The organism is Terrabacter carboxydivorans, from assembly GCF_039532035.1.
Lineage (GTDB): Bacteria > Actinomycetota > Actinomycetes > Actinomycetales > Dermatophilaceae > Terrabacter > Terrabacter carboxydivorans.
In genome coordinates this window covers 1-46,514 of the sequence record NZ_BAAARE010000027.1, presented here as the reverse complement: position 1 = coordinate 46,514, position 46,514 = coordinate 1, and the positions used below count along the sequence as shown (strand labels likewise).

Below are 46,514 nucleotides of genomic sequence, written 5' to 3'. Positions count from 1 at the left end.
AGCCGTAGCCAAGCGAACTTCCATCGAGATCTCCCTGCCAGCCATGCAGCCCACCATGGACCGAGACCCGGCGAGTGTCAGGGATGTCCCTTCACAGGACTGACAGGGATGTCCCTTCAAAAGACACAGCGTTCGCGCCGGCGCGGACACCTCGAACCGGTGGGCGGGGAAGGGTCAGGAGCGGGGCGTCAGGATGCGGCGGGCGACCCGGCCCACCACGAGCCAGGCGACCGCGCCCAGGCCCCAGTTGGTGATGGCGTTCTTGACGACGGCGCCGTCGCCCGTGAACTGCTTGACGCCCGCCGTCCGGCTGAAGACGCCGAGGTCGGCCCAGTCGGCGGCCTTGAGCACCGCCTCGACGAGCGCGTTGTGCGTGTTGGCCTCGAGCACGACGAGGACGGCGCCGAGCAGCAGTGCCAGGGCCGCGAGCAGGCAGGCGAACCACACGATCTCCCCGAGCAGCGTGCGCACCCGCCTGATCCCTCCGGCCGTCAGGCTCACGGCCCTGCGTGCGCCGGCGCGGACGTCGAGGGAACGGCGTGCCGTCGACCCCGACTCGGCCTTGGCGGACGCCCGGTCCAAGGGCTCGACCGCGGGTGACGTCGGAGCGGAAGCGGGGGAGGCCGCCCGGGCCGGCGCGGCCGCAGAGGTATCGGCTGCCGGCTCGGACGCGGGGTGAACCGCGCGCCCGTCCGCGGGGGCGGCCGTGGGTTCGGGCGTCGGCCCCGGGGTGGGCGCCTCCGAGGGCTCGGGCGTCGGGGTGGTGGTCGGGCTGGCCGGGCTCGTCATCGAGGGTTCTCCTTGCGGCAGTTCGTGGATCCGGCGTGGTCAACGAGCGACCGGGCCCGGAGGACACGCCCGCGCCGTCCCGGGCTCGCGCAGTGCACGCCGGATGCGTGGTCCGGTCGTGCTGGGCCGCCCCATAGACTGGCGCGCATGTCATCCCTGTCCCGCGACGACGTAGCCCACCTGGCCGGCCTCGCCCGCATCGAGCTCTCCGACGTCGAGCTCGACCGCATGGTGGGTGAGCTCGGCGTCATCCTCGAGTCCGTGGCCAAGGTGCAGCAGGCGCCGACCGAGGGTGTCGCGCCGATGTCCCACCCGATGCCGCTGACCAACGTGACCCGCCCCGACGTGGTGCGCCCGAGCCTCGGCGCCGAGGCCGTGCTCGCGGGTGCGCCCGAGGCCGAGCAGCAGCGCTTCTCGGTGCCGCGCATCCTGGACGAGGACTGAGCCCACCCACGCCACCGTACTGCTCGCGTATGCCGTGTCGCCGAGCACCCGGCATACGCCCCCGCCCGCGACGGGCACCCACGAGACCTCCTGTCGCCGCTACGAACCGAAGGCACCGACGTGACCGACCTCCCCACCGACCTGACGAGGGCCACCGCCGCCGACCTGGCCGACGCCCTCGCGAGCAGGACCATCAGCTCCGTCGAGGTGACGCAGGCGCACCTCGACCGCATCGCGGCCGTGGACGGGCAGGTGCACTCCTACCTCCACGTCGACGGTGACGGAGCGCTCGCCCACGCACGCGCGGTCGACGAGCGCCGGAGCGCCGGTGAGAGCCTCGGGGCGCTCGCCGGCGTGCCGATCGCCGTCAAGGACGTCATGACGACCAAGGGCGTGCCGACGACGTGCGGCAGCCGCATCCTCGAGGGCTGGGTCCCGCCGTACGACGCGACCGTCGTGACGAAGCTGCGCGAGGCGGGCTTGCCGATCCTCGGCAAGACCAACATGGACGAGTTCGCGATGGGCTCCTCCACCGAGCACTCGGCCTACGGCCCCTCGCACAACCCGTGGGACCTGGACCGCATCCCCGGCGGCTCGGGCGGTGGCTCGAGCTCGGTGCTCGCCTCCTTCCAGGCCCCACTCGCGACCGGCACCGACACGGGCGGCTCGATCCGACAGCCGGCCGCCGTCACGGCCACCGTCGGCACCAAGCCGACCTACGGCGGCGTCTCGCGCTACGGCCTCGTCGCGCTCGCCAGCTCGCTCGACCAGGCGGGCCCCTGCGGCCGCACCGTGCTCGACACCGCGCTGCTGCACGCCGTCATGGGCGGTCACGACCCGATGGACTCCACGTCCATCGACGCCCCCGTCCCGGCGGTCGTCGAGGCGGCCCGCGCCGCCGACGTGCGCGGCATGCGGATCGGCGTCGTCAAGGAGCTCGGCGGCGAGGGCTACCAGCCCGGCGTCCGGGCGCGCTTCGACGAGTCGGTCGCCCTGCTCGAGGAGCTCGGGGCCGAGGTCGTCGAGGTCAGCTGCCCGAACTTCGAGTACGCCCTCGCGGCCTACTACCTCATCCTCCCGAGCGAGGCGTCGAGCAACCTCGCCAAGTTCGACGCCATGCGCTACGGCCTGCGGGTGCTGCCCGAGGGCGTCGACGCCCCGAGCGCCGAGCAGGTCATGGCGGCCACGCGTGACGCCGGCTTCGGCGACGAGGTCAAGCGCCGCATCATCCTCGGGACGTACGCCCTCAGCTCCGGCTACTACGACGCGTACTACGGCTCGGCCCAGAAGGTCCGCGCGCTCATCGCCCAGGACTTCGACGCGGCATACGCACGCGTCGACGTACTCGTCAGCCCGACGGCGCCGACCACGGCGTTCAAGCTCGGCGACAAGCTCGAGGACCCGATGGCGATGTACCTCAACGACATCGCCACCATCCCGGCCAACCTCGCGGGGGTCCCGGGCATGTCGATCCCGTCCGGCCTCGCCGACGAGGACGGCCTGCCGGCCGGCATCCAGATCCTCGCGCCCGCGATGAAGGACGAGCGGCTCTACTCGGTGGGCGCCGCCCTCGAGAAGGCCCTCGTCGACCGTTGGGGCGGTCCGATCCTCGACCGCGCACCCTCGCTGGGTGGCGCCGCTGCTGCGAAGGGAGCCTGAGATGAGCACGGCCACCGCCGACGCCGTCATGGACTACGACGAGGCCATGGGCAAGTTCGACCCCGTGATGGGCCTCGAGGTCCACGTCGAGCTGCACACGGCGACGAAGATGTTCTGCGGCTGCCCGACCGAGTTCGGCGCCGAGCCCAACTCGCAGGTCTGCCCGGTGTGCCTCGGCCTGCCCGGCGCGCTGCCGGTCGTCAACGAGAAGGCCGTCGAGTCGGCCATCCGCATCGGCCTGGCCCTCAACTGCGAGATCGCCGAGTGGTGCCGCTTCGCCCGGAAGAACTACTTCTACCCGGACATGCCGAAGAACTTCCAGACGTCGCAGTACGACGAGCCGATCGCCTTCGAGGGCTACCTCGACGTCGAGCTCGAGGACGGCAGCACCTACCGCGTCGAGATCGAGCGCGCGCACATGGAGGAGGACACCGGCAAGTCGCTGCACATCGGCGGCGCGACCGGCCGCATCCACGGCGCCGACCACTCGCTGGTCGACTACAACCGCGCCGGCATCCCGCTCATCGAGATCGTCACCAAGCCGATGGTCGGCGCGGGGGAGCGCGCACCCGAGGTGGCCAAGGCCTACGTCTCGGCGCTGCGCGACCTGCTGCGCGCCCTCGACGTCAGCGACGTCAAGATGGAGCAGGGCTCCATGCGCTGCGACGCCAACGTGTCGCTGCGCCCGCGCGTCGGAGCCCCGCTGGACGAGGCCCAGCTCGCCGTCCCGCTCGGCACCCGCACCGAGACGAAGAACGTCAACTCCCTGCGCTCCGTCGAGCGGGCCGTGCGATACGAGATCTCCCGCCACGCGGCGATCCTCGACGGCGGCGGCTCGATCCTGCAGGAGACGCGTCACTGGCACGAGGACACCGGCATCACGACCTCGGGCCGGGTCAAGTCCGACGCCGAGGACTACCGCTACTTCCCCGAGCCCGACCTCGTCCCCGTCGCGCCGACGCGCGAGACGGTCGAGGCGCTGCGCGGCACGCTGCCCGAGAACCCTGCTGCTCGTCGCAAGCGGCTCCAGTCCGACTGGGGCTACAGCGATCTCGAGATGCGTGACGTCGTCAACGCCGGCGCGGTCGAGCTCATCGAGGAGACCGTGGCCGCCGGCGCCAGCGCCGGTGCGGCGAAGAAGTGGTGGCTCGGTGAGCCGTCGCGTCGCGCCAACGCCGAGGGCCAGGCCATCGTCACGTATGCCGCGGGGCTGGGCCTGACGCCGGCGCACATCGCCGAGCTCGACGGGCTCGTCGCCTCGGGGCGGCTCAACGACTCGATGGCGCGCCAGGTGCTCGACGGCGTGCTCGCCGGCGAGGGCACGCCGACGGCCGTGGCCGACGCCCGCGGCCTCGAGCTGGTCCAGGACGACGGCGCCCTCGAAGCGGCCGTCGACAAGGTCATCGCCGCCAACCCCGCTGTGGCGGACAAGATCCGTGACGGCAAGGTCCAGGCCGCGGGTGCGCTCATCGGCCAGGTCATGAAGGAGATGAAGGGCCAGGCCGACGCCGGCAAGGCCCGCGAGCTCATCCTCGCCAAGCTCCAGTAACCCCGCTCCGCCCGTCGAGGGGCCACGTCCGGCCGTCTCGCAACCGTCGAGAGGCCACATTCGGCCGCCTCGCAACCGTCGAGAGGCCACGTCCGGTCACCGGACGTGGCCTCTCGACGAGTGACGGACGGCCATTCGTGGCCTCTCGACGGTGGAGGGTGGGGGAGCGGAGGTCAGCGCTTGCCGCCGCCGAGCAGACCACCGAGCAGGCCGCCGAGGACGTCGCCGGCGCCACCGCCGCTGCCACCGGACGAGCCGGCGCCGCCGAGGACCTGGCCGAGGATGTCCTGCAACGGGTTGGAACCGCCCGAGGCCGCGCCCGTCGAGGTCGCGCTCCCCGGTGCCTGCACCGGCCCGCTGTCGGCGCCCACGCCTCCGGGGAAGAGCGCTCCGCCGTCGGCCGAACCCGTTCCCGACCCGGCGCCCGAGCCTGCACCAGACCCTGCGTCCGCACCGGCCCCACCCGAGCCGCCACCGAGCATGCCCCCGAGGCCGCCCTGGCCCATCTTGTTCGCGAGCCAGGACATGACGATCGGCGCGAGAAGCGGCAGCAGCTTCTGCACGAGACCGCCGGAGCTGCCACCGAGGCCACCGAGCTGGTTGACCACCTGGTCGGTGCTGCCGCCGAAGATGTTGCCGACGATGGCGCGCCCGTCCTGCTCGTCCACGTCGCCGAGGTCGTTGACCTGGCCCTGGTGGTCCGAGAGCGCCGCGAGCAGCGAGTCCGCCCCGGCCGGGTCGGAGGCGTTGGCGTGCAGGCCGCCGAGGAGGGCGGGCAGCGCGTGCTCCGTCGCCTGCCGGACCTCGTCGCTCCCGACGCCGAGCTGGCCCGCCAGCTGGTCGATCGGTACCTGGTCGAGGATCTCGTCGTACGAACCCATCGGTGCCCCTCCTGCTCGTGGGCGGCGTCGGTGCCGTCCCTGCTCGTCAGGCTAGTCAGGTGGGGACGGGTTCAGGGAGGACGGCGGCCCCGAGGCGGCCCCGAGGCGGCCCCGAAGCAGCGCTGGGGCCGCGCCCGGTCAGCCGACGCCGACCGCCGAGAGCGGCAGCGAGATGAGCCGGTCGGCGCGGTCGTTGTTGCTCGTCGTGATCCACACCCGGTTGCCGACGAAGTGGATGTCGCGGATGCGGCCGTAGGTGCCCTTGAGGTGTCGGCTCGGCGTTCCCGCTGTGCCGTCGGCGTTGACGGGCACGCGCCACACCGACTGGCCACGCAGGGCCGCCAGGTAGACGGCGCCGTCCGGACCCACGGCGATGCCGCTCGGCGACATCTCGGACGTCGGCCACTGCGCCACGGGGTCGACGTAGTCGGGGTTGCCCGCGCGACCCTCGACCTCGGGCCAGCCGTAGTTCTTGCCGGGCTCGATGAGGTTGAGCTCGTCGTAGGTGTTCTGGCCGAACTCACTGGCCCACAGACGCTTCCGACTGTCCCACGCGAGACCCTGGACGTTGCGGTGCCCCAGCGACCAGATGGGGGATCCGCCGAACGGGTTGCCGGGGGCTGGGTCGCCGTCGGGGGTGATGCGCAGGATCTTGCCGCCGAGCGAGCCGAGGTTCTGCGACAACGAGGTGTCGCCGGCCTCGCCCGTGCCCACGTAGAGGTAGCCGTCCGGCCCGAAGGCGATGCGACCGCCGTTGTGGTAGCGGCCGCGGGGGATGCCGGAGAAGATGACGACCGGCGTCCCGATCGTCCCGTCTCGCCACGGCACGGCGGCGACGCGGTTGTCGCTGTCGGTCGAGTAGTAGGCGTAGAAGACGGGGTCCGCGTCGAAGTCCGGGGGGACGGCCAGGCCGAGGAGGCCTCCCTCGCCGCCCTCCGTCCGGTTGACGGGGATCTCGCCGGCGACCGACGGCTTGCCGCCGGAGCCGGGCGCGGGCACATGGTGGATCCGGCCGGTGTTGCGCTCGCTGACGAGGGCGCTGCCGTCCGGGAGCACGGCGACCGACCAGGCGATGTCGATGCCCGACAGGAGCGTCACGGGTCCGCTGGGGGCGGCGGTGGGCTTGGCGCGGCCGGTGGTGGCCGGTGCGGAGCTGCCCGTGGGTGCGGGAGTCGTGCTGCTGCTCGTCAGGGGTGCCGCGGTCTGCGTCGGCGGGGTCGCGCTGCCGGAGCCCGTCCGCGTGCCGTCGGCGGAGCCGGGGGTGGTGCCGGACCCCGCGCTGGTGGCGCTCCCGGGCGGCGGCGCGGTGGGGCCGCCCGTCGAGCACGCCGCCAGGACGAGAGCGATGGTGACGCAGCCCGCGAGGGCGCGACCGATCGATCGGAAGGTGTGCGGCATACCTCATTGTGTCCCACCTGGGCGCCCTGACCGCTGTCGGCGCCGCTCGGGATCACCCGCCGCGTCGCGCGAGCGTCTCCTCCAGGTCCGCCTGCACCTCCGGGTCGACGACCCGGGCGTCCACGACGCGCCGGGCGGCCGCGAGGTCCCCGGTGAAGGCGCGGAAGAGCAGGAGCAGGTCGATGTCGTGCGAGGGTCGCTCGACACGGACCCGGGCCCCGGTGCGCAGCACCCCCGCCGTGACCACCGAGAGATAGGCCCCGGTCCTGCCCTCCTCGGTGAAGCGTCGCACCCACCGAGGCTCGCCCATGTGCGTGGCGAAGGTGCTGCACGGGATCCGGGGCACCTCCACCCGGAGCACGACGTCGTCGACCCTCCACACCTCGCCGACGAGCGCGTGCGTCGTGTCGATGCCCACGGTCGTGAGGTTCTCGCCGAACCAGCCGGCACGCAGGGGACGGCCGACCTGCTGCTCCCAGAAGTCGAGGTCCTCCCGTGGGTAGGCGTAGACCGCCTGGAGCCTGCCCCCGTGGTGGCGGGGGTTGCCGATCTCGTCCCCCACGACGCCGCTGCCGAGGCCGCCGTGCTTGGGCCCCGGGTCGCGCACCTCGACCGTGTCGACGGCGTGCTTGTCGATGGCGGTCGGGCGGCCGCCCCCGCGGGGCGCCGTGCGTCGGCCGGACGCGAGGGCGAGGACGTGGGGCTCGATGGTCACCCGGCGGAGCCTAGCCGCCGGCGGTCCGGTCCCCGGGCGTCGCCCGGGCTTCGTTAGCGTGTCGACATGACTGCCGATCCGCTCGTCGTGTCCGTGCCCGACCCGGAGTACGCCGAGGCGCTCGCCGACCTGCAGGGTGTCGACCCCCTCGTGTGGGACATGGAGTCGCCGCACCCGCGTGGCGACGAGATCCGCCTCGCGGTGCTGCCCTACATGACCAAGCTGCGTCTGGCCGACGTGACGCCCGGCCTCGACGCGCTCGAGGTGGTCCAGCTGCAGAGCGCCGGCTTCGAGCACTTCGTCGACGACCTCCCTGCGGGAGTGACGCTGTGCAACGCGGCCGGTGTGCACGACGGGTCGACGGCTGAGCTCGCCCTCACCCTCACCCTCGCCTCGATCCGCGAGATCCCCGGTTTCGTTGCCTCCCAAGCGCGTTCGACTTGGGAGCCGCTGAGGCTGCGCTCGGCCCTCGCCGACCGCCGGGTGCTCGTCGTGGGCTACGGACAGATCGGGCGGGCGATCGCCCGTCGCTTCGCGCCGTTCGAGGTCACCCTCACGGCGGTGGCGTCGCGGGCCCGGGTCGGTGACGACCTCGTGCCTCACGTGCACGGCATCGACGAGCTGCCCGAGCTCCTGCCCGAGCACGACGTCGTCGTCGTCATCGTGCCGCTGTCCGACGCGACGCGAGGGCTCTTCGACGCGCAGATGCTCGGTCGTATGCCGGACGGCGCGCTGCTCGTCAACGTGGCCAGGGGAGCGGTGGTCGACACCGACGCCCTCGTCGCCGAGTGCGCCTCGGGCCGCCTGCTCGCAGCGGTGGACGTGACCGACCCGGAGCCGCTCCCGACGGACCACCCGCTCTGGACGACGCCTGGGGTTCTCGTCACGCCGCACGTCGGGGGCGCGACCGAGGCGATGCGTCCCCGGGCCATCGCCCTCGTGCGTCGGCAGGTGCAGAACCTGCTGTCCGGCGCGGGCGTCGACAACGCGGTGGCCGGACCCTTGTCTGCCCCGCAGACATAGTGGACACTGTCAACATGACCGAGACCATCGTCGCGATCGGCACCCGCAAGGGCCTGTGGATCGCTCGCAGCAGCGACCGGCAGGACTGGACCCTGGAGGGCCCGCACTTCCTGATGAGCGAGGTCGCCTCGGTGGCGGTCGACACCCGGGACGGGCGCTCCAACGTCCTGGCCGGGGTCAAGTCGTGGCACTGGGGCCCGACCGTCCAGGTCTCGTCCGACGGCGGGCGCACGTGGACCGAGAGTGCCGAGCGTGCCCTCTCGTTCCCCAGCGACACCGACACCGCCCTCGAGCGGGTGTGGCAGCTGACGCCGGACCCCAACGACGCCGACGTCGTGTGGGCGGGGGTCGAGCCGCACGCGCTCTTCCGCAGCACCGACCGCGGCGAGCGCTACGAGCTCGTGCGGGGTCTGTGGGACCACCCGCACCGCCCCAGCTGGGAGCCGGGTTTCGGCGGGGGAGCCGTGCACACCATCGTCCCCGAGCCGGGCCACCCCGAGCACCTGCTCGTGGCCATGAGCGCGGGTGGCGTCTACCGCTCCGAGGACGGTGGCCAGACCTGGGCAGCGAGCAACCCGGGCATCCGCGCCTACTTCATGCCGGACGACGAGTACCCCGACCACGGCCAGTGCGTGCACAAGGTCGCCCGCGGCCAGGCCGACGGTGCGCTCTACGCCCAGAACCACAAGGGCGTCTACCGCTCCGACGACAACGGCCGCACGTGGGACTCCATCGCCGACGGCCTGCCCACCGACTTCGGCTTCACCATCCTCGCCCACCCCCGTCGTCCCGGTGTCGTGTGGAACATCCCGGTGCAGGACGACGGCGAGCGCATCCCGCCGGGCGCCCAGCTGCAGGTGCAGCGCTCCGACGACGGCGGTGCGCACTGGCGCATGCAGGCCGTCGGGCTGCCGTCCGACAGCTACACGTGCGTGCTGCGCGACGCCGCGTCGCTCGACGACGCCGACCCGGTCGGGCTCTACCTCGGCACCCGCAACGGTGACGTCTTCGCGTCCGTCGACGAGGGGGAGTCCTTCACCCGCATCGCCACCCAGCTGCCCGACGTCCTCGTCGTGCGCGCGGCCCAGCTCGCCTGACACGCAAGGGATCTCGTATGCCGTCTGCTCCCGTCCGCGTGATCCTCCCGGGCATGCTCCGCGACCTCGTCGGCGGGGTGGCGGAGATCGAGGTCGAGTCCCCGTCCGGCTCCCAGACCGTTGCCGAGCTGCTCGACCGGGCGTTCTCGGAGCACCGTGTGCTCGACGGCAAGGTGCGCGACGAGCGCGGCCAGATCCGTCGCCACGTCAAGGTGTTCGTCAACGGTGAGGACGCGACCCGGGGTGAGGGCGTCTCGGCGCCGGTGCCGGCGGGGGCGCGGGTCCACATCATCAACGCCGTCTCGGGCGGCTGACGGAGACGGGGCTCCTCGGATCCCGCTGTCGGCCCGTCCAGGTGGGCGCCGGGTCGTACGCCGCGGGTCTCAGGTGTCCACGCCGAGCAGGATCGGCAGCACGGTGCGCTCGAGCTCGCCGACGGCCAGCGAGCGCGGCTCGACGAGGCGCTGGGTCATCGACCCCTGGGCCAGCGCGATGGCGGCCCGCACGAAGAGCTCGGTGGGGATCGGCATGGTGAGGCCCTGGCGCGCGACGGTCTCGTCGACGACCGTGACGAGCTCGTCGCGCACGCGGCGCTGCTGGGCGGCCCACGCGCGACGGGCCTCGGGGTCGCGGATCGCGTGCAGGGTGAACTCCGTCGTCAGCACGAGCCAGCGCTCCTTGCTGCGGCTGTCGTCGGCGAGCGCCGCGAACACGTCGCGCAGGACCTCGTCGGCCCCCGCGTGCTCGCGCTTGCCGGCTCGGCGGATCCGGTCGACGAGCGCCTCGGAATGGCGCCGGGACAGCTCGACGACGAGGTCGTCCTTGGAGCTGAAGTTGGAGTAGAAGGCGCCCCGGGTGAAGCCGGCGCGGTCGCAGATGTCCTCGACGGTGGCCCCGTGGAAGCCGCGCTCGGCGAAGACCGAGCTCGCAGCCTCGAGCACGCGGTCGCGCGTGGCCTGGCGTCGGGCGCTGATTCGGGGCTCGGCCGTCGTGGTCATGTGTACAAGGATACGTAGTCGAATTGGATACGACAACGTATCGGATGCATACTCGTATCGTGACTGAAACCGAGGTGACCCACCTGCAGGGCTGGAACCAGCGGACCGTCGTCGTCGACGACGTCAGCGTCGCCGGCACCCACGAGCCCTTCGTCGAGCACGTCTCGTTCACGGCTCCGCCCGGAGCGGTCACCGTCGTCCCCACGGACCCCGGCATCCCGCAGGTCGCCCTCGCCCTCGCGATCGGCGGTCGCGTGGAGCTCCTGCGTGGTCGCGTCCGCGTCGGCGCCGGGGCGGACCTGGCCGACCTCCAGCTGCGCACGCGACTCGTCGACGTCGCCGACGTCACGGCGCCGGAGGACACCATCGCGGTCAAGGCGGTCGTCCAGGAGGAGCTCGCGCTCGCGGAGAAGCCGGCCGGCCGCGCCGCGGTGGCGAGCTTCCTCGCAGCCCACGACCTGTCGGACCGTGCGGCGCACCCCTGGGAGCAGCTCCCCGCGGGAGTGCGCACGAGCCTGCTGCTCGAGCTCGGCGCCCTCCACCCCATGGTGCGCGTCCTCGTCCTCGCCGGTCCGGAGCGGCACGGTGGGGACCACACCGTGTGGTTCGAGACCTGCCGGCGGCTCGCGCAGACGGGTCTCGCCGTCATCGTCCTGACCACGGCGGCGACCGCCGCGTCCCTCCCCGCCGACCTCGACAGCGCCGACGACACGGCCGACAGCGCGGCATACGACACGGCATACGACACGGCATACGAAACCGCTGACGACACGGCGTCCGACACGGCACACGAAGCCGACGTCGAGGCGGACCCCGCTGCCGACGCCGACGCACCGAACCTCCCGAAGGAGCCCTCGGCATGAACCCCGTCCGACTCGCGGTCGCCGAGCTGCGCCGCCTCACCTCCTCCCGCCTCGCCCGGCTGGCCCTCGCGGCCCTCGTGCTGATCCCGACCCTCTACGGCGGGCTCTACCTCTATGCCAACCACGACCCGTACGGCGCCTTCCCGCAGGTGCCGGCCGCGGTCGTCAGCGACGACACCGGGACGACGCTCAGCACGGGGGAGAAGCTGCAGGTCGGTGCCGGCGTCGCCGACCACCTCGTCGAGTCGAAGTCCTTCGACTGGCACCGCGTCTCGCACGCCGAGGCGCTGCGTGGCGTCGACGACGGCACGTACGCGTTCGCGGTCATCATGCCGAAGACGTTCTCGGCCGACCTCGCCTCGACGGCCGAGATGAAGCCTCGCCAGGCCACCGTCGTGCTCGAGACCAACGACGCCAACAACTACATGACCTCGATGATCGGCAGCCAGGTCATCAAGCAGGTCAGCGCGTCCGTGGCGAGCGAGGTGAGCCAGACAGCGGCGAGCAAGCTGCTGCTGGGGTTCAGCCAGGTGCACGACCAGCTCGTCAAGGCCGTCGACGGGTCGGAGAAGCTGCGGGCCGGAGCCGCCAAGGCGGACTCCGGCGCCCACCAGCTCTCGTCCGGGGCGACCAGTCTCGCGAGCGGCCTGCACGACCTGACCTCGGGGGCCAGGCGCCTCGCCACCGGCATCGGCCAGGCGGCCTCCGGCGCCGACAGCCTCGAGGCCGGAGCGGGTCAGCTCGCCTCGGGTCTGGGCACGCTGCAGTCGCGGACCGCGAGCCTGCCGTCCCAGACCGACAAGCTGGCCGACGGCGCCGAGCAGGTCGCGGCGGGCAACCGCACGATCGCCGGCTACGGCACCAAGGCCGCGACGGCCTCGAGCGACCTCAAGCGCCGCGTCGCCGCCGACCGCGCGAGCTTCCTCGACAGCCTGCGCGCCCAGGGACTGACCGACGCGCAGCTGTCCCTCGTCAGCGCGCGACTGGACACGATCGACGGCTACGTCAACCGTGCCGACTCCACGATCCAGTCGGCCTCGAGCGACCTGACGCGCCTGTCCCAGGGAGCAGACCAGGTGGCCACCGGCGCCCGCGCGCTCGCGAACGCGACGCCGGCGCTCACCGACGGCATCGCCTCCGCCCACTCCGGTGCGGTGCGGCTGCGCGACGGGGCGAGCACGCTCTCGAGCGGCCTCGACACCCTCAGGACCGGCGCCGACCAGCTGGCCACCGGCGCGGACAAGGCCGCCACCGGGGCCGACTCGCTGGCCTCGGGCGCGACGTCCCTCGCGTCGGGGCTCGACGCGCTGAGCAAGGGCGCCATCGACCTCCACGCCGGGCTCGTCAAGGGCCGGGACTCCATCCCCGACCCGAACGACGCCCAGCGCAAGGCGATGGCGCAGACGATCGGCAACCCCGTCGGGGTGTCGACCGGATCGCTCTCCTCGGCCGGCTCCTACGGTGCCGGACTGGCGCCGCTCTTCATGAGCCTGGCGCTCTGGATCGGCGCCTACGTGCTCTTCCTCTTCGTCCGCCCGCTGTCACCACGGGCGCTCGCGACGAGCCAGCGCTCCATCCGCACCGCCCTGGGCGGATGGCTCGCTCCGACGCTCGTCGGGCTCGTCCAGGTGGCCTCGCTCGTGCTCGTCGTCGGCCGCGGGGTCGACATCAAGATCGCCCACCCCGTGCTGGCGTTCCTCTTCCTCTGCTTCACCTCGATGACGTTCGTGGCGATCCTGCACGCCCTGGCCGCACGCTTCGGCGCCGTCGGGAAGTTCCTCGGTCTCGTCTTCATGGTCGTGCAGCTCGTCAGCGCGGGCGGCACCTTCCCGTGGCAGACGCTGCCCGCGCCCCTGCAGGCCGTGCACCACGTCGTACCGATGAGCCATGCGGTCGACGGTCTGCGCCGCCTGCTCTACGGCGCCGACCTCGGGCCGGTGCTGGGCTCGCTCGGGGTGCTCACGGCATACCTCGTCGCGGCGCTCGCCGTCTCGACGATCGCGGCCCGGCGGTCGAGGATGTGGACCCCCAAGCGGATCAAGCCCGCCCTCGAGCTGTGACCCGGCAGGCCCCGGGCTGACAAGCCGGGCCCGCAGGGGCATGCTCGGAAGCATGAGCAGCGCCTCGAGAGAGAAGACCCTCATCCTCATGCGGCACGCCAAGGCCGAGGAGGGCGCCGGCAAGCCCGACCACGACCGCGAGCTCGCCTCGCGCGGCCGTCGGGACGCCAAGGCCGCGGGCACCTGGCTCCATGCCGAGGGGCTCGTGCCCGACCTCGTCATCTGCTCGACGGCGCAGCGCACGCGCCAGACGTGGGAGGAGGCGTGCCGGGGTGGTGCCCACACCGAGTTCGTCGAGTTCCGGCGCAGCGTCTACCTCGGCGGCTCCGAGCAGACGCTCGAGACGGTGCGCGAGGACGCCGGTGACACCACGACCGTGCTCGTCGTCGGCCACAACCCGACGATGGCCCAGCTGACGAGCCTGCTCACCGATGGTGAGGGCTCGCGCGAGGCGCACGAGGCCCTGGGCCAGGGCTTCGTCACGAGCGGCCTGGCCGTCCTGCGCTATGCGGGGGAGTGGGCCGACCTCGACCTCGGCTCGTGCGAGCTGACCCGTTTCCACGTCAGCCGCGGTCACGGGGACTGACCCCGGCTGGTGTCGCCTGACGTAGACACGGCGACCGACCGCGTCCGAGCGCCCTCACACCGATCAGGCAGTGAGATGCGGTGTCCAGCCAGCGGACACGGTCCTATGCTGCAGCCATGACGCAGACGCCTGACATCAAGCCCCGCAGCCGCGACGTCACCGACGGTCTCGAAAAGACCGCCGCGCGGGGGATGCTCCGGGCCGTCGGCCTCGGCGACGACGACTTCGCCAAGCCGCAGATCGGCGTCGCGAGCTCGTGGAACGAGATCACGCCGTGCAACCTGTCCCTAGACCGGCTCGCCAAGGCCGTCAAGGACGGCGTGCACGCCGGGGGCGGCTACCCGCTCGAGTTCGGCACCATCTCGGTCTCCGACGGCATCTCGATGGGGCACGAGGGCATGCACTTCAGCCTCGTCTCGCGCGAGATCATCGCCGACTCCGTCGAGACCGTCATGAACGCCGAGCGCCTCGACGGCTCAGTGCTCCTCGCCGGCTGCGACAAGTCGCTGCCGGGCATGCTCATGGCCGCCGCGCGCCTCGACCTCGCGTCCGTCTTCCTGTATGCCGGCACCATCCTCCCCGGCGTCGCCAAGCTCTCCGACGGCACCGAGAAGGAGGTCACGATCATCGACGCCTTCGAGGCCGTCGGTGCGTGCAACGCCGGACTCATGTCCCGTGAGGACGTCGACGCCATCGAGCGCGCCATCTGCCCGGGTGAGGGTGCCTGCGGCGGCTTCTACACCGCCAACACGATGGCCGCCGTCGCCGAGGCGATCGGCATGTCGATCCCCGGCTCGGCCGCGCCGCCCGCGACCGACCGCCGTCGCGACATGTACGCCCGCAAGTCGGGCGAGGCCGTCGTCGAGCTGCTGCGACGCGGCATCACGGCGCGCGACATCATGACCAAGCCGGCCTTCGAGAACGCCATCGCCGTCGTCATGGCCTTCGGCGGCTCGACCAACGCCGTGCTGCACCTGCTGGCCATCGCGCACGAGGCGGACGTCGACCTCACCATCGAGGACTTCCGGCGCATCGGCGCCAAGGTGCCGCACCTGGCCGACGTCAAGCCGTTCGGCAGCTTCGTCATGAAGGACATCGACCACATCGGCGGCATCCCCGTCGTCATGAAGACGCTCCTCGAGGCCGGCCTGCTCGACGGCGACTGCCTCACCGTGACCGGCAAGACGATGGCCGAGAACCTCGAGGAGATCAACCCGCCCCACATCGACGGCCGGGTCATCCGCGAGATGAGCCAGCCCATCCACAAGACCGGCGGCCTGACGATCCTCACCGGCTCGCTCGCCCCGGAGGGCGCCGTCGTGAAGTCGGCCGGGTTCGACGAGTCCGTCTTCGAGGGCACCGCGCGCGTCTTCGACGGCGAGCGCGCCGCGATGGACGCCGTCGAGGCCGGTTCGCTGAAGAAGAACGACGTCGTCGTCATCCGCTACGAGGGCCCCAAGGGCGGCCCCGGCATGCGCGAGATGCTCGCCGTGACCGGCGCCATCAAGGGCGCCGGCCTCGGCAAGGACGTCCTGCTGCTCACCGACGGGCGCTTCTCCGGCGGCACGACGGGCCTCTGCGTCGGGCACGTGGCCCCCGAGGCCGTCGACGAGGGACCCATCGCCTTCGTCCGCGACGGCGACACGATCCGCCTCGACGTCGCCAGCGGCACGCTCGACGTGCTCGTCGACGAGGCCGAGATGGACCGCCGCCGTCAGGAGGGCGTCACGCACCCCGAGCCGAAGTACACCCGCGGCGTGCTCGCGAAGTACCGCAAGCTCGTCGGGAGCGCGAGCGGCGGCGCCGTCTGCGGCTGACCCGCACGGCGCGCCAGTGCCTTCGAGGTGATGTCGGCACCAGCACGGGTGCTGACATCACCTCGACCAGCGATGACGTATGCCGTCAGGTGCCGGCGTCGCGGTAGGCGCGCGGCGTCAGGCCGGTCGCCTCGCGGAAGCGCCGGATGAGGTGCCGCTCGTCGGTGAACCCGGTGGCGGCGGCGATGTCGCGCACGCTGAGCCCGGTGTGCACGAGCAGGTCGGTCGCGGCGGAGAGCCGACGGGCCGCCCGGTGCGCGTACGGGCCGGTGCCCGTCTCGGCCCGGAACCGCCGCCGCCAGGTCTCGTAGGGCAGCCCGACCTCGGCCGCCACCGAGGACAGGTCGAGGGTCTGGGTCAGGTCGCCCTCGAGCAGCTCGACCGACCGTGCGAGCCAGCCTGACTCGGCGCCGGGACCGCGTCGGAGGCGCGGGTGGTCGACGAGGTCGCGAGCCTGGAGCAGGGCTGCGAGCAGGTCGAGCGCCTCGGCGTCCCGCGCGTCGACGGTCGCAGGCCGCGCACGGTCGAAGGCGGCGAAGCGGGCGGCCCACCGGCGCGCCGGCAGCCCGTGCACGAGCGGGCGGTCGGGGGAGAGGGCGCCGGTGCGGCCGGCGCACTCGAAGACCACCCCGTCGAACACGACGAAGTGCTCGTCCCAGCCGCCGGGGTCGGCGCCGTACCAGTGCGGGTGGCCCGGGTGGACGACGACGAGCGTGCCTGCGCCGATGGGCTCGTCGTGGCGGGCGTCGCGGTACCGGCCCGTGCCGGCGGTGACGAACGTCAGGCCCCACGTCGGGTGACGCCTCGTCGTGCCCGGCGGCAGTCCGCTGCCCGCAGTGATGCGGCCTGCGACGAGCACCTCTCCGAGGCGACCCGCCAGGGGTCGCCGCGGCCCGGCCCCACGCATCGACTCGGTCTCTGTCATGCCTGCCATCGAACCAGAACGTACCCCCGTCGCCACGAGGTCCGGGGTGCCGGCTCGGCAGGTCTGGTGTGCTTCAGCCGCCCGACGACCGCTCCGGCCGTTGGTGATCCGCGAAGGAAGGTCCCTCTCATGCCCACCGACACGCTGCCCGATCTCACCACGGCATACCCCACCCGTGGCGAGGACGTCGCCGCCTACCGCACGAACGGGCACGTGCGCCTGACCCAGGTGGCCACCCGCGAGGAGGCGACCGCCTACCGCGAACCCGTCGCCGCGGCCGTCGAGCGTCTCAGCACCGAGACGCGCCCCCTGGCCGAGCGCGACAGCTACGGCATGGCGTTCCTGCAGGTGATGAACCTGTGGCGGCACGACGAGGACGTCGCGCGCTTCGTCATGGCGTCCCGCTTCGCCGGCGTCGCGGCACGGCTGCTCGGAACGCCCCGGGTCCGGCTCTACCACGACCAGGCGCTCTTCAAGGAGCCCGGCGGCGGCTGCACGCCCTGGCACCAGGACGCGATGTACTGGCCCCTCGACGGCTCGCGGTGCCTGACGATGTGGATGCCGCTCGTCGACATCACGCCCGACCACGGCGGTCTCGCGTTCGCGAGCGGGAGCCACGTCGACGGGCCACTCAGCGACATCGGCATCTCCGACGCGTCCGAGGAGCACTTCGACCGAGTGGTCGCCGAGCGCGGTCTGGCCGTCGACGAGCCGGTCGCGATGCGGGCCGGCGACGCGTCCTTCCATTCGGGCTGGACGGTGCACAAGGCCTTGGGCAACACCTCGGCGCAGATGCGCGAGGTGATGACGGTGATCTGGTTCGCCGACGGCCTGTCCGTGCTCGAGCCGGCCAACCGGGCGCAGGTGGGCGACCTGGCTTCGTGGCTGCCGGGCCTCGCGCCCGGCGAGCTCGCGGCGTCCGACGCGAACCCCGTCCTGCCCCGCTGACCGCGGGGTACGCGGCTGGTCGAGCTAGGTGCTCGGGCCCGACGCCGCGGCCTCGGACCGGGCCTTGAGGCCCGCGGCCTCCATCGCGAGGTAACGCTCGGTGAGGGTGCGGTAGCCCCGGCCGAGGACCGCGCCGGCCCAGCCCGACTGCGTGATGGAGAGCGTGGCACGGCAGGTGTCGGGCCCGGTGGCCTCGACGGCGTGCACCCCCGTCGTCACGGTGCCGGGCCCGCGCGCCTCCCAGGTGAACTCGCGTCCCTCGGTGAGGTCCGTGACGGTCCACACGGTCGTCGGGATGCGGGGCTGGTCGACGCGGGCCCGCGCCCCCACCCGGAGGTCGTCGTCGAGCAGGCGCACGGAGCGCACCGAGGCGGTCCACTCGGACCAGCGCTCCACGTCACGCATCACCGACCACACGAGAGAGACGGGGGCGTCGATGTCGATGCTCGTGCGCTGCTCCACGGCGTCTCCTCAGGCTGGTGCGGCCCCGGGCTGCGGTGCCACGGCGGCGGCCCAGTGGCGCCACACCGACGTGACCTGCATCCCGACCTTCTCATAGAGACCGAGGGCTCCGGTGCGGGAGTCGGTCGAGAGCTCGGAGCGCTCGCCACCGTGGGCGCGTGCGACCTCGAACGCGTCGACGAGCAGCGCTCGGGCAAGCCCCCGGCCACGCTCGTCCCGCCGCACCGCGAGCTTGTCGACGTAGCCGCACCTGCTGGACACGACGACGAAGGCCATGCCGACGACCACGCCGGCGGCATCCGCCATGAGCCGCAGCTGCCAGGGCTCGTAGCCCGGGCGGCGGGAGACGGTGGCCGTCCACTCCTCGAAGGACGAGCGCTCCCGCTCGGACCACTCGAGGAACGCGTCCTCGTTGACGGTCCAGGCCGCGCGCAGGTCGGCCTCGTCGCGCGGCTCGCGGATGCTGTAGCCCTCGGGGAGCGGCTGCGGCGCGATCGTCGTGCCCGCCGGCATCTCGAGCACCCAGGACGTCCAGAGGGTGCGGTAGCCGAGGTCGGAGAAGAGCCGCTCGCCGGGGGAGTCGCCGGGCACGGGCTGGCCGACGAGCGTGCCGCCGTCACGCGCACCGACGGCACGCGTCCAGTGCGACAGGGCGGTGCCGAGGCCGCGGCCCCTGTGGTCGGGTGCCACCGCGCCGTCGGCCCAGCGGCCCTTGAAGACCTCGGCGTAGGCCACGAGCCGGTCTCCGTCGAGGACGCCGACCGACTGGGTGGCGAGGTCGAAGGCCGGACGTTGCCAGTCGCCGACGATGTCGGCCTCCTCGATGAGGACCTCGCCCACGTCGTGCAGCTCGCAGGAGGCCATGAGGGCCGTGACCGCAGCCGCGTCCCTGCGGGTCAGCGGACGGGTCGTGAGGTGGGCCGCGGTCGTCGGCAGCAGGAGGGGCACGGCGCTCGTCATGACGGTCAGTGTCCCGAGAGGTCCCGCGGGCGACAACCGACTTTCGGGGACGAGCACCCACGGGGACCGTCGTGCGCAGGTGACAGTGGGTGAGATCACGAGGTCACATGCTGAGACGGGCGAGACGGCCGATTGACACCGTTGGGGCCGCGTAGGACGGTTGTCACGTGGCCCGACTCCTCGTACTTCCCTAGCGCGCCGACCAGCCCGAACGGTCAGCGCGCCCCCTTCCGTCCCCCCGCGGGACAGAAGGGTTTTTTTGTGGCTGGAGTCAGCCCGAACCGGCAACACCACGCAGTGCTCGAGACAAGGAAGAGATCGTGAGCGACACGACGAAGCAGGCGCCCTCGCCCGCCGACGTGGCCTCCCTGGCCCGTCCCCGACCCGCGGCGGAGGCCAAGGCCGTCCCGACGGCCGGCGTCGTCACGCCGGTACTCGAGGTCACCGGGGCGCAGGCGCTCGTCCTCTCCCTCGAGGCCATCGGCTGCGACACCGTGTTCGGCATCCCGGGCGGTGCGATCCTCCCGGCCTACGACCCCATGCTCGACTCGAAGAAGGTCCGCCACATCCTCGTGCGCCACGAGCAGGGTGCCGGTCACGCCGCCGAGGGCTACGCGTCGGCGACGGGCAAGGTCGGCGTCTGCATGGCCACCTCGGGCCCGGGCGCGACCAACCTCGTGACCCCGCTCGCCGACGCCCACATGGACTCCGTCCCGGTCGTGGCGATCACCGGCCAGGTGGCGAGCGCCGCGATCGGCACCGACGCCTTCCAGGAGGCGGACATCCGCGGCATCACGATGCCGATCACCAAGCACAACTACCTCGTGACCGACCCGGCGAAGATCCCGCAGGCCATCGCCGAGGCCTTCCACGTCGCGAGCACCGGGCGCCCCGGTCCCGTCCTCGTCGACATCAGCAAGGATGCCCTCCAGGCCACGACGACGTTCAGCTGGCCGCCGCAGATCGACCTGCCCGGCTACCGTCCCGTCCTGCGCCCGCACGGCAAGCAGATCCGCGAAGCCTCGCGGCTCATGGCGCTCGCCAAGCAGCCGATCCTCTACGTCGGCGGCGGCGTCGTCAGGGCGCACGCCAGCGAGGCGCTGCGCCGTCTCGTCGAGCTGACCGGCATCCCCGTCGTCACGACCCTCATGGCGCGCGGCACCGTGCCCGACAGCGAGCCGCTCAACCTCGGGATGCCGGGCATGCACGGCACGGTCGCCGCCGTCACCGGCCTGCAGAAGTCCGACCTCATCATCGCGCTCGGTGCGCGCTTCGACGACCGGGTGACGGGTCAGCTGTCGACGTTCGCCCCCCACGCCAAGGTGATCCACGCCGACATCGACCCGGCCGAGATCTCCAAGAACCGCATCGCGGACGTGCCGATCGTCGGTGACGTCGGTGAGGTCATCAAGGACCTCATCGAGCAGGTCACGCTCGACCGGGCCACCGCCGAGAGCGACGGCGACGCGTGGGACTACATCGCCTGGCGCGAGCGCGTCGCCGACTGGAAGCAGACCTTCCCGCTCGGCTGGACCGACAGCGAGGACGGCACCCTGTCGCCGCAGTACGTCATCGAGCGCATCGGTGCCCTCACGGGGCCCGAGGCCACCTACGTCGCGGGCGTGGGGCAGCACCAGATGTGGGCCGCGCAGTTCGTGCAGTACGAGCGCCCCAACGCGTGGATCAACTCCGGCGGCCTCGGCACGATGGGCTTCTCGGTCCCGGCAGCCATGGGCGCCAAGGTCGCCGAGCCGGAGCGCACCGTGTGGGCCATCGACGGTGACGGCTGCTTCCAGATGACCAACCAGGAGCTCGCGACCTGCGTCATCAACAACATCCCCATCAAGGTCGCCATCATCAACAACAGCTCGCTCGGCATGGTGCGCCAGTGGCAGACGCTCTTCTACAACGAGCGCTACTCCAACACCAACCTCCAGCCGCTCGAGCAGCGGGTGCCGGACTTCGTCAAGCTCGCCGACGCCTACGGCTGCCTCGGCCTGCGCGCCGAGACGCCGGAGGAGGTCGACGCCGTCATCAAGCAGGCGCTCGAGACCAACGACCGCCCGGTCATCATCGACTTCATCGTGCACCGTGACGCGATGGTGTGGCCGATGGTGCCGGCCGGCGTCAGCAACGACATGATCCAGGCCGCACGCCACGAGGCGCCGGTCTGGGAGCGGGAGGACTGAGCATGAGCAAGCACACCCTGTCGGTCCTCGTCGAGGACAAGCCCGGCGTCCTGACCCGCGTCGCGGCGCTCTTCTCCCGGCGAGGCTTCAACATCAACTCCCTCGCCGTGGGCCCGACCGAGCTGCCCGACATCTCGCGCATCACCGTCGTCGTCGAGGTCGAGGGCGCGGCCCTCGAGCAGGTGACGAAGCAGCTCAACAAGCTCATCGAGGTGCTCAAGGTCGTCGAGCTCGACGCGCACGCCTCGGTGCAGCGCGAGATCCTGCTCGTCAAGGTCCGCGCGGACGCCGCGACCCGCAGCCAGGTCATCGACACCATCCAGCTCTTCAAGGCCAAGGTCGTCGACGTCACCACCGACGCCATCGTCATCGAGGCGACCGGCACCACCGACAAGCTCCGTGCCCTGCTCGACGTGCTCGAGCCCTTCGGGATCAAGGAGCTCGTCCAGTCCGGGATGGTCGCCGTCGGGCGCGGTCCGCGCTCGATCACCGACCGCAGCCTCCGCAGCGCCTGACCCACACCGACCCACCCCGACCCACCTCGGGGCGTATGCCGTCCGGCCCGGCCACACGGCATACGACCCCGGGTGCCACACCCGCACAGACCACCGCACACCGCAACCGAAGGAGAAGGCCACCATGGCCGAGATGTTCTACGACGACGACGCCGACCTGTCGATCATCCAGGGCAAGAAGGTCGCCGTCATCGGCTACGGCAGCCAGGGCCACGCCCACGCGCTCAACCTGCGCGACTCCGGCGTCGACGTCCGCGTCGGCCTGGCCGAGGGCAGCAAGAGCAAGGCGAAGGCCGAGGCCGAGGGCCTGTCGGTGGCGTCGGTCGCCGACGCGGTCAAGGAGGCCGACCTCGTCGTCATCCTGACGCCCGACCAGGTGCAGCGGACCGTCTACGCGAACGACATCCAGCCGAACCTCAAGGACGGCGCCGCGCTGCTCTTCGGGCACGGCTTCAACATCCGCTTCGGCTACATCAAGCCGGAGGCCGACGCCGACGTCCTCATGGTCGCCCCGAAGGGCCCGGGCCACATCGTGCGCCGCGAGTTCGTCGACGGCCGTGGGGTGCCCGTGCTCCTCGCCGTCGAGCAGGACGCGTCCGGCACGGCGTGGGACCTCGCCAAGGCCTACGGCAAGGCGATCGGCGGCCTGCGCGCCGGCGGCATCAGGACCACCTTCACCGAGGAGACCGAGACCGACCTCTTCGGTGAGCAGGCCGTGCTCTGCGGTGGCGCGAGCCAGCTCGTCATGTACGGCTTCGAGACCCTCGTCGAGGCCGGCTACCAGCCCGAGGTCGCCTACTTCGAGTGCCTGCACGAGCTCAAGCTCATCGTCGACCTCATGATCGAGGGCGGCATCGCCAAGCAGCGCTGGTCGGTCTCCGACACGGCGGAGTACGGCGACTACGTCTCCGGGCCGCGCGTCATCGACCCGCACGTCAAGGAGAACATGAAGGCCGTCCTCGGCGACATCCAGAACGGCACCTTCGCCAAGCGCTTCATCGACGACCAGGACGCCGGGGCGCCGGAGTTCAAGTCCTTGCGCGAGAAGGGTGCCCAGCACCCGATCGAGGCGACCGGCCGCGAGCTGCGCAAGCTCATGGCGTGGGTCAAGCAGACCGACTCCGACTACGTCGAGGGCAGCGCCGCACGCTGACCTCCGCTGTCGGAGCCTGAGAGTGCCGGGGCCGGTCGCCCGTTCGTGGGGCGACCGGCCCTCGGCCTGCACCCGATCAGACCAGGTGGTCCGCGACGTGCACGAACCTGTAGCCGTCCCGACGCAGCCGGGGGAGCGCGAGGGCCATCCCGGCAGCGGTCCCGTGCCCCGGGTGGTTGAGGTGGGCGATGACGATCGAGCCGGGCCGCACGGTGCGCAGGGCGGCCTGCACCTGCCGCGGGGTGAAGGTGGCGCCGGCGTCGCCGTTGACGTCGAAGCCCACGGGCACCATGCCGAGGTCGTGCACGATGCTGACCGCGACGTCGTCGTAGTGGGCGGTGCCGGGACGCATGAGCGTGATGCGCCGGCCCAGCCGTCTGCCGAGGTCGAGCGCGTTGCCCATGACCTCGTCGTAGACCTCTCCCGGGCCACGCGTGCCGGCGATCCGGTAGGCCGCCCTCCCGTCCACCGAGAGCGGGACGTGTCGGGTGCCGTGGTTGGCGATGTCGAAGAGCGGGTCCGAGGACAGGTCGGCGAAGGCGCCCGGGTTCGCCCGGACCCAGCGCCGGTTGAGGAAGAGGGTGGCCGGGACCTGCTCGGCGCGCAACAGGTCCACGAGCGCGGCGTCGTAGCCGTCGCCTCCGGGCCCGCCGCAGGCGTCGAAGGTCAGCGCGGCGACGGGCCCCGCGGCGCGGACCATCGTGGTCACCCCGGGGATGTCCGTGCCCCACCGTGTCGGCCGGGCTCCGTCGTAGCGCGCCCGGATCGCTCGGCGTGACAGGGGTGCTCGTCGGTCCGGTGGGTTGGTGGCAACCGCTCCCGTCCCCACCGGCCGGGCGTGCGAGGTGACGGTTCCGTCGGGCCGTCCCGCCGTCTGCGCCGGCACCGACACCGAGCTCGTCCCGTCGGCGGAGCACCCGCCGAGCAGCGACCCCAGGCCGGCACCCAGCGCGCCGGCGAGCACCGTCCTGCGCGCGACCGTCATCCCGTCCCCCTCCGCGGGCGCGGTCCCCGCTCACCTCGAGGGTAGGAGCGGCGTCTGGGAGATGTCCGGGGGTTGGCTGCGATCCAGCGGGTCAGGGACCTCGACCCCTAGACTCGCCGACGGCACGCCGACGCGGTGTCTGCGAGGGTCCCCGCCCAGCGGGGGTCCGCCCCCCCCGAAGGGACTCCCTGTGAGCAAGCCTGTCGTCCTCATCGCCGAGGAGCTGTCACCCGCCACCATCGAGGCGCTGGGGCCCGACTTCGAGGTGCGGTCGGTGGACGGCGCCGACCGCGACGTGCTGCTCCCGGCCCTCGCCGACGTCGACGCCGTCCTCATCCGGTCGGCCACGAGGATGGATGCCGAGGCGATCGGGGCCGCCGGGCGGCTGCGGGTCATCGCCCGCGCGGGCGTGGGCCTCGACAACGTCGACATCGACGCCGCCACCGCGGCCGGCATCATGGTCGTCAACGCCCCGACGTCCAACATCACCTCGGCCGCAGAGCTCGCCATCGGGCTGCTCCTCGCGACCGCCCGCAACATCGCTCCGGCGAACCAGGCCCTCAAGGCCGGCGCATGGAAGCGCAGCAGCTACTCCGGCGTCGAGCTGCTCGACAAGACGGTCGGCATCGTCGGACTCGGCCGCATCGGTGCGCTCGTCGCCGAGCGGCTCAAGGCCTTCGGCATGCGGATCCTCGCCTACGACCCCTACGCCTCACCGGCCAAGGCGGGGCAGCTCGGGGCCCAGCTCGTCGACCTCGACGAGCTGCTCGCGCAGTCCGACTTCATCACCATCCACCTGCCGAGGACACCGGAGACGGTTGGCCTCATCGGGGAGGAGGCACTGGCCAAGGTCAAGCCGTCGGTGCGCATCGTCAACGCCGCCCGCGGAGGCATCCTCGACGAGGCGGCCCTGGCCCGAGCCATCACCGAGGGACGCGTCGCCGGCGCGGGCCTCGACGTCTTCGCCACCGAGCCGACGACCGAGTCGCCGCTCTTCGAGCACGAGTCCGTCGTCGTGACACCACACCTGGGAGCCTCGACCGAGGAGGCCCAGGAGAAGGCGGGCGTCGCCGTCGCGAGGTCCGTGCGCCTCGCCCTGGGTGGGGAGCTCGTCCCCGATGCCGTCAACGTCTCGACCGGCGCCATCGCCGAGGAGGTGCGCCCGGGCATCGCCCTCGTCGAGAAGCTGGGCCGCATCTTCACCGCCGTCGCCGGCACGGTGCCGGCCCAGCTCGACGTCGACGTGCGTGGTGAGATCACGGCGCACGACGTCAGCGTCTGGAAGCTCGTCGCCCTCAAGGGCCTGTTCACCGACGTCGTCGAGGACACCGTCACCTACGTCAACGCCCCCGCCCTCGCCGAGCAGCGCGGCTGCGCCGTCCGGCTCGTCACCGACCCGGACTCGGGTGACTTCCGCAACGTCACGACGCTGCGTGGCACGCTCGCCGACGGCACCGTCGTGTCGGTCTCCGGCACGCTCACCGGGCCGAAGATGGTCGAGAAGCTCGTCGGCGTGGGCGGCCACGACCTCGAGGTCCCCATCTCGGACCACATGCTCGTCTTCGAGTACTCCGACCGGCCGGGCGTCATCGGCGCGGTGGGCCGCATCCTCGGCGACGCCGGCATCAACATCGGCGGCATGCAGGTCTCCCGCCAGGACGACCGCGCCATCGGGGTGCTCAACGTCGACAGCGCCGTCCCGCCCGCGCTCGCCGCCGAGCTCTCCGAGGTCGTCGAGGCCAAGACGTTCTCGGTCGTCGACCTGCACGACTGAGCGGACTGCTCGGGTGGCCCACGCGGCATACGTGGTCGGTTCGGGCCCTTCGGCCCTGTCACCCGGCGACGGCGCCTGCGAGCGTGGAGGCGTGGGCATCCCTGTCATCGAGTGCGCGGGCGTCACCAAGAGGTTCGGCGCGACCGAGGCGCTGCGCGGTGTCGACCTCGTCGTCGAGGCGGGGGAGGTCTTCGGCTACCTCGGCCCCAACGGAGCCGGCAAGACGACGACGCTGCGGATCCTCATGGGCCTGACCCGGGCCTCGGGCGGCCGGGCGGGGCTGTTCGGCCTCGACGCGTGGGCGCACCGCGACGGGCTGCACCGACGCGTCGGCTACGTCCCGGGCGACGTCGCGCTCTACCCCCGCCTGACCGGGCAGGACCACATCGACTACGTCGGCCACCTCCACGGTCTCGGCCGGCCGCCCGAGGCCGCGGTCCTCGCCGAGCGCCTCGACCTCGACCTCGGCCGGCCGGCCCGACAGCTCTCCCGCGGCAACCGGCAGAAGCTGGCCCTCGTGCTGGCCGTCATGATCCGGCCCGAGCTGCTCGTGCTCGACGAGCCGTCGAGCGGCCTCGACCCCCTCGTGCAGCGCGAGTTCCACGCCATCCTCGACGAGCACGGCTCCCGCGGAGGCACGGTGCTGCTCAGCTCGCACGTCCTCAGCGAGGTGCAGCGGGTCGCGACCCGCATCGGGGTGCTGAGTGCCGGACGGGTCGTCGCGGTCGAGCAGCTGGGCGCCCTGCGCGCCAAGTCCCTGCACCACGTCGAGGCGCAGTTCGAGGGGCGGGTCGACGTCGCGCCGTTCGCGGCCGTGCCGGGTGTGCGCGACGTGCGCCTCGAGGACGGCGTCCTGCGCTGCGACGCACCCCAGGCCTCGCTCGACCCGCTGCTCAAGGCCGTCGCCCACCACCCACTCGTCGACCTCACCTGCACCGAGGCCGAGCTCGAGGAGACCTTCCTCGCGTACTATTCGGGCACGGGAGGAACCGATGCTGCGTGACGTCCTGCGCAAGACGCTCTACGACCAACGACGCTCCTACCCGGCGTGGTGCCTCGGCGTCGTGCTGCTCGTGGCGATGTACGTCGCCCTCTGGCCGAGCATCAAGGGCCAGCCGTCGATGCGTGACTTCCTCGCGCAGATGCCCGAGGCCCTGCGCAACCTGTTCGCCATGGCGGGGGCCGACATGTCGACGCCCGTCGGCTACATCCAGATCGAGCTGCTCTCCTTCATGGGTCCCCTCCTCGTGCTGCTGCATGCCGTGGGGGCCGGTTCGTCGTCGGTGGCCGGCGAGGAGGACCGGCGCACCCTCGACCTGCTCCTGACCACGCCCGTCACCCGGACCCGTGTGGTCGTCGACAAGGCGCTCGCCATGGTGGTCGGCACGCTGGGGCTCGCGGCCCTGCTCGGGGTGTCCCTCGTCGCGGAGGGCGCCCTGGTCGGCATGGACCTGCCTGCCGGCAACGTCGCGGCAGCCATGCTCCACCTCGCGCTGCTCGGGCTCGTCTTCGGGGCGCTGTCGCTCGCCATCGGTGCCGCGACGGGCCGCCTCGCCCTCAGCCGGGCCGTTCCCGTTTTCGTCGCGGTGCTCGCCTACGTCGTCAACGGTCTCGGCGGCCTCGTCGACTGGCTGACGCCGCTGCAGAAGCTCTCGCCCTTCTACCAGTACGCCGCCCACGACCCGTTGCGCAACGGTGTCTCCTGGGTCGGGGTGCTGGTCGCCGTGGGCACGGTGGTCGTGCTGGTGGTCGTGGCCGCCGCGGGCTTCGACCGGCGCGACGTCACCTCGTAAGGCCGGCGTCGTCCTTCGTGCCGTCCTTCGCGTCGTTCTCGGCGTCGTCCTTCGTGCCGTTGCCGTTGGTGTCGTCCGGCTCGAGGCTGGCGAGCTCGGGCACGAGCTCGTGCCGCTTGCTGAAGGTGTCGACGATGGCGAGCGCCACCGCCGCGACGGGGATGCCGATGAGCGCCCCGATGGGGCCGAAGAGGGCGGCGCCCGCGATGACCGACCCGAGCGCGACCGCGGGGTGCACGTCCATGGTGCGGCGGCTGATGCGCGGGGTGAAGACGTAGTTCTCCAGCTGCTGGTAGATCGTGGCGAAGACCGCGATCCACAGAGCGTTGATCGGCTTGTCGAGCAGGGCGAAGAGGGCGGGCAGTGCGACCCCGATGTAGGTGCCGATCGTCGGGATGAACTGGCCGACGATGCCGGCGAAGACGCCGAGCGGGAGCCAGAACGGCACGTCGATGAACCAGAAGAAGGCGACGTGGAAGACGGCGGACAGGGCGGCGAGCAGGAGCTTGGAGACGACGTAGCCGCCGGTCTTCTCGACCGAGATCGTCCACACGGTGATGAACACCCGCTGGTAGCGCTGCGGCAGCCAGGAGCCGATGGTCTGGCGCAGGCGGGGGCTGTCCGCGGAGAGGTAGTAGGCGAAGACGAGGATCGTCAGGCTGTCGAAGAGGAAGGTGACGAGCGAGCCGAAGATGCCGACGATGCCGCCGCCGTACTTGCCGGCGAGCTCGCCGAGCTTGTCGGGGGTCAGGCTGAGCGCCGACTGGATCTGGGCGAGGTCGAAGCTGGTGTGGAACGAGGAGTTGACCCAGTTGATCGCCGACGTCACGGCGTTGGGCAGCTGGGTCCCGAGCTGTGAGAGCTGGGAGATGAAGACCTGGCCGAAGAGCTCGGCGAGCCCGGCGAAGAGCAGCAGCATGCCGAGCATGGTCAGCCCGGTCGCGAGGCCGCGCTTGAGGCCTCGCGAGCTGAGCCACAGCACGACCGGCTCCATGGCGATCGAGACGAGCCACGCGAGCAGAAGCAGGAAGAGGAAGCTGCCCATCGCCTGGAAGGCCCACGTCGCGAGCCCGAGCAGCACGACGGCGACCATCACGGTGAAGGTGACACGGCGGGCGTTGCCCGGGGTCACCGCGATCCAGCGGGCCTCGTCGTCGAAGGGCACGCCGGGCACGGCGTGGCTCCGGTGCCGCTGCTGCGCGGCGTGGCTCAGGTGGTCGGCGTGGTGGCGGGCGGTGCCGGAGGAGGGGTCGGCAGGCGCGTCGGGGTGGTCGGCGCTCACGCGGCGAGCCTACGGCCACGGTCGCGTCCATCGGGGGACGTGCGTCACGTGGTCATCCACCACCTCCCGTCCGTGACGAATGGCGGACATCGCGTCTCACTTGCTGGAAACCCCCTGTACCCGTGGGTAGCCAGGCGTACCGTGAAACGCATGACGCGGCAGGTCGTACTCATTCTCCGCCGCGGCGAGTCCAGGTAGTCAGCAACCTCGCCGCGGAGATCCCGCGCACCCTCGTGCTGACCGGTTCGCCCACCAGGGCTCGAGCCACCTGAGACCACCCACCGCACTGAACGAAAGACGTGATCACCATGAGCGAAGACGCCAAGGCAGCCCGTCAGGCCCTGCAGGAGTCCATGGACCTGCGCGACCAGGGTCACACCGAGGACTGAACGGGAGCTGCTCGCGACCTCGTCGCCGAGCGACCCCTGAGCAAGGCCCCCGCCCATCCGGGCGGGGGCCTTCGTCGCGCGTTCACAAAATGAGACGGCCATCCCACATCACAAGACGAGTCCTAGGCTCGACCCATGGGAGAGACGCAGGTCAAGGACGCCTACTCGATCGCCGTCATCGGCGGTGACGGCATCGGCCCCGAGGTCGTCGCGGAGGGCCTCAAGGTCCTCGACGCGGTGACCGGCGCCGGGGGCCCGTCGTTCACCACGACCGACTACGACCTCGGTGCGCGACGCTGGCACGCCACCGGCGAGACCCTGCCCGACTCGGTCCTCGAGGAGCTGCGCGGCCACGACGCGATCCTGCTCGGCGCCATCGGCGACCCGAGCGTCCCGAGCGGCGTGCTCGAGCGGGGAGTCCTGCTGCCGCTGCGTTTCGCCCTCGACCACTACGTCAACCTGCGCCCGGCCAAGCTCTTCCCCGGCGTCTCGAGCCCGCTCGACGTCGCCCGCGTGGCGCCCGACGGCATCGACTTCGTCGTCGTCCGCGAGGGCACCGAGGGCCCCTACACCGGCAACGGCGGCGCGCTGCGCGTGGGCACCCCGGCCGAGATCGCGACCGAGGTCAGCGTCAACACCCGTTACGGCGTCGAGCGCGTGGTGCGCGACGCCTTCGCCCGCGCCCAGGCCCGTCCGCGCCAGCACCTGACGCTCGTGCACAAGCACAACGTGCTGACGTATGCCGGCCACCTCTGGCGCCGCACCGTCGAGGAGGTCGGTGCCGAGTTCCCCGACGTCGAGACCGCCTACCAGCACGTCGACGCCGCGACGATCTTCATGGCGACCGACCCCGGCCGCTTCGACGTCATCGTCACCGACAACCTCTTCGGCGACATCCTCACCGACATCGCCGCGGCCATCGCGGGCGGCATCGGGCTCGCCGCCTCGGGCAACATCAACCCGGCGCGGACGACCCCGAGCATGTTCGAGCCGGTGCACGGCTCGGCGCCCGACATCGCCGGCCAGTCCAAGGCCGACCCGACCGCGGCCATCCTCTCCGTCGGCATGCTGCTCGCCCACCTCGGCCTCGACGCCGAGGCGGCCCGGGTCGACGCCGCCGTCGCGGCCGACCTCGCCGAGCGCGGCGACACCGTCCGCAGCACCACGGCCGTCGGCGACGCGGTCGTCGGCCGTCTCTGAGGGCGCGCCACACGGCATACGCCGGCGTCGGGCCCGGACGCGGGGAGACGGTGCGTACGCGTGGTGCTCCACGCGTACGGAGTCGTCACCCGCGGACGGAGCCCGGCTTCGTCGTCTCACGATGTGAGCGATAGCCTGACAACCGGATCACCGCTGATTTTGCTCCTGGAGGTTTTGTCATGACCCAGCTGTCCTTCGAGGTCACGCGCCGCGACGAGCCGACGTCGCCCGAGCGGATCGCCGAGGTCCTCGAGAACCCCGGCTTCGGCAAGACCTTCACCGACCACATGGTCGTCGCGACGTGGACCGCCGACGGCGGCTGGGCCGATGCACAGGTCAAGCCGTACGGCCCCTTCCAGCTCGACCCCGCGGCGGCGGTGCTGCACTACGCCCAGGAGATCTTCGAGGGCATGAAGGCCTACCGTCACGCCGACGGCTCGATCTGGACCTTCCGTCCCGAGGCCAACGCGGCCCGCTTCGCTCGCTCCGCCCGCCGACTCGCGCTGCCCGAGCTGCCCGAGGACGACTTCATCGAGTCGCTGCGCCAGCTCGTCTCGGTCGACCAGGCCTGGGTGCCGGCGGGCGACGCGGGGGAGAAGAGCCTCTACCTGCGGCCGTTCATGTTCGCGTCCGAGGCCTTCCTCGGCGTGCGCCCGGCGCAGCAGGTCACCTACTCGGTCATCGCCTCCCCGGCCGGTGCCTACTTCTCCGGCGGCCTCAAGCCGGTGACGCTGTGGATCTCCACCGACTACGCCCGCGCGGGCGAGGGTGGCACGGGCGCGGCCAAGTGCGGCGGCAACTACGCCAGCTCGCTCGCCGGCCAGCTCGAGGGCATCGAGCACGGCTGCGACCAGGCCGTCTTCCTCGACTCCTCGACGCACACCTACATCGAGGAGCTCGGGGGCATGAACCTCTTCCTCGTCACCAAGGACGGGCGCATCATCACGCCCGAGCTGACCGGCACGATCCTCGAAGGTGTGACGCGCAGCTCGATCCTCGAGATCGCCAAGGAGCTTGACCTCGAGCCCGAGGAGCGCCGCATCCCCATCGAGGAGTGGAAGGATGGCGCCGCCAGCGGCGACATCGTCGAGATCTTCGCGTGCGGCACCGCGGCAGTGGTGACCCCCGTCGGGGAGCTGCGCTGGGACGGCGGCTCCGTCGACCACCGCCGTGACGGCCACGAGGACCGCTACGCCGAGGCCATCCGCAGCCGCCTGCTCGACATCCAGTACGGCCGTGTCGAGGACTCGCACCACTGGCTGACCCGTCTCGTCTGACGGACCGGGCGCTCGGTCCCGACCGGGACGTGAGCGTAAAGGTTTGATACAGAACCATTGACGTCGGCGCTTTCGCCGGTGGAGGATGCCGAGCACCACTGGCAGCGGCGAACAAAGGTTCGCTGCGCGATGTTTGCGAGGTAGTGCATGAGCGTTCCTCCGTCCACATCCGACACCGCGACCGCCCGCGAGGTCAGCACCGGGCCCTCCGACGACGAGTCGATGCTCGCCGAGCTCGGCTACAAGCAGGAGCTCCACCGGGGCATGAGCGGCTTCTCCAACTTCGCCGTGTCCTTCTCGATCATCTCGATCCTGGCCGGCTGCATCACGACCTACTACCTCGCCATGGACGCCGGCGGTCCGCTCGCCATCAACACCGGTTGGCTCATCTGCGGAGCGTTCGTGCTCTGCGTCGCCCTCGCCATGGCGGAGATCTGCTCCGTCTACCCGACGGCCGGTGGCCTCTACTGGTGGGCGGGCCGGCTCGCGCGCAGCCGCAAGCGCGAGTGGGCGTGGTTCGTCGGCTGGTTCAACTTCCTCGGCGAGGTCGCGGTGACGGCCTCGATCGACTACGGCGCCGCCCTGACCTGGTCGGCCGTCTACACGATGATCACCGGCAACGCGCTCGGCCTGCCGCAGGTCTTCGTCATCTTCGCGGTCCTGCTGCTGCTCCACGCCCTGCTCAACACCTTCGGGGTCGACCTCGTCAAGATCCTCTCGTCGGTCAGTGCCTGGTGGCACGTCGTCGGTGTGGCGATCATCGTCGTGGCCCTCTGGGTCGCACCGGTCCCGCACCAGACGCTGTCGTGGACCTTCACGCACTACGTCAACAACACGGGCTTCGCGGGCACCGGTGGCGTGTTCGGCCTGCCGATCTACGCCTTCCTCGTCGGCCTGCTCATGGCGCAGTACACCCTGACCGGCTACGACGCGTCCGCGCACGTCGCCGAGGAGACGCGCAACGCCGCCGTCGAGGCCCCGAAGGGGATCGTGCGCAGCGTGTGGGTCTCCATCGTGGCCGGCTCGATCCTGCTCGTGTCGGTGACCGCTGCGATCCAGAACTACGACACCGCTCGCAAGGCCGCCGACGCCAACGGGCTGCCGCCGGCCCAGATCTTCCTCGACGCGCTCGGTGAGCGTCTCGGGGTCACGATGGTCGTCATCTGCGGCGTCGCACAGTTCTTCTGCGGCATGGCCTCCGTGACGGCGAACTCCCGTATGTCGTATGCCTTCTCGCGCGACAACGCCCTCCCCGGTTCACGGCTGTGGGCCCGCATCAACCCGCGCACCGGCACCCCGACGAACTCCATCTGGCTGTGCGCCGCCCTGTCCTTCGTGCTCACCGTGCCGGCGATCTGGAACACGACCGCCTTCTTCGCCGTCACCTCGGTGGCCGTCATCGGCCTCTACATCGCCTACGCGACGCCGATCCTGCTGCGGCGCCTCAACCCCGACTTCCGGCAGGGCCGCTGGAACCTCGGCCGGTGGAGCGCCCCGATCGGGTGGGTCGCCATCGTCTGGGTGGGCTTCATCGTCATCCTCTTCCTCCTGCCGCAGTACTCGCCCGGCACGCTGGGGGACCCGACGTTCAACTTCGCACCGGTGACGGTCGTGGTCGTCGCGCTCTTCGCCCTGGGGTCGTGGTTCGCCGGTGGACGCAAGCACTTCATGCGCGACGTCCCCGAGGGGCACGACACCAAGCCGGCCGCGGAGCTCCTGAACTGAGATGCCGGCAGTCAGGGGAGAGCGTCACCTCGCACTCACGGCGTTGCCGGACGCGGTCCTGCGCCCGGCGTCCGGCAACGCCTTCGAGAACACCGTCGAGCAGCTCGCGCGGGCGATCCGGCTCGGGGTGCTCGCCGACGGCGAGCAGCTGCCGCCGGAGCGGGACCTCGCCGAGCGCCTCGGCGTCAGCCGCAACACGCTGCGCGAGGCCATCGCGGCGCTGCGCGACTCCGGCCTGGTCACGACGAAGCGGGGCCGGGGCGGTGGCACGACGGTGACGTATGCCGCCGTGATCCCCTCGGCGCCATCGTCGTCGGCGGGGGTCCCGGGGACCTTCGTTCGCAGCGGTGCGGCCATGCTCGACGCCCTGACCTTCCGCCGGGTCGTCGAGCCGGGGGCCGCCTGGCTCGCCGCGACCCAGCCGCTGGCCGGCGACCAGCGGGCCTGGCTGACGGAGAGCCTGCGCGAGGTCGAGCAGGCGCCCGACGCCGCCGCCCACCGCGTCGCGGACTCGCGGCTGCACCTCGCGATCGCCACGCTCTCGGGGTCGCCGATGCTCGTCGACGCGGTGACCCGGGCGCAGGCGGCCCTGCACGACATGCTCATGGCGATCCCGGTCCTCCGGCGCAACATCGAGCACTCCGACACCCAGCACACCCAGATCGTCGAGGCCATCCTCGGCGGCGACCCTGACCGGGCCCGCGTGGTCATGGAGGAGCACTGCGATGCCACCTCCGCGCTGCTCCGCGGCCTCATCGGATAGGAAGAGACATGGCGAAACCACCGGCTCTGACCGTCGACCAGCTCCGCACCGAGATCGAGGCGGGCGACATCGACACGGTCGTCGTCGCGTTCACCGACATGCAGGGACGGCTGCAGGGCAAGCGCCTGCACGGGCACTACTTCCTCGACCACGTGCTCGAGGACGGCACCGAGGGCTGCAACTACCTGCTCGCCGTCGACGTCGACATGAACACCGTCGACGGCTACGCCATCTCCTCGTGGGAGCGCGGCTACGGCGACATGTTCTTCGACCTCGACCTGGAGACCCTGCGCCGCACCCCGGGCAGCCGCAACTCGGCGACGGTGCAGTGCGACCTCACCTGGCTCGACGGGAGCGGCGCGGTCGTGCAGTCGCCGCGGTCGGTGCTCAAGGCGCAGGTGGACCGCGCGGCCGCCCTCGGCATGGCCGCGCACTGCGGCACCGAGCTCGAGTTCATCGTCTTCCAGGAGTCCTACGAGCAGGCGTGGGACTCGGGATACACCGGGCTCACGCCGGCCAACCGCTACAACGTCGACTACTCCATCCTCGGGGGCGACCGGGTCGAGCCGCTGCTGCGCGAGATCCGCAACGAGATGTATGCCGCGGGCGCCGTCGTCGAGAGCGCGAAGGGTGAGTGCAACTACGGCCAGCACGAGATCGGCTTCCTGTTCGACACGGCGGTGCGCACGTGCGACAACCACGTCGTCTACCGCAACGCGGCGAAGGAGATCGCGGCCCACCACGGCAAGTCCCTGACCTTCATGGCCAAGTTCGACCAGCGCGAGGGCAGCTCGTGCCACATCCACCTGTCGCTGCGCGGACTCGACGGCGAGACGGTGTTCGTCGACGACGACCGCGAGCACGGGCACAGCGCGATGTTCGAGCACTTCCTCGCGGGCATCCTCGCCACGCAGCGGGAGCTGACCTACTTCTACGCGCCGAACATCAACTCCTACAAGCGGTTCTCCTCGGCGAGCTTCGCGCCGACCACGGTCGCATGGGGTCGTGACAACCGCACGTGCGCGCTCCGTGTCGTGGGTCACGGAGCCGGGCTCCGGGTCGAGAACCGCATCGGTGGTGGCGACCTCAACCCCTACCTCGCCGTCGCCGCCATGCTCGCCGGTGGCCTCCACGGCATCGAGAACGAGCTGCCGCTCGAGCCGGCTCTCGACGGCAACGCCTACACGTCCGACAAGCCGCACGTGCCCTCGACGCTGCAGGAGGCGCGGGACCTGCTCGCCGGCTCGGCCGTCGCTCGGGCCGCCTTCGGCGACGAGGTCGTGGACCACTACGTCAACGCTGCCGACGTCGAGATCACGGCGTTCAACGCGGCAGTCACCGACTGGGAGCGCAGGAGAGGTTTCGAGCGGCTCTGACCCCGACCCACCACCCGGGCCCCCGCCAGCCGACCATCGGCTCGATGTGTCCGAGCGGGCCCGGGGTGCACCGACACATCGAACCAGCAAGGAAGACGACGCATGACCACTGCCAGCCAGACGCACGACGTCATCAACCCGGCCACCGAGGAGGTCGTCCGCTCGGTCGAGCTGGCCTCGCTCGAGCAGGCCGACGCCGCGATCGCCCGGGCGAGCGCGGCAGCCCCGGCCTGGGCGGCCGTCGCCCCGGCCGACCGCGCGCTGCTGCTGCGGCGCTTCTCCGACCTCGTCGGCGAGCACCAGGAGGAGCTCGCCCTGCTCGAGGTCGAGAACGCCGGGCACACCATCGGCAACGCGCGCTGGGAGGCCGGCAACGTCCGTGACGTCCTCGCCTACTACTCCGGCGCGCCGGAGCGGAACTTCGGCCGCCAGATCCCGGTCGCGGGCGGCATCGACGTCACCTTCCGTGAGCCCCTCGGCGTCGTCGGCATCATCGTGCCGTGGAACTTCCCGATGCCGATCGCCGGCTGGGGCTTCGCGCCGGCCCTGGCCGCCGGCAACACGGTCGTGCTCAAGCCGGCCGAGCTGACGCCGCTGACGGCGATGCGCCTCGGAGAGCTGGCCCTCGAGGCCGGGATCCCCGAGGGCGTCCTCACGGTCGTGCCCGGCAAGGGTCCGGTCGTGGGGGAGCGGTTCGTCACCCATCCCGAGGTGCGCAAGGTCTGCTTCACCGGGTCGACGGCGGTCGGGCAGCGGATCATGCGGGGAGCCGCCGACCAGGTCAAGCGCATCACCCTCGAGCTCGGGGGGAAGAGCGCCAACATCGTCTTCGCTGACTCCGACCTCGAGCTCGCCGCGGCCAGGGCTCCCTACGGCGTCTTCGACAACGCCGGGCAGGACTGCTGCGCCCGCAGCCGGATCCTCGTGCAGCGCAGCGTGTTCGAGACGTTCATGGAGCACTTCGAGACGGCGGTGCGCGGTGTCGTCGTCACCGACCCCCGTGACGAGTCCGCCGAGATGGGACCGCTCATCAGCGCCGGCCAGCGCGACACCGTGCGCTCCTACGTCGAGGAGGCCACCGAGGACGTCGACGTCGCCTTCCGCGGCGACGCCCCCGACGGCAGCGGCTACTGGTACCCCGCGACCGTGGTGCTGCCCCGCTCGACGACCGACCGGGTCTGGCAGGAGGAGGTGTTCGGTCCCGTGGTGGCGGTCATGCCCTTCGACGACGAGGCCGACGCGGTCGCCAAGGCCAACGACACGGCATACGGCCTCTCCGGGTCGATCTGGACGCGCGACATCGGCCGCGGCCTGCGGGTCGCACGAGGCGTCGAGGCCGGCAACCTCTCGGTCAACTCCCACAGCAGCGTCCGGTACTCGACGCCGTTCGGCGGCTTCAAGCAGAGCGGCATCGGGCGCGAGCTCGGCCCGGATGCCCTCGACGCGTTCTCCGAGGTCAAGAACGTCTTCATCTCGACCGACTGACGGTCACCCCCACATCTGACACGTAACACATTGGGCTGGAAGGAAATTCACATGGCAGGCAGGCTCGACGGCAAGGTCGCGGTCATCACCGGAGGATGCTCGGGCATCGGTCTCGCGACGGTTCGGCGTTTTGCCGAGGAGGGTGCCAAGGTCGTCATCGGCGACCTCGACGAGGTGAACGGACCGCGCATCGCGGAGGAGGTCGGCGGCGCCTTCGTGCGTGTGGACGTCGTGAGCAAGGAGGACGTCGACGCGCTCTTTCGCACGGCGAAGGAGATGTTCGGCTCGGTCGACATCGCCTTCAACAACGCCGGCATCAGCCCGCCCGAGGACGACTCCATCCTCGACACCGACCTCGACGCGTGGCGCAAGGTCCAGGAGGTCAACCTCACGTCGGTCTACCTGTGCTGCAAGGCGGCCCTGCCCTACATGCTCGAGCAGGGCAAGGGCTCGATCATCAACACGGCGTCGTTCGTGGCGGTGATGGGTGCGGCCACCTCGCAAATCTCCTACAGCGCCAGCAAGGGAGGCGTGCTCTCCATGTCGCGCGAGCTCGGGGTCCAGTTCGCCCGACAGGGCGTCCGGGTCAACGCGCTCTGCCCGGGCCCGGTCAACACGCCGCTGCTCCAGGAGCTCTTCGCCAAGGACGAGGAGCGCGCCGCCCGGCGACTCGTCCATGTGCCGATGGGGCGCTTCGGCGAGCCCGAGGAGATGGCCAACGCGGTGCTCTTCCTCGCCTCGGACGAGTCGAGCTTCATCACGGCCTCGACCTTCCTCGTCGACGGCGGCATCTCCGGCGCCTACGTCACGCCGCTCTGACGCGGTAGGGACACGGAGGAGACTGGGAGAGGAAGGGACAGGAGGTGCGCATGGGCCGCCCGGTCATCGGGATCACCGCCTACGTCGAACGTGCGTCGTGGGGGAGCTGGGTCGACGTGCCCGGCGCCCTCGTGCCGCACCGCTACGTCCAGCACGTCGAGGACGCCGGCGCGATCGCGGTCGTCATCCCGCCCCGTCCCGACGCGGACGACGGCACGGCGCTCGAGATCGTCGAGCGCCTCGACGCCGTCGTCCTGGCGGGCGGCGTCGACGTGGCGCCCGAGCTGTACGCCGACGAGCGACACGCCTCCGTCCAGGCCTCGAGGCCCGACCGGGACTCGACGGAGCTGGCGATCGCCCGGGCGAGCGCCGAGGCGGACCTGCCGATCCTCGGCATCTGCCGGGGCATGCAGGTGATGGCCGTCGCGGCGGGCGGGATGCTCGAGCAGCACGTGCCCGACCGCGTCGGTCACCACGAGCACTCGCCCGCGCCGGCGACGTACGGCAACCACCCCGTGCGGACGGTGGCCGGCACCCTGCTCGCCGACATCCTCGGTGAGCAGGTCGACGTGCCGAGCTACCACCACCAGTCGGTGCTGCGGCATCCCGGCTACGTCGCGTCCGCCTGGGCCGACGACGGGACGCTCGAGGCGATGGAGGACCCCGGCGCCTCCTTCCGGCTCGCCGTCCAGTGGCACCCCGAGGTCGGCACCGACCCCCGGCTCTTCCACGCGCTCGTCGAGGCTGCCGACCGCAGGCGCAGGCTCCGGTCGCGGCCGACCTGACGGGCCGCCCCTGGCTTCGGGATGGGACGCGGAGTCCACGATCCGGACGCCGTGTTTCGCCGACGTTTCACGCGGCCTACCGTGAGCGTGTGATGAAGCGACCCGTGCCCACCGGCACCCTCATTATCGAGTAGCGCGACGAGCACCCCTCGTCGCGCAGACCTCCCAACCCTGGGGGGTCTTTTTGTTTCCCGAACCACCCCCGACGGAGACAGCGCGCAGGCCGACACCCCGGCCGACGCGCCACGAGAAGAGAACGGGACGCTCCCACACCGGCGTCGACCGCCCTGGACGGGCGGTCGGCCGAACCCCCGAGATCGAGGACAATGAAGGCCATGGAAGCGCTGCACGTCTACGACACCACCCTGCGCGACGGCGCCCAGCAGGAGGGGCTCAACCTCTCGGTGTCGGACAAGCTCGCCATCGCCGCGCTGCTCGACGATCTCGGGGTCGACTTCATCGAGGGCGGCTGGCCCGGTGCCAACCCGAAGGACACCGAGTTCTTCGAGCGGGCTCGCACCGAGCTCGAGCTGCGCCACGCGACGCTCGCCGCCTTCGGGGCCACCCGTCGAGCCGGCGGCGTCGCGGCGGAGGACGCCCTCGTCAGGGCCCTCGTCGACTCGGGAGCCTCGGTGGTCTGCCTCGTCGCCAAGTCGCACACCGGCCACGTCGAGCGTGCCCTGCGCACGACGCTCGAGGAGAACCTCGAGATGGTCCGCGACACGGTCAGCCACCTCGTGGGACAGGGGCGCCGGGTCTTCGTCGACTGCGAGCACTTCTTCGACGGCTGGCACCTCGACCGCGACTATGCCCTGTCCGTGGTGCGCACCGCGCACGACGCCGGGGCCGAGGTCGTCGTGCTCTGCGACACCAACGGCGGCATGCTGCCGCACCAGGTCGAGGAGGTCGTCGCCGACGTCATCGCCTCGACGGGCGCCCGCGTGGGAGCCCACTGCCACAACGACACCGGCTGCGCCGCCGCCAACTCCGTCGCGGCCGTGCGTGCCGGGGCGACCCACGTGCAGGGCACCGTCAACGGCTACGGAGAGCGCACCGGCAACGCCGACCTCGTCACCGTCGCCGCCAACCTGCAGTTCAAGCTCGGGCTGCACGCGATGGAGCCGGACGCCCTCCGTCGGGCCATGCACATCGCCCACGCGATCAGCGAGGTCACCAACGTCCCGGCCTACAGCCGCCAGCCGTACGTCGGCGCCAGCGCCTTCGCGCACAAGGCCGGTCTGCACGCCAGCGCGCTCAAGGTCGACCCCGACCTCTACCAGCACATGGACCCCGCCCTCGTCGGCAACGGCATGCGCACCCTCGTCTCGGACATGGCCGGCCGCGCGAGCATCGAGCTGAAGGCCCGCGAGGCAGGCCTCGACCTGTCCGACCGCCCGGACGTCGTCGCCGCGGTGCTCGCCGAGGTCAAGGAGCTCGAGCTGCGGGGGTGGACCTTCGACGCCGCCGACGCCACCGTCGAGCTGATGCTCCGCGAGGCGCTCGACCCGGGCTGCACCGACTACTTCGAGGTAGAGTCCTGGCGCGTCATCACCGACTCCTCGGGCGAGGGCGACGCCACGTCGGAGGCCACGGTCAAGCTCCGCGCCGACGGTGCCCGCCTCATCGCTACCGGCGAGGGCAACGGACCCGTCAACGCCCTCGACCACGCCCTGCGCGAGGCGCTGACCCGCGCCTACCCCGAGATCGAGAAGATCGAGCTCATCGACTTCAAGGTGCGCATCCTCGACGCCTCGCACGGCACCGACGCCGTGACCCGCGTGCTCATCGAGACCTCCGACGGCGAGACGTCCTGGGACACCATCGGCGTCGCCGGCTCGATCCTGGCCGCGTCGTGGCGGGCCCTGACCGACGGGATCGTGCACGGCCTGCTGCGTCAGGGCGTCCCGAGGCGCTGAGCCAGTGCGGGGAGCCACCCGGGCGCGGCCTCGCGGAAGGCGGCGGCGTCGAGTCCCGGCGCCCCGGTCGGCACGGCGCCCAGCAGGCCCTCGGGCAGGGCTGCGAGGTGCTCACGGTTCGTCGTCTCGATGACGTCGGGGTCCGCAGGCCACGACCCGAGCACGACGCCCAGGTGACGGATCCCGCGATGCGAGAGTGCTTCGCGGGTGAGCATCGTGTGGTTGAGGGTGCCCAGCGCGCTGCGTGCGACGACGAGCACGCCACAGTCCGGGAGGGCGGCCGCGAGGTCGGCCAGCGTCGCGCCGTCGTCGTCGAGCTCGACCAGCAGCCCGCCTGCGCCCTCGACGACGACGAGGTCGTGTCCTTTGGCCAGGTCTGCGATGCGGCGCACGTGATCGTCGAGGGTGGGCAGCGCGGCCCCCTCCAGACGTGCCGCAGGCCGCGGCGCCATGGGCGCGCGCAGGCGGGTGCCCTCGGCGCCCTGCACCCCCGTGAGCCGCTCCACCTCGGCCATGTCGCCGGGCTCGCCCGGTCCCACCCCGGTCTGGGTGGGCTTGTATGCCGTGACGCCCAGTCCCGCGGCCAGCGCAGTCGCGACGACCGCCGCCGTCACGACGGTCTTGCCGACGTCCGTGTCGGTGCCCGTCACGACCAGGACCGATGGCAGGCGCGACTCAGTCATCGTCGCCCTGGGGACGGCGCGGAGCGGCGTCGCCGGCACCGGACCCTGCACGCCCTCGACGGCCGCGACCGACGTGAGGCCACGGACGGGGGAGGGAGCGTCCCCCGCCCGTGGCCCCTCGACGGTAGCGGGGCGACCTGAAGCGCCGCCGTGAGCCGCCGCGGCCCGCGCGACGAGCCGGGCGGCCTCGAAGAGGTCCTCGCCCGAGAGGTCGGCCCGCGCCGTGACCCGGAGCCGGGACACGCCGTCCGGGACGCTGGGCGGGCGGAAGCAGCCGACGAGGATGCCCTGGGACCGGAGGTCCAGGGCTGCGGCGACGGCGCTGTCGGTCGAGGGCATGGGCAGGGACTGCACCGCCCCGGCTGCCGGGTCGATCCCGCACACGGCGGCGATGGTGCCCGCGTTGGCCCGGACCGCGCCGGCGAGGCCCGGGTCGCCCGCGACGACGTCGGCTGCGGCGCAGGCTGCGGCTGCGGCTGCCGGTGCCAGGCCGGTGTCGAAGATGAAGCTCCGGGCCGTGTTGACGAGGTGGTCGCGGACGGCTGTCGGTCCGAGGACGGCGCCACCCTGGGACCCGAGGGCCTTGGACAGGGTGACCGTGACGAGGAGGTCAGGGGCTCCGACGAGGTCGAGCTCGTGGACGAGTCCGCGGCCGTGCCCCGCCACGCCGAGGCCGTGCGCCTCGTCGACGACGAGCAGCGCCCCGTGGCGGTGGCAGACCTCCAGCAGCTCCCGCAGGGGAGCGGCGTCGCCGAGGACGGAGTAGATCGACTCGACGGCGACGAGGACCCGTCGGTCCGGGCGGGCTGCGAGCTCGGCCTCCAGCGCCGTGGCGTCGTTGTGGGCGAAGGTCGCGTAGGGGACGCGGGACATGCGGGCGGCGTCGTGCAGGGAGGCGTGGGCGTGCGCGTCGAGCAGGATCTCGGCCCCGCGGCCACTGAGCGCCGTCAGCACGCCGAGGTTGGCGGCATACCCGGTGGAGAAGGCGAGGGCGCTCGGCTGGCCGGTCAGGCCGCAGAGGGCAGCCTCGAGGTCGCGGTGCACGGGCAGCGTGCCCGTGACCAGGCGGCTGGCGGTCGCCGACGCGCCGTAGCGGTCGAGCGCCTTCTTCGCCGCGGTGACGACGCGCTCGTCGCGGGCCAGCCCGAGGTAGTCGTTCGAGGCGAGGTCGAGCGGGTCGCTCGTCCTGGCGCCGGGGCGGCACACGCGCAGCACGGGGTCGAAGCGCTCCGTCCCGCGGCTCGTCCGCAGCTGGGAGCGCTCGGCCAGCCAGGCCGCCCAGCCGCTCATCCGTGCACCTGCGCCACGGCCCCGACGATGCCCTCGGCGATGAGCCGCACGTCGTCGTCGGTGCAGACGTAGGGCGGCATCGTGTAGACGAGGTCGCGGAACGGGCGCACCCACAAGCCCCGCTCGACCGCGGCACGGGTGACGCGTGGCACGTCGACCGGCGACGTGAGCTGCACGACGCCCACGGCCCCGATGGTGCGGACCTCGGTGACGTGGGGGAGGGCGGCTGCCGTCTCGAGGTGCTCCGCGAGCAGGCGACCGACGCGGGGGACCTGCTCCTTCCACGAGCTCTCGACGAGTTCGACGGAGGCGTTGGCGACCGCACAGGCGAGCGGGTTGGCCATGAAGGTGGGCCCGTGGAGCAGGGCACGGAACGTCGACCGGGTGATCGTCCCACCGACCTCGCGAGTCGTGAGTACGGCTGCGAGAGAGAGGTATCCGCCGGTCAGTGCCTTGCCGACGCACATCACGTCAGGGACCACGTCGGCCCACTCGGAGGCGAAGAGCCGACCCGTGCGACCGAAACCCGTGGCGATCTCGTCGACGACGAGGAGCAGCCCGTGCTCGTCCGCGACGTCACGGAGCACCCGGAGGCAGTCGGGGTGGTAGACGTGCATGCCGCCGGCGCCCTGCAGCACGGGCTCGACGACGACAGCGGCGAGCTCGTCCGAGTGCGTCGCAGCGAGGGCCTGCACCTCGAGCGACCAGGCCTCGAGAGCGGATCTGTCTGTCTCCCAGACCTCTTCGCCGGTCACAGTGAGGGCGAGCCGGGCCGCAGGAGGTCGTGGCGCGAAGACCTGACGCGCGAGCGCTCCGGGGAAGGCCGAGTGCATGCCGTCGACGGGGTCGCACACGCTCATCGCCGCGAACGTGTCACCGTGGTAGCCGCCTCGCACCGTGAGGAACCGCTGCCGCTTGGGTCGCCCGCGAGCGGCCTGGTACTGCAGCGACAGCTTGAGGGCCACCTCCACCGAGACCGAGCCCGAGTCGGCGAAGAAGACGTGGGCCATCGGTCCGGGAGCCATCGCCGTGAGCCGCTCGGCGAGCCGGACGGCAGGCTCGTGGGTCAGGCCGCCGAACATGACATGGCTGAACCGGTCGAGCTGCTCGTGGGCCGCTGCGTCGAGCGCCGGGTGGCCGTAGCCGTGCACCGCGCACCACCACGACGCCATGGCGTCGACGACCTCGTAGCGCGTCCCGTCGGGAGACGTGAGGGTGAGCCGGACCCCGGAGGCGTCCTCGACGGCATACGGGGCAGGGCCGTCGAGCGGTGCGTAGGGGTGCCACACGAGCCCGCGGTCGCGCGCGGCGAGAGGGGAGCCCAGCGTGTCAGGCATTGGCGGGCAGCTCGGTGCCGGCGCCACGACGACGCTTGACCGGGTCGTGCGTCGTGACTGCCGCGCCGGTGGCCTCGGGGCCCCGTGTGGCGTTGGTGGCCTCGTCGGCGCCGAGGACCACGAAACCGTTGTCACGGATCAGCTCGAGGTCAGCCTCGGCGGCCTGGCCCTCGGAGGTGAGGTAGTCGCCGAGGAAGATGGAGTTGGCGACGTGGAGGGCCAGTCCCTGCAGCGAGCGCAGGTGCATCTCCCGGCCGCCGGCGATGCGGATCTCCTTGTCGGGGCAGACGATCCGGGCCATGGCGAGGATGCGGAGGCAGCGTCCGGGAGTCAGGTCCCACGTGCCCTCGAGCGGCGTCCCGTCGAAGGGCATGAGGAAGTTGACGGGGATCGAGTCGGATCCGAGGTCGCGGAGCGCGAAGAGAGCCTCGACGAGCTGCTCGTCGTTCTCGCCCAGGCCGGCGATGAGGCCGGAGCACGGCGACAGGCCGGCCTCCTTGGCCTTGGTCACGGTGTCGACGCGGTCGGCGTAGGTGTGGCTGGTGACGATGTCGTCGTGGTGCGACTCGGCGGTGTTGAGGTTGTGGTTGTAGGCGTCGACGCCAGCGGCACGCAGCCGCTCGGCCTGGCCGTCCTTGAGCAGGCCCAGGCACGCACAGACCTCGACGTCGGGGTGCTCCTGCTTGAGGGCCCCGACCATGCCGGCGACCCGCTCGACGTCCCGGTCGGTGGGGCCTCGACCGCTCGAGACCATGCAGATCCGGCTCGCGCCCCCGCGCAGTCCCGCGGCCGCCTGCTCGATCGCCTCGTCGGTCTTGAGCCAGGTGTACTTGAGGATGTCGGCCTGCGAGCCGAGCCGCTGGGAGCAGTAGTGGCAGTCCTCGGGGCACAGGCCCGACTTGAGGTTGACGAGGTAGTTGACCTTCACCGTGTTGCCGAAGTGCTTGCGTCGCAGTCGAGCCGCGGCCGTCACCACGGCCAGCAGCTCCTCGTCGGTGGCCCGCAGGACGTCCAGGGCGTCGTCCTGGGTCGCCGGGGTGCCGGCCAGCACGGCGTCGGCGAGGTCGTCGAATCGGCGGGTCATGCGGGCTCCTTGCGCTCGGCGTTGAACGGTGTTCAACTTGAACGGTGTTCAGTATGCCGACTCGTTAGGCTCGGCTGTCAACGTGGCCCACCCGGGGCGACGTCGAGGACGGGGGCAGCGCATGGCGCTCAGTCGCGAGCAGGTCGTCGCGACCGCCGTCGACCTGCTGCGGCGGTACGGCCTCGGTGACCTGTCGATGCGTCGCCTCGCTCGCGAGCTCGGAGTGGCGCCCGGCGCGCTCTACTGGCACGTCGCCAACAAGCAGGAGCTGCTCGTCGAGGTGGCCGACGTCCTGCTCGCCGAGATCCCCAGCCCTCCGGTCGACCAGCCGCCGGCCGAGGCGCTGGTCGGGCTCGCGGTCGCCGTGCGCGACGCCCTGGTCAAGGTGCCCGACGCCGCCGACGTGGTCGGCCTCGCGTATGCCGTTGAGCCGGGTGCCGCACGCCCCCTGCGTGACCTCGCACGACTCGTCCACGCCGCCGGCGCGCCCGCGGCGGAGCGTGACGAGGCGGCTGCGCTCGTCGTACACCACATCCTGGGTTCGGTTGCCGGACAACAGGATCGAGCCTTGGCGTCGACCGTCGACCCCGATCTGCCTGCGCCCGACGTCACGACCGAGGCCAAGGCGTTCGAGGTTGGCCTGTCGGTCATCGTGCGAGGTCTCGCCCGGTCACGCTGAGCCGCGCGGGTTGGTTGCGGTCGCGCCGGTTCCCGGTGGTCGCGATGGCCCCGCGCCCAGACAGGTGGACGTGCAAGTGCTGGCGGTCCAGGCCCCGCCCAGCACCACCCCTGGAGGGTGGAGGTTCGTCGACGCGCGTGCCTGGACCTTCGCCGACACCCTTCAGAGCGAGAGGCAGCGCGCCTGATACGTCGATCCCGTGATTTCGGCCGGTCTTTGTGCCCCTGGGTATGCGCCCTGTCGGCATGCTGGGGCGATGCCGCTACGAACGACGAAGCACTGGTTCGGTGTCGTGCTCGATGCCCCCGACGCATCCGCCCTCGCGCACTTCTACGAGCGACTGCTCGGCTGGACGTTGTTCAGGGACACCCCGAGCTGGGCGACGCTCGCCCCGTCGGACACCCACGGCTACAACCTCTCGTTCCAGACAGAGCCCAACTACGTCCGACCGGTCTGGCCGAGCGAGCCGGGGCGACCGATCATGATGCTGCACCTCGACCTCGAGGTGGACGACCTCGATGCCGCCGTGGCGTATGCCGTCGAGCTCGGAGCCGTGCTTGCCGGATTCCAGCCGCAGGAGGATGTCCGGGTGATGCTCGACCCGGCAGGTCACCCGTTCTGCCTGTATGTGGACCGTGACTGAGGCGAATTCCGCTCTGCGCGAACGGGATCGGTTGTGGATGAACCTGTCGCTCGCGGCGGCCTTCACCTAGAATCGAACACATGTTCTGCATATCTGCTTAGGTGAAGTCCGGTATGCCGGTTTCTGCTGGCTTGAGAAGGTCCTTGAGCGGGTGCGGGTCAGTGTCCACGGCTTGCTCGAGGAGTCGATAGAAGAGCA

Annotated in this window: 42 protein-coding genes; 29 read left to right on the top strand and 13 right to left on the bottom strand. The window is 71.7% G+C overall.

What is annotated here, in order from left to right; translation table 11 throughout:
- Positions 1–174: 174 nt before the first annotated feature.
- Positions 175–789 carry a hypothetical protein gene (locus ABD297_RS21260; protein WP_344257130.1) on the bottom strand — a complete coding sequence of 205 codons (615 nt, stop codon included), beginning with the start codon at positions 787–789 and terminating at the stop codon, positions 175–177.
- A 147-nt stretch (positions 790–936) separates the two neighbouring features.
- On the opposite strand from ABD297_RS21260, the gene gatC reads away from it, so the two are divergent.
- The 3 genes from gatC to gatB all read left to right on the top strand — a co-directional run bounded on the left by gatC (position 937) and on the right by gatB (position 4,441).
- Positions 937–1,233, top strand: coding sequence for an Asp-tRNA(Asn)/Glu-tRNA(Gln) amidotransferase subunit GatC (gene gatC, locus ABD297_RS21255; protein WP_344257129.1), 297 nt, complete (start codon positions 937–939; stop codon positions 1,231–1,233).
- A gap of 120 nt (positions 1,234–1,353) precedes the next feature.
- Entirely contained in the window at positions 1,354–2,892 is a 1,539-nt protein-coding gene (gene gatA, locus ABD297_RS21250) for an Asp-tRNA(Asn)/Glu-tRNA(Gln) amidotransferase subunit GatA (protein ID WP_344257128.1), read from the top strand.
- Position 2,893: 1 nt separating this feature from the next.
- A complete protein-coding gene (gatB, locus tag ABD297_RS21245) occupies positions 2,894–4,441 on the top strand; it encodes an Asp-tRNA(Asn)/Glu-tRNA(Gln) amidotransferase subunit GatB (protein WP_344257127.1) in 1,548 nt (515 codons plus the stop codon).
- Between the two features lie 173 nt (positions 4,442–4,614).
- Here the strand turns inward: gatB and ABD297_RS21240 are convergent, their stop codons facing one another.
- The 3 genes from ABD297_RS21240 to ABD297_RS21230 all read right to left on the bottom strand — a co-directional run bounded on the left by ABD297_RS21240 (position 4,615) and on the right by ABD297_RS21230 (position 7,435).
- On the bottom strand, positions 4,615–5,322 hold the full coding sequence (locus tag ABD297_RS21240) for a DUF937 domain-containing protein (protein WP_344257126.1): 708 nt from the start codon (positions 5,320–5,322) through the stop codon (positions 4,615–4,617).
- 138 nt (positions 5,323–5,460) lie between these two features.
- Entirely contained in the window at positions 5,461–6,720 is a 1,260-nt protein-coding gene (locus tag ABD297_RS21235; protein WP_344257125.1) for a PQQ-dependent sugar dehydrogenase, read from the bottom strand.
- Positions 6,721–6,772: 52 nt separating this feature from the next.
- Positions 6,773–7,435 carry an MOSC domain-containing protein gene (locus ABD297_RS21230; RefSeq protein WP_344257124.1) on the bottom strand — a complete coding sequence of 221 codons (663 nt, stop codon included), beginning with the start codon at positions 7,433–7,435 and terminating at the stop codon, positions 6,773–6,775.
- A gap of 66 nt (positions 7,436–7,501) precedes the next feature.
- Here ABD297_RS21230 and ABD297_RS21225 point away from each other — a divergent pair, with 66 nt between their 5' ends.
- The 3 genes from ABD297_RS21225 to ABD297_RS21215 are packed head-to-tail and all read left to right on the top strand — an operon-like array spanning position 7,502 to position 9,869.
- Complete coding sequence (locus tag ABD297_RS21225) at positions 7,502–8,458, top strand: 2-hydroxyacid dehydrogenase (protein ID WP_344257123.1); 957 nt, start codon at positions 7,502–7,504, stop codon at positions 8,456–8,458.
- 14 nt (positions 8,459–8,472) lie between these two features.
- Positions 8,473–9,555 (top strand): WD40/YVTN/BNR-like repeat-containing protein, encoded by a 1,083-nt coding sequence (locus ABD297_RS21220; protein ID WP_344257122.1) that lies wholly within the window; start codon positions 8,473–8,475, stop codon positions 9,553–9,555.
- A gap of 17 nt (positions 9,556–9,572) precedes the next feature.
- Positions 9,573–9,869: a MoaD/ThiS family protein gene (locus tag ABD297_RS21215; protein WP_344257120.1), complete on the top strand. Its 297-nt coding sequence runs from the start codon at positions 9,573–9,575 to the stop codon at positions 9,867–9,869.
- A gap of 69 nt (positions 9,870–9,938) precedes the next feature.
- On the opposite strand, the gene ABD297_RS21210 is transcribed toward ABD297_RS21215, so the two are convergent.
- Positions 9,939–10,553, bottom strand: a complete 615-nt coding sequence (locus ABD297_RS21210; RefSeq protein WP_344257119.1) for a TetR/AcrR family transcriptional regulator — start codon at positions 10,551–10,553, stop codon at positions 9,939–9,941.
- 59 nt (positions 10,554–10,612) lie between these two features.
- On the opposite strand from ABD297_RS21210, the gene ABD297_RS21205 reads away from it, so the two are divergent.
- From ABD297_RS21205 to ilvD, 4 genes are all read left to right on the top strand, one after another.
- On the top strand, positions 10,613–11,416 hold the full coding sequence (locus tag ABD297_RS21205; RefSeq protein ID WP_344257118.1) for a hypothetical protein: 804 nt from the start codon (positions 10,613–10,615) through the stop codon (positions 11,414–11,416).
- The gene (locus tag ABD297_RS21200; protein WP_344257117.1) at positions 11,413–13,476 is read left to right on the top strand and encodes a YhgE/Pip family protein; all 2,064 of its coding nucleotides are present in this window, start codon (positions 11,413–11,415) and stop codon (positions 13,474–13,476) included. Before ABD297_RS21205 ends, ABD297_RS21200 begins: the two co-directional genes overlap by 4 nt.
- A 52-nt stretch (positions 13,477–13,528) precedes the next feature.
- On the top strand, positions 13,529–14,062 hold the full coding sequence (locus tag ABD297_RS21195; RefSeq protein ID WP_344257116.1) for a SixA phosphatase family protein: 534 nt from the start codon (positions 13,529–13,531) through the stop codon (positions 14,060–14,062).
- Positions 14,063–14,178: 116 nt separating this feature from the next.
- Positions 14,179–15,879 (top strand): dihydroxy-acid dehydratase, encoded by a 1,701-nt coding sequence (gene ilvD, locus ABD297_RS21190; RefSeq protein WP_344257115.1) that lies wholly within the window; start codon positions 14,179–14,181, stop codon positions 15,877–15,879.
- Positions 15,880–15,964: 85 nt separating this feature from the next.
- On the opposite strand, the gene ABD297_RS21185 is transcribed toward ilvD, so the two are convergent.
- Positions 15,965–16,804 carry a helix-turn-helix transcriptional regulator gene (locus tag ABD297_RS21185; protein ID WP_344257114.1) on the bottom strand — a complete coding sequence of 280 codons (840 nt, stop codon included), beginning with the start codon at positions 16,802–16,804 and terminating at the stop codon, positions 15,965–15,967.
- A gap of 129 nt (positions 16,805–16,933) precedes the next feature.
- Between ABD297_RS21185 and ABD297_RS21180 the strand changes: the two genes are divergently transcribed.
- On the top strand, positions 16,934–17,752 hold the full coding sequence (locus ABD297_RS21180; protein ID WP_344257113.1) for a phytanoyl-CoA dioxygenase family protein: 819 nt from the start codon (positions 16,934–16,936) through the stop codon (positions 17,750–17,752).
- Positions 17,753–17,776: 24 nt separating this feature from the next.
- Here the strand turns inward: ABD297_RS21180 and ABD297_RS21175 are convergent, their stop codons facing one another.
- Positions 17,777–18,214 carry an SRPBCC family protein gene (locus ABD297_RS21175; protein WP_344257112.1) on the bottom strand — a complete coding sequence of 146 codons (438 nt, stop codon included), beginning with the start codon at positions 18,212–18,214 and terminating at the stop codon, positions 17,777–17,779.
- A gap of 9 nt (positions 18,215–18,223) precedes the next feature.
- A complete protein-coding gene (locus ABD297_RS21170) occupies positions 18,224–19,174 on the bottom strand; it encodes a GNAT family N-acetyltransferase (RefSeq protein WP_344257111.1) in 951 nt (316 codons plus the stop codon).
- 320 nt (positions 19,175–19,494) lie between these two features.
- Here ABD297_RS21170 and ABD297_RS21165 point away from each other — a divergent pair, with 320 nt between their 5' ends.
- The 3 genes from ABD297_RS21165 to ilvC all read left to right on the top strand — a co-directional run bounded on the left by ABD297_RS21165 (position 19,495) and on the right by ilvC (position 23,031).
- The gene (locus ABD297_RS21165) at positions 19,495–21,363 is read left to right on the top strand and encodes an acetolactate synthase large subunit (RefSeq protein ID WP_344257109.1); all 1,869 of its coding nucleotides are present in this window, start codon (positions 19,495–19,497) and stop codon (positions 21,361–21,363) included.
- 2 nt (positions 21,364–21,365) lie between these two features.
- Complete coding sequence (gene ilvN / locus ABD297_RS21160; RefSeq protein ID WP_344257108.1) at positions 21,366–21,878, top strand: acetolactate synthase small subunit; 513 nt, start codon at positions 21,366–21,368, stop codon at positions 21,876–21,878.
- A gap of 124 nt (positions 21,879–22,002) precedes the next feature.
- The gene (gene ilvC, locus ABD297_RS21155; RefSeq protein ID WP_344257107.1) at positions 22,003–23,031 is read left to right on the top strand and encodes a ketol-acid reductoisomerase; all 1,029 of its coding nucleotides are present in this window, start codon (positions 22,003–22,005) and stop codon (positions 23,029–23,031) included.
- Between the two features lie 76 nt (positions 23,032–23,107).
- Here ilvC and ABD297_RS21150 read toward each other — a convergent pair whose 3' ends face one another.
- Positions 23,108–24,016 (bottom strand): polysaccharide deacetylase family protein, encoded by a 909-nt coding sequence (locus tag ABD297_RS21150; protein ID WP_344257106.1) that lies wholly within the window; start codon positions 24,014–24,016, stop codon positions 23,108–23,110.
- 190 nt (positions 24,017–24,206) lie between these two features.
- Between ABD297_RS21150 and serA the strand changes: the two genes are divergently transcribed.
- The 3 genes from serA (at position 24,207) to ABD297_RS21135 (ending at position 27,583) form a co-directional block, all read left to right on the top strand.
- A complete protein-coding gene (gene serA, locus ABD297_RS21145; RefSeq protein ID WP_344257105.1) occupies positions 24,207–25,790 on the top strand; it encodes a phosphoglycerate dehydrogenase in 1,584 nt (527 codons plus the stop codon).
- A 91-nt stretch (positions 25,791–25,881) separates the two neighbouring features.
- Positions 25,882–26,793 (top strand): ABC transporter ATP-binding protein, encoded by a 912-nt coding sequence (locus ABD297_RS21140; RefSeq protein ID WP_344257104.1) that lies wholly within the window; start codon positions 25,882–25,884, stop codon positions 26,791–26,793.
- Entirely contained in the window at positions 26,783–27,583 is an 801-nt protein-coding gene (locus ABD297_RS21135) for an ABC transporter permease subunit (protein ID WP_344257103.1), read from the top strand. Before ABD297_RS21140 ends, ABD297_RS21135 begins: the two co-directional genes overlap by 11 nt.
- On the opposite strand, the gene ABD297_RS21130 is transcribed toward ABD297_RS21135, so the two are convergent.
- Positions 27,573–28,865: an AI-2E family transporter gene (locus ABD297_RS21130; RefSeq protein ID WP_344257102.1), complete on the bottom strand. Its 1,293-nt coding sequence runs from the start codon at positions 28,863–28,865 to the stop codon at positions 27,573–27,575. The two genes, ABD297_RS21135 and ABD297_RS21130, sit on opposite strands and share 11 nt — an antisense overlap.
- A gap of 308 nt (positions 28,866–29,173) precedes the next feature.
- On the opposite strand from ABD297_RS21130, the gene ABD297_RS21125 reads away from it, so the two are divergent.
- From ABD297_RS21125 to cimA, 10 genes are all read left to right on the top strand, one after another.
- Complete coding sequence (locus ABD297_RS21125) at positions 29,174–29,254, top strand: 3-isopropylmalate dehydrogenase (protein WP_081633825.1); 81 nt, start codon at positions 29,174–29,176, stop codon at positions 29,252–29,254.
- A 135-nt stretch (positions 29,255–29,389) separates the two neighbouring features.
- A complete protein-coding gene (locus ABD297_RS21120; RefSeq protein ID WP_344257101.1) occupies positions 29,390–30,454 on the top strand; it encodes a 3-isopropylmalate dehydrogenase in 1,065 nt (354 codons plus the stop codon).
- Positions 30,455–30,633: 179 nt separating this feature from the next.
- A complete protein-coding gene (locus ABD297_RS21115; RefSeq protein ID WP_344257100.1) occupies positions 30,634–31,731 on the top strand; it encodes a branched-chain amino acid aminotransferase in 1,098 nt (365 codons plus the stop codon).
- A gap of 147 nt (positions 31,732–31,878) precedes the next feature.
- Positions 31,879–33,456 (top strand): amino acid permease, encoded by a 1,578-nt coding sequence (locus tag ABD297_RS21110; protein ID WP_344257099.1) that lies wholly within the window; start codon positions 31,879–31,881, stop codon positions 33,454–33,456.
- 43 nt (positions 33,457–33,499) lie between these two features.
- Entirely contained in the window at positions 33,500–34,219 is a 720-nt protein-coding gene (locus ABD297_RS21105) for a FadR/GntR family transcriptional regulator (RefSeq protein WP_344257098.1), read from the top strand.
- 8 nt (positions 34,220–34,227) lie between these two features.
- Positions 34,228–35,595, top strand: a complete 1,368-nt coding sequence (locus ABD297_RS21100) for a glutamine synthetase family protein (protein WP_344257097.1) — start codon at positions 34,228–34,230, stop codon at positions 35,593–35,595.
- A gap of 102 nt (positions 35,596–35,697) precedes the next feature.
- Positions 35,698–37,080, top strand: a complete 1,383-nt coding sequence (locus tag ABD297_RS21095; protein WP_344257096.1) for an aldehyde dehydrogenase family protein — start codon at positions 35,698–35,700, stop codon at positions 37,078–37,080.
- A gap of 51 nt (positions 37,081–37,131) precedes the next feature.
- Positions 37,132–37,899 (top strand): 3-oxoacyl-ACP reductase, encoded by a 768-nt coding sequence (locus ABD297_RS21090; protein ID WP_344257095.1) that lies wholly within the window; start codon positions 37,132–37,134, stop codon positions 37,897–37,899.
- Positions 37,900–37,949: 50 nt separating this feature from the next.
- Positions 37,950–38,684 (top strand): gamma-glutamyl-gamma-aminobutyrate hydrolase family protein, encoded by a 735-nt coding sequence (locus ABD297_RS21085; protein WP_344257094.1) that lies wholly within the window; start codon positions 37,950–37,952, stop codon positions 38,682–38,684.
- Between the two features lie 335 nt (positions 38,685–39,019).
- Positions 39,020–40,600 (top strand): citramalate synthase, encoded by a 1,581-nt coding sequence (gene cimA, locus ABD297_RS21080; protein WP_344257093.1) that lies wholly within the window; start codon positions 39,020–39,022, stop codon positions 40,598–40,600.
- Here the strand turns inward: cimA and bioD are convergent.
- From bioD to bioB, 3 genes are read right to left on the bottom strand one after another with little or no spacing between them, the layout of a single operon-like run.
- Positions 40,579–42,573, bottom strand: a complete 1,995-nt coding sequence (gene bioD / locus ABD297_RS21075; RefSeq protein ID WP_344257092.1) for a dethiobiotin synthase — start codon at positions 42,571–42,573, stop codon at positions 40,579–40,581. The genes cimA and bioD overlap by 22 nt on opposite strands.
- The gene (bioA, locus tag ABD297_RS21070; RefSeq protein WP_344257091.1) at positions 42,570–43,910 is read right to left on the bottom strand and encodes an adenosylmethionine--8-amino-7-oxononanoate transaminase; all 1,341 of its coding nucleotides are present in this window, start codon (positions 43,908–43,910) and stop codon (positions 42,570–42,572) included. Before bioA ends, bioD begins: the two co-directional genes overlap by 4 nt.
- Positions 43,903–44,994: a biotin synthase BioB gene (gene bioB / locus ABD297_RS21065; protein ID WP_344257090.1), complete on the bottom strand. Its 1,092-nt coding sequence runs from the start codon at positions 44,992–44,994 to the stop codon at positions 43,903–43,905. Before bioB ends, bioA begins: the two co-directional genes overlap by 8 nt.
- Before the next feature lie 121 nt (positions 44,995–45,115).
- On the opposite strand from bioB, the gene ABD297_RS21060 reads away from it, so the two are divergent.
- Both ABD297_RS21060 and ABD297_RS21055 read left to right on the top strand, forming a co-directional pair.
- Entirely contained in the window at positions 45,116–45,673 is a 558-nt protein-coding gene (locus tag ABD297_RS21060; protein ID WP_344257089.1) for a TetR/AcrR family transcriptional regulator, read from the top strand.
- Positions 45,674–45,929: 256 nt separating this feature from the next.
- Positions 45,930–46,316, top strand: coding sequence for a VOC family protein (locus tag ABD297_RS21055; protein ID WP_344257088.1), 387 nt, complete (start codon positions 45,930–45,932; stop codon positions 46,314–46,316).
- The last annotated feature ends 198 nt before the right edge of the window (positions 46,317–46,514 follow it).

Excerpts from the sequence above, each read along its gene's own strand:
- ABD297_RS21260 (WP_344257130.1), bottom strand. The coding sequence starts at position 789 with ATGACGAGCCCGGCCAGCCCGACCACCACCCCGACGCCCGAGCCCTCG.
- gatC (WP_344257129.1), top strand. The coding sequence starts at position 937 with ATGTCATCCCTGTCCCGCGACGACGTAGCCCACCTGGCCGGCCTCGCC.
- gatB (WP_344257127.1), top strand. The coding sequence starts at position 2,894 with ATGAGCACGGCCACCGCCGACGCCGTCATGGACTACGACGAGGCCATG.
- ABD297_RS21240 (WP_344257126.1), bottom strand. The coding sequence starts at position 5,322 with ATGGGTTCGTACGACGAGATCCTCGACCAGGTACCGATCGACCAGCTG.
- ABD297_RS21235 (WP_344257125.1), bottom strand. The coding sequence starts at position 6,720 with ATGCCGCACACCTTCCGATCGATCGGTCGCGCCCTCGCGGGCTGCGTC.
- ABD297_RS21225 (WP_344257123.1), top strand. The coding sequence starts at position 7,502 with ATGACTGCCGATCCGCTCGTCGTGTCCGTGCCCGACCCGGAGTACGCC.
- ABD297_RS21220 (WP_344257122.1), top strand. The coding sequence starts at position 8,473 with ATGACCGAGACCATCGTCGCGATCGGCACCCGCAAGGGCCTGTGGATC.
- ABD297_RS21215 (WP_344257120.1), top strand. The coding sequence starts at position 9,573 with ATGCCGTCTGCTCCCGTCCGCGTGATCCTCCCGGGCATGCTCCGCGAC.
- ABD297_RS21210 (WP_344257119.1), bottom strand. The coding sequence starts at position 10,553 with ATGACCACGACGGCCGAGCCCCGAATCAGCGCCCGACGCCAGGCCACG.
- ABD297_RS21200 (WP_344257117.1), top strand. The coding sequence starts at position 11,413 with ATGAACCCCGTCCGACTCGCGGTCGCCGAGCTGCGCCGCCTCACCTCC.
- ABD297_RS21195 (WP_344257116.1), top strand. The coding sequence starts at position 13,529 with ATGAGCAGCGCCTCGAGAGAGAAGACCCTCATCCTCATGCGGCACGCC.
- ilvD (WP_344257115.1), top strand. The coding sequence starts at position 14,179 with ATGACGCAGACGCCTGACATCAAGCCCCGCAGCCGCGACGTCACCGAC.
- ABD297_RS21185 (WP_344257114.1), bottom strand. The coding sequence starts at position 16,804 with ATGACAGAGACCGAGTCGATGCGTGGGGCCGGGCCGCGGCGACCCCTG.
- ABD297_RS21180 (WP_344257113.1), top strand. The coding sequence starts at position 16,934 with ATGCCCACCGACACGCTGCCCGATCTCACCACGGCATACCCCACCCGT.
- ABD297_RS21170 (WP_344257111.1), bottom strand. The coding sequence starts at position 19,174 with ATGACGAGCGCCGTGCCCCTCCTGCTGCCGACGACCGCGGCCCACCTC.
- ilvN (WP_344257108.1), top strand. The coding sequence starts at position 21,366 with ATGAGCAAGCACACCCTGTCGGTCCTCGTCGAGGACAAGCCCGGCGTC.
- ilvC (WP_344257107.1), top strand. The coding sequence starts at position 22,003 with ATGGCCGAGATGTTCTACGACGACGACGCCGACCTGTCGATCATCCAG.
- ABD297_RS21150 (WP_344257106.1), bottom strand. The coding sequence starts at position 24,016 with ATGACGGTCGCGCGCAGGACGGTGCTCGCCGGCGCGCTGGGTGCCGGC.
- ABD297_RS21135 (WP_344257103.1), top strand. The coding sequence starts at position 26,783 with ATGCTGCGTGACGTCCTGCGCAAGACGCTCTACGACCAACGACGCTCC.
- ABD297_RS21125 (WP_081633825.1), top strand. The coding sequence starts at position 29,174 with ATGAGCGAAGACGCCAAGGCAGCCCGTCAGGCCCTGCAGGAGTCCATG.
- ABD297_RS21120 (WP_344257101.1), top strand. The coding sequence starts at position 29,390 with ATGGGAGAGACGCAGGTCAAGGACGCCTACTCGATCGCCGTCATCGGC.
- ABD297_RS21115 (WP_344257100.1), top strand. The coding sequence starts at position 30,634 with ATGACCCAGCTGTCCTTCGAGGTCACGCGCCGCGACGAGCCGACGTCG.
- ABD297_RS21110 (WP_344257099.1), top strand. The coding sequence starts at position 31,879 with ATGAGCGTTCCTCCGTCCACATCCGACACCGCGACCGCCCGCGAGGTC.
- ABD297_RS21100 (WP_344257097.1), top strand. The coding sequence starts at position 34,228 with ATGGCGAAACCACCGGCTCTGACCGTCGACCAGCTCCGCACCGAGATC.
- ABD297_RS21095 (WP_344257096.1), top strand. The coding sequence starts at position 35,698 with ATGACCACTGCCAGCCAGACGCACGACGTCATCAACCCGGCCACCGAG.
- ABD297_RS21090 (WP_344257095.1), top strand. The coding sequence starts at position 37,132 with ATGGCAGGCAGGCTCGACGGCAAGGTCGCGGTCATCACCGGAGGATGC.
- ABD297_RS21085 (WP_344257094.1), top strand. The coding sequence starts at position 37,950 with ATGGGCCGCCCGGTCATCGGGATCACCGCCTACGTCGAACGTGCGTCG.
- cimA (WP_344257093.1), top strand. The coding sequence starts at position 39,020 with ATGGAAGCGCTGCACGTCTACGACACCACCCTGCGCGACGGCGCCCAG.
- bioD (WP_344257092.1), bottom strand. The coding sequence starts at position 42,573 with ATGAGCGGCTGGGCGGCCTGGCTGGCCGAGCGCTCCCAGCTGCGGACG.
- bioA (WP_344257091.1), bottom strand. The coding sequence starts at position 43,910 with ATGCCTGACACGCTGGGCTCCCCTCTCGCCGCGCGCGACCGCGGGCTC.
- bioB (WP_344257090.1), bottom strand. The coding sequence starts at position 44,994 with ATGACCCGCCGATTCGACGACCTCGCCGACGCCGTGCTGGCCGGCACC.
- ABD297_RS21060 (WP_344257089.1), top strand. The coding sequence starts at position 45,116 with ATGGCGCTCAGTCGCGAGCAGGTCGTCGCGACCGCCGTCGACCTGCTG.
- ABD297_RS21055 (WP_344257088.1), top strand. The coding sequence starts at position 45,930 with ATGCCGCTACGAACGACGAAGCACTGGTTCGGTGTCGTGCTCGATGCC.